Below are 55,807 nucleotides of genomic sequence, written 5' to 3'. Positions count from 1 at the left end.
CGTTCCCCGGTAACCGGCTGATCTACTACTCGATGCTGGCCGGACTCACGTTCCCGGTCTTCCTGGCGATCGTGCCGCTGTTCTTCACGCTGAAGAACTTCGGCCTGCTCAACACCCTGCCCGGGCTGATCATCACCTACGTCGCGTTCGCGCTGCCGTTCACCGTCTTCTTCCTGCACAGCTTCTTCAAGGCGCTGCCGGGAGAGGTCTACGAGGCCGCGCAGATCGACGGGGCGGGGGAGTGGCGCACGTTCTTCTCGGTCATGCTGCCGATGGCGAGGCCCGGGATGGCGTCGGTCGCGATCTTCAACTTCCTGGGGTTGTGGAACCAGTTCCTGCTCCCGGTGGCGCTGAACACCGACTCGAAGAACTACGTGCTCTCGCAGGGCATGGCGTCGTTCGCGTCGCAGGCCGGTTACGCAGTGGACTTCGGTGCACTGTTCGCGGCCGTGGTCATCACGGTGGCGCCGGTGCTGGTCGTCTACATCATCTTCCAGCGGCAGTTGCAGGTCTCGGTCACCGCCGGAGGCGTGAAGTAGCGCCTGAACTACCCTTGAGCAGTGACAAGCAACTTGCAGTCGGTGGACGAACGGACCGCCCGGGAGCTGCGTGGCCTCGCCCGCGTCCTGGTGCGGTCCGGGTACGCCGACCACGCCGCCATCACGGCCGCGCTGACGGAGGCGGTCCGGGAGGACGCGCCCTCGATGGACGCCGGCGCACTGGTCCCGCTGCTGATCGGTGAGGCCGTGATGGACCTGAACACCGACGCCGCCGGCTGGCCGGAGCGCACCGACCCGGACCGGCTGGACGCCGTACTCGCGGAGCTCGAACAGCTGGGCGTGGTGGTGGTCCGGTACACAGCGGACCACCACGAAGCCCGGGCGGCGCTGGAGGCCGCGGATCGCCCGCAGGGTCTGGTGTTCTTCACCGACACCGACGTATGGCACGCGGTCGACTTCGGCATGCTCGAGCTGAAGCTCTGGCATCCCGACACCGCCAACGTGGCCCCTGGCGAGCCGCTGCTGGACGACGTACTCGAGCTTCTGCACCGCAACGACCTGCCCGCCGTCTTCGACGAGGGCCGGATCGAGGTCACGCTCAACTGGCAACGGAGGGTGACGCTATGACGGCCATCGGCGTGTTCGCCCTGCAGGGCAACGTCCGCGAGCACCTCGCGATGCTGACCGAGGTCGGTGTCGAGGCGCGCCCGGTGCGGCGTCCGTCGGAGCTGGAGCAGGTCGACGCGATGGTGCTGCCCGGCGGCGAGTCGACCACCATGTACAAGCTGGCGCGGACGTTCGAGCTGTTCGAGCCGTTGCAGAAGCGGATCGCGGACGGGATGCCGGTGTTCGGCACCTGCGCCGGGATGATCATGCTCGCGGACCGGATCACCGGCGGGATCGAGGGTCAGGAGACGCTCGGCGGGCTCGACGTGACGGTCCGCCGGAACGCGTTCGGGCGGCAGGTCGACTCGTTCGAGGCCGATCTCGAGTTCCCCGGTCTGGGAGCGGACTTCGACACGCCGTACCACGCCGTATTCATCCGGGCACCGTGGGTGGAGCGGGTCGGACCGGACGTAGAGGTACTCTCGACGGTGAGGTCGGGCCCTGCCACAGGTAGGATCGTCGCGGTCCGCCACGACCGGCTGCTCGCCACGTCGTTCCATCCGGAGATGACCGGGGACGCGCGGCTGCACGGCTACTTCGCCGAGCTGGTCCGGGCCCACTGAGTCGTTGTTGTAGGTAGAAGGGTTGGTTTCGCCATGTCAGGCCACTCCAAGTGGGCCACCACGAAGCACAAGAAGGCCGTCATCGACGCGAAGCGCGGCAAGCTCTTCGCGAAGTTGATCAAGAACATCGAGGTGGCCGCCCGGATGGGCGGCGGCGACCCTGGCGGGAACCCGACCCTGTACGACGCCATCCAGAAGGCGAAGAAGTCCTCGGTCCCGAACGACAACATCGACCGCGCCGTCAAGCGCGGATCCGGTGCGGAAGCCGGCGGCGCGGAGTACCAGACGATCATGTACGAGGGCTACGGCCCGAACGGCGTGGCGATGCTGGTCGAGTGTCTGACCGACAACCGGAACCGGGCCGCCGCGGACGTCCGGACGGCGATGACCCGCAACGGCGGCTCGCTCGCCGACCCGAACTCGGTCGCGTACATGTTCAACCGCAAGGGCGTCATCGTCGTCGCCAAGGAGCAGGACGGGAAGTCGCTGTCCGAGGACGACGTGATGGAGGCCGTGCTCGAGGCCGGCGCCGACGAGGTCAACGACCTCGGCGAGTCCTGGGAGGTCGTCACCGAGGCCACCGACCTGGTCGCGGCCCGGACCGCCCTGCAGGACGCCGGGATCGACTACGACTCCGCCGACGTCCAGTTCGTCCCGTCGATGACGGTCGAGCTCGACGCCGACGGCGCCGCGAAGATCTTCCGCCTGATCGACGCGCTCGAGGACAGCGACGACGTACAGAACGTCTACGCCAACTTCGACGTATCGGACGAGATCATGGCCGAGGTCGGCTGACCCGCAGCGCCTAAAGGACACCGCTCCGCGGCGGCTGTCCTACTGCCGCCTTCGGCGGGTTGCGCGGACCGTCGTCTGGCGCGACCGTCCCCGGCGGGAGTTCACGCCCGTCACCCGGGAAAGGACGCTGCTTCGCGGCGGCTGTTCTGTTGCCGCCTTCGGCGGGGCGGACCGTGTTCTGGCGCGATCGTCTCCGGAGGGGGCTCGCCCGTCAGCCGGGAGAGGTCGCCGCTGCGCGGCGGCTGTTCTATAGCCGCCTTCGGCGGGTGCGCGGGCCGTCTTGTGCCGCGACCGTGCCCGGCGGGAGTTCACGCCCGTCACCCGGAATGGGCGCCGCTGCGCGGCGGATGTTCTGCGGGCCGCTTCGGCGGTGTGCCGAGTGACGTCTCGCGCGGCCGGCTTCGACGAGAGCGTGGCCGGGGTCGGGTGGTGCCGGTTACATGCCGAGGGCCTTTCCGTCGATTACCTGAGTCGCCGGAGGGGCCTTCGGTGTTGTGACTTGGTTGTACTCGCTGAAGCTGAGCGCGTCGGTGCCGGACTCGAGCCGGACCGGGCGCGCGGTGGCGGTGTCGACCCAGAGCGTGCCGTCACCGTCCCCGAGGCCGATCGAGGGTACGCCGTCGACGGTCTTCGGCGCGGTCTTCTTGAGCGTGCCGCTGGGCTCGAACAGCGTGTCGAAGAACTCGGCCTTGCTGGCGAACAGCGCGAAGTTGCCGAGGTCCTTGTCGCTCATCGTGGTCCGGATCCAGCGGCCGGCGATCAGCCCGACGATGGCGTCCGCCTCGGCCTTCGACTTGGTCTGCGACTGCCAGAACTTGTTGCTCATCTTCAGGTACGCCGTCTTGCCGATCACCATCACCGACATGCCGCCGTCGCTGGTCGTGATCGACCCCTGACCGCCGGTCTTGGTGACGCGTACGTCGAGGACCATCCGCTCCTTGCCGTCGGAGACGGCGCCCTTCATCCGGACGCTGGTGGCGGCCTTCGCGGCAGCCTGCGTCTTGGTGAGGATCTTGGCCGCCGACAGACCGGCGATACTCTGCTCCGTCGGCACGGGGATCGACGGCTTCTCGAGGACTGCTGTCGGTGTGGTTGGTGCTGTGGAAGTCGGCGTTGCTGCCGGCGTGGGCGTCGGCGTGCTCTCCAGCGCGTCGTCATTCGCAGCCTTAGGCCCGCCGCATCCTGCGACGAAGGCCATCAGTGCGATGGCACCCACAGCTGACCGATTCTTCAGCATCCTGCTCTCCCCCCAACGACGGCACAGATACCAGGGAGATGCGCGCCAGACCGGAAAAGTTGCTGCTACGTGCGATGTTCCGGGATCAGCGCGAGGTTCTGCATGGCTGCGAGCGCGTACTGCGCGGCGCCGTTCGTGCTGATGAACGCCGCCTCGTCGACCGGCATCAGGGCCCCGTGGACCGCGGTTGTCCACCATTCCGCCTCACGCTGCATCGCGTTCCGGTTGAGCTGATCGCCCTCGTCCACGAAGAACTTCCGCCACGCGAGACGGGCCAGCTCAGTGTCGCCGGTGCGCGCCGCGGCGTACGCCGCCAGCCTGCTGTGAGCCTGCACGAGTGAGATGCCCTGCAGGGGTTGCCCGACCTCCGCGGTCTGCTCCTCGGGCGTCAGCAGGTACAGCCGGCAGTAGTCGAGCCATGCCTTCTCGAACCCGGGTACGTCGAGGTCCAGGTCGATCAGCTCCGAACAGATCTCGGGCAGGCCGAACAGCGAGGACAGGTGCGAGACCGCGATACCGCGCCGACTGGTGTCGAACCGGCCGGTGGACAGGTCGAACCGCGCATTGCCGGTCAGGAATCCGAAGTGCAGCGCCGCGATGTCGGTCATCGTTCCGACCAGCCGCGCCCGCGCCCGCTCGTCGCCGTGCCGCTCCCACCTCGTCAGCCAGGCCGCCGCGAGCGCGCCCCAGTCCACACCCAGTTCGATCGAGAGCGCATGTGGGTCGGGGGAGTAGACATCGGGCCGGACCTTGCGCTGTGGATCGACTCTGAGGAACGCCTCGTCGATGGTGGCCAGCTCGTCCAGCAGGTCACCGGTCCGCTCGTCCGCGGTCAGGTAGTAGTAGAAGCGCCGGTAGATCGCGCTGGAGATCCGCACCTGCTTGCAGCTGCAGCCCCAGTGCTGCACGTTGTGCCGCGACCCGAGCCCCTTCCAGCGGCCCAGATGATGTACGTCGACCTCGCCGGTGTGCCGTGTCATCGCCTCCGCGAACCGGAACACGTCCGCCCGGCCGGTGCGCAGGTACTGGTACCAGAGCCAGAGATCCGGTGACAGCTCCGAGTTGTCCCACGCGTACCCGCCGACGTCGTACCGCCACGTGTGCCGGTCGCGGTCGTAGGTGTGCATGACGTCGCCGTAGTCCCAGAAGCCGTACCAGCGTCGTTGCTCGCGCTGGCCGACGTAGTACTGGAAGAGGAAGTTCAGCCGGGCCTCGATGTCCTGGTGGTCGGCGGTGGGCAGACTCCAGGTGCCGAAGACGCCTGCCTCCAGCATCCTGGCGGGGGAGACAGTCAGCAGACCGGGGGAGTCCAGCAGCGCGACGTGTTCTGTCAGTTCGTCTGCTGATGGTGTGGTGTCGTGGACGCGCAGGCTGAGCTCGTGTGTGCGGGCGACGCCTTGAGCGTTGCCGAAGCCTGGCTCGTAGTCCTCATAGGTGACTTCGAGCCCTTCGAGTTGTTCGGGGTACGTGTCCTGGTCCATGCCGTCGTGCCAGTAGCGCACGTCCATCGCCGGTGCGCTGGGCGACCACATCCACACGGTGGCGGTGGCGAGGTCGGTGGCTGCGTTTCGGATGTCGAGCCGTGTCGGGTGCAGCTTCCAGAAGTCGCGGAGTCCGAATCCCAGTCCGCCGCTGACGCCGCCGACGTACCCGTAGCCGGGCGCTCTGGTCCCGGACGGGATGGTGACCCAGCCCTGGCCCGGACCGGTGCGTTTGCGCAGGGTGAAGCCGTCGGCGCTGCTCTGGTCGAGGGTGTAGTCGTTCCACTGCGGGATGAGGCGCAGCCGGTCGGCCACCTCCGGGTTGGGGATCTCCTGGATGGCGCGACCAGCTACTTGGGCTTGTCTGACCGCTTCGCCCGGATCGCGGCGTAGACCTGTCAGCCCGCGGACTGCCTCGGTCAGGAAGCCGGCCGGACCGGCCAGGCGGATGTGCCGGTTGTGGGGCTCGTCGCGCATCACCACGTCGGCGGCGAGCCCCAGGCCGGCCAGGAAGTCGCGGTCCGGGTCGCCGTCCCAGATGAAGCTGTGCACGATCCGTACGTCGGCTGCGCCCGCGTAGAAGTAGAGCCGCACCGAGAACGGCAGCCAGTCGCCGTGCTTGCCGTCCAGCCTGACGACCGCGCGCACGGGGCCGTCCTGCTCGACAACAAGATTGTCAACAATCGCCGTGGTCTGTTGTCGACAATGCTGCAGATCGTCATCCGGGGTGTCCTGGCGCAGGCTGATCAGGCGGACGTCGCGGACGGTCTCCTGCCCGCCGTAGTTGATCGAGGCAATCAACCCCGGCGGCTTCAGTACCCACGTGATCTCGCCCGTCGACACGCGAACTTCGCCGTCGGCCTGCTCAACCTGCACCGGGCGACTGGGCTGCGTCGACTCACCGACAACCAGTTCGTACGACGCCTCCGGCCGCTCGGCCGGGCCGATCGCGTGGGCGGACCACTTGACCGAGCCGTCCGGCCAGGTCGCGGTCGTCCAACTCTGCACCGGCGTACCGTCCGCCAGCGCGAAATCAGTGCCCTCGGCAACGGTACCGCGGGGCCATGGAACTCCCCAGGAGGTGCCTTGTCTACAAGGGGTTTCGAGCCATTGCAGCGTGGTCATTCCTTCACCGACCCTATCAGGACGCCCTTGGCGAAATGCTTCTGCAGGAAGGGGTAGAAGAACAGGATCGGCAGCGTCGCGACCACCACGACCGCGAACTTCAGACCCTGCTCCGGAAAGGTCACCGTCTCCAATTGCTGCAGTACGTTCGCCGAGTCCGCGTTGGCCGCGGTGAGTTGGCGGACGATCATCTGCAACGTCCATTTCTTGTTGTCGTCGATGTACAGCAACGGCGACATGTAGTCGTTCCAGATCCCGACTGCGTAGAAGAGCGAGAACGTCGCGATGATCGGCTTCGACAACGGCAGCACGATGCGCAGGAACACGTTCAGCTCGTTGCATCCGTCGATCCGGGCCGCCTCCTCGAGCGCCTCCGGCAGTTCCTGGAAGAAGCTCTTCACCACGATCAGGTAGAACGGGTTGATCGCCAGCGGCAGGATCAGGGCCCAGTAGCTGTCGAGCAGCCCGAGATCGCGCACCACCAGGTACGTCGGGATCATGCCGCCGCTGAACACCAGCGTGAAGATCACCAGGTTCAGCACGAGCGCCCGCCCCGGCAGGAACCGCTTCGCCAGCGGGTACGCCATCGTCAGCGTGAGCAGGAGCTGGACGACGGTGCCGACCGCGGTCACGCCGATCGTGGTCAGCAACGCCCGGACGAACGTGTCGGTCGAGAAGATGTACTGGTACGTGTCGGTGACGAATCGCTTCGGCCACAGGAAGAACGGCCGCGAACTGATCTCCGACTCGGTCGCGAACGACCCGGCGAGCACGTAGACCAACGGGAGCACCGTGACGATCGCCAGCCCGCTGAGGAAGACCACGTTCAGCACATCGAAAACGCGGCTGCCGACCGAGTCGTAGTACCGCACTCCTTGCTTCATCGGTACCCCCTCAGAACAATCCGCGCTGGCCGAGGCGCTTGGCCAGGAAGTTCGAGCCGAAGATCAGGATCACGCCGACCACGCCCTTGAACAGGCCGACCGCGGTCGCGTAGCTGAAGGCGCCCTGGGTGATGCCGATGTAGTAGACGAACGTGTCGAACACGTCCGCGACATCGCGGTTCAGCGAGGTGGTCATCAGCCAGATCTGCTCGAACCCGGAGTCCATCAGATGCCCGGACGTCAGGATCGCCATCACCACGATCGTCGGCCGGATCGCCGGCAGCGTGATGTGCCAGAACTGCCGCCACCGGCCGGCGCCGTCGACTCTTGCCGCCTCGTACAGCTGCGAGTCCACGCCGGCCAACGCGGCCAGGTAGATGATCGTGCCCCAGCCGGTCTGCTTCCACAGCAACTGCAGCACGATCAGCGGCCGGAACCACTCGGCCTGCGCCACGTAGTCGGTCTTCTGCCCGCCGAGGATGCTGTGGATCCAGTTCGCGATCACGCCGAAGTCCACCGAGAACAGCAGGTACGTCAGCGAAGCGACGATTGTCCACGATAGGAAATGTGGAATGTAGACAAGCGACTGCACCGACCGCTTCAGCACGTTGACCCGCAGCTCGTTCAGCAGCAGGGCGACGATGATCGGCGCCGGGAAGACGAAGAGGATTGTCAACAATGCGAGCAGCAGAGTGTTGAACATCAACCGCCCGAAGTCCGGCCCGGTGAACAGCTCGTGGAAGTGCTTCAGCCCGACCCACTCGCTCCCGGAGTACCCGAGGAACGGCACGTAGTCCTTGAACGCGATCGTCAGGCCGTACATCGGCAGGTACTTGAACACCACGAAGTACGCGAGCCCGGGCAGCAGCAACAGGTACAACCAGCGGTAGCGGAGCAGGTCCCGCCACAGCGGCTGACCGCGGGTACGGCGTTTGCGCTTCGGGGCGGGCGCCTGCCGCGACGACCCCGCGGCAGGCTGCACCACCTCTGGCACCAGATCGGTGGCCATGTCTGTCCCCCCGTTGATCAGCCGCCGGCCTTGGCGAGGTCGTTGACTTCCTTGACGATCTGCGTGCCGCCGCCGTCGTACCAGCGTTTGATCTGCGCCTTCAGCTGGTCCTCGGTGATCGCGCCGGACAGGTACTTGATCCGGGCGTCCGGGATGATCGTGTCGAGTGTCTGGCCCTTCGCCACCGCGGTCGGCGCGATGATGCTGAGCGCCGGGTTGAAGACGGCGGTCTTCAGGTCCTCGTTCATCAGCACGTCGAACTTCTCCCGCATCTTCCGGCTGGCCTCGTCGTTCGGCCGCAGCGCGTAGGCGCCGAGCCCGACCGACGCGCGGGTGCCGAGCTGGATGAAGCCCTTGTCGACGTCGTTCTGGATCGCCTTGACCTTCGGGTCGTCGGAGTTGATCGGTACGGCGTACTGCCCGTCGGCCTTGAAGTTGCGGCCCTCGATCCCGTTGGTGAGCAGGATCGATCCCTCCTTGGACTCGAGCTTGTCCAGCGTCTTCAGCACCTCGTCGAGCTGGTCCTCGGTGCGGATGTGCTGCTTGGAGATCGCGATCACCATGTTGTAGCCGGTGAACGGATACGAGTGCTTCTCGCCGTCCGGACCCTTCAGGTTGCCGACCAGCGTGACCTTGTCGAAGTCCTTCGGGTTCTTCTCCTTGAACAGATCGAGCAGCTGGGTCGCCCGCACGTTCACGTCGATGATCATGCCGCCCTTGCCCTGCACGAACGGGTCGTTCCAGTTCGCGCTGTCCAGGGTGGCGAAGTCCGGGTTGATCAGGCCTTCCTTGACCCACTTGCGCAGCCATTCGTTGGCGGCCAGGAACTCTGGGGTGTCGAAGCCCGGGACGAGCTTGCCGTCGCGCTCACCCCATCCGTTCGGGGCGCCGAACCAGGTCTCGACCACGTCGTACGGGCTGGCGCTCGCGTAGTTGCCCGGCCACTTCGGGATGATCAGGCCGTAGGTGTCCTTCTTGCCGTCGCCGTCCGGGTCACGCTCGGTGAACGCCTTCGCGACGTTGTAGAGGTCCTCAACGGTCTGCGGCTCCTTGAGACCGAGCTTCGCCAGCCAGTCCTTGCGGATCACGATGCCGGAGCGCAGCAGCGGCCGGACCCGGTAGATGCCGTACGTCTTGCCGTTGGTCTGCGAGTTCTTCGCGGTCTGCTCGTCGGCCGGCTTCAGGTTCGGGTACTTGTCGAGCTTGCCGGTCAGGTCCCAGAACGCGCCGGCCTCGGCCGCCTTCACGAACGAGGGGCTCTTCTCGTTCGCCACCATCACGTCCGGGATCTTGTCCGACGCGAGCGTGACGTTCGACTTGTCGCCGTACTCCGCGTTCGGCACCCAGGTGATCTTGAGTTTCTTGCCGATCAGTTTCTCGACCGCCTGCTGGAGCTCGCCGTTCGCGTCCGGCGCGGTGCCGAACAGCGGCGCCATCACTGTCAGCTCGTTGCTCGAGGCCTGGCCTCCCTTGTCGTCGCCGCCGCCGGAACAGGCGGACGCGGCGAGCAGTGCAGTCGATGCGGCGACTGCGACGGCGATGCGCCGTGTGGAGAAGATGGTCATCGGTTCCCTTTCAGATGCAGGCGCGCTTCGTTCTCGGCGAAGAAGCGCAGGCAGAGCCAGGTGTCGAGCTGGATCCAGGCGCCGCCGGCCACCACGAACCCGAACACCGGGAACTTGGCCGACACGTAGGCGATGGACAGCGCGACGAACAGCAGGACCAGCGACGACGCCGGCCGCGCGAGCGCGACCAACGATGCCTTGGGCAACAACGTGCGGATGCCGAGGTCGTAGTGCACGGTCATCGGCAGCGCGTAGGCGGCGATCAGCCCGAGCGCGACCAGCGCCGCGAGACTCGCCAGCCGGGGGAGTGCGGCGCCGAGCGCGGCGAAGTACAGGTAGTTGCCGACGAGTACGACGGCGAGCGCGACGAGCGGGAGTACGACGAGCGTGCCGCGGCGGAACTCGTGGCGGAACGCGGTACGGAAGGCAGGCAAGGCGTGAAACGATTCACCGGCAGACCTGCGTCTGGCCAGTGAGTATGCCGTGAGCGTGGCCGGGCCGATACCCAGCGCGATACCGCCGAGCAAGGTGAAGACGATCCACAGGGCGTTCAGTTTGATCGCCCAGACGACCTCGTCTGTTGCGTCGTAGAGCTTGATGGACCAGCCACTCATGGCGCCTGCCTAGATGTTTCGGGCTGCTTCGGGCGAAAAGTGATGTGACCATATAGTTGAATCGTCTCAACGTCAACGCCTCGGAAAGCGTTTGTCAGGGACCGGTCAAGCACTGGTCCGGGCCCGGTCAGGGACTGGTCGGGGACTGCTCAGGAGTGCGAGATGCGCAGGTTGGCGTACTCGGCGATCATCGGGGCCATCTGGCGGAAGCCGAGTTTGCCGCCGGGAAGCGGGGTTTCGTCGTACCAGCTGAAGCTCACCAGGTCGTTGATCGCGAACGTGATCGTGCCTTCGTGCACAGTGAGCTTCAGGTGGTACGGGCCGTCGGCGTCCGGCACATCCGGGATCGGGTCCGCGCCCTGCGCGACCAGGTGGAATCCGTGGCTCTTGCGCAGATTGCAGGTGTGGAAGGCACGCTCGGCCGGCCACCGGCGGCGGAAGTACGAGACGTGGTACGTGTCGAGGTCGCCGTGGTGGTACTGGTCGTACGGGCCGGTGCGCGGCTGGAGCTCGAACAGGTCCTCGCCGCGGCGACCCCGCGCGTGGAAGAACAGGATGCACAGGCCGGGCTCGCGGATCGGCCAGAAGTCCCACTCGACGGTGATATCTCGCGGGAAGTCCTCCGGGCACCAGAGCACGATGTTCGCGTCCTGCCCGTCGCCGGCCGGCCTCGAACTCTCCAACCGCAACCGCCCGAGCGGGAACGACATCGCGCCGGAACCCTCGAGGTTGAACCCGTCGAGGTCGGCCGGTGCGGCGAGCGGATTCTCGTACATCAGCGCCGGCGTTTGAAGTCGCTCGACTCGCGGACGATCAGGTCCGGCTGGAAGATGACCTGGCGGTGACGATGCCGGTCCGCCGCCTCGACCTCCTCCTGCAACAGCTCCATCGCGGATCGCCCGAGCAACTCGGCCGGCTGGCGTACCGATGACAGCGGTACGGCGGCAGCGCGGGCGAAGTCGATGTCGTCGTACCCGACGATCGCCATGTCGCGCGGCACCCGGAGTCCGGCGACCGCCATCGCCTGGAGGAATCCCAGCGCGAGCAGGTCGTTGGCGAGGAACGCCGCGGTCGGGCGCGAGCGAACAGGCATCGCGGCGATGCGCTCGCCGATCGCGCGTCCCTCGACCACGCCCATCACGTCGACCTCGTAGTACTGCAGGTCGATATCGTTGGACTCGGCAACGATCGCGGTGATGCCGGCCTTGCGATCGGACACCTGCTGCATCGTGAAAGGCCCACCGATGAAGGCGATCCGGCGATGCCCGGCCTCGATCAGATGGTTCCCGGCGAGACGTCCGCCGAGATGGTCGTCGACAGACACCGAGCACAGCCCGCGGTCGGCGGCACGGTCGACGAGGACCACCGGCGTACCGCGCTCGACCAGCGCCGTGAGCCGCGGATCGCTGCTGTCGAAGGGCGTGATCAGGATGCCGAGGACGCGCTGCTGCTCGAGTTGATCGAGGTGGTGGCCTTCGCGCACCGGGTCGGTCTTGCTGTTGCAGAGCATGACGAGGGTGTCGTGCTCGTACGCCAGCGCCTCGGCGCCCTCGGCCAGATCGGTGAAGAACGGGTTCGCGACATCAAGCACCACCAGCCCGACGGTCCGGCTCTTCCCGGCCCGCAGATGCCGCGCCGCCTCGTTCCGCACGAACCCCAGCGCGTCGATGCTGTCCTGCACCCGCTGCCGGGTATCCGGAGCCACGATCCCCGGCCGATTCAAGAAGTTGCTGACAGTCCCCACCGAAACCCCGGCCCGCCGCGCAACCTCCTTGATGCTGGGCGTCCCCATCACTCCCCATCCACCCGCGGCCACCGTCCCCCGAAGTCTAACCACCCCCAATTGAATCGTCTAAATCCCACGAATCTGGCGGTAGTGGGGAGGTTGGGTGGGGATTCCGGAAGAGGATTGTCCGGTTGTGGTTTTACGCTGCGGGGATGGATACGGATACGGCTCGGTCTTCGGGGTTGACGGGTGCGCCTGGGTTTACGGCTGGGCGTCCGCCGGAGTGGGATGTCGGGATTTTCCTGCGCGGGGATGAGCTGCAGACTGCGCTCCTCACGCTGGAACGCAATCGTCGTACGTTCGCGTGGAAGTGCTGGGGCGTGGACTCGAACGGGCTTCAACTGCGGCTGGGGCGGTCGGCGATCACGCTTGGTGGGCTTCTGAAGCACCTGGCGCTTTGTGAGGAGACGAAGTTTCAGGGCGACCTGGCCGGTGCGCCGTTGCTGCCTGAGTTCGGAGAGATTGACCCTGAGTCGACGTGGGAGACATGGGCTTGGGAGTCGGCTAAGGATGACGATCCCGACGAGCTCCGCGACCTTTGGGTGCGTGCGGTGCATCGGTCTCGCGAGACGCTTGCCGGCCTGCTAGCTGAGTCAGGGCTCGACTATGCGCCGGAAGGCGGGATGAGTCTGCGGCGGCTGATCAGCGATCTCATCGAGGAGTACGCCCGCCATACCGGCCACGCCGACCTGCTCCGCGAGGCGTTCGATGGCGAGACCGGCGAGGGCCCTCCGAGCGAGTTCCCGGTTCCCTAGCTGACAGACCGGTGCATGACCTTCACGGGATATGTGACTCGTGGGTAACATGCGGGTATGGCGAGTCAGGTGTTGGGGTTGTGGGAGCGGTTGCGTGGGGTGCCGGGTGGGGAGCGGGTGTTCTCCTGGGGGTTCACCTGGAAGGCGCCGTACTTCCGGTCGGTGCGGCCGCGGTTCGTGCAGGTGAGTCCTAACTTTGCGGCGTTGACGTTGCCCAAGCGCCGGGCGGTGCTGAACCACATCGGGACCGTGCATGCGATTGCCGTGTGCAACGGGTTGGAGGCGGCGATGGGGGCGTTGGCGGAGGCGACGATCCCGGCCGGGAAGCGGTGGCTGCCGAAGGGGATGGAGGTTTCGTACCTCGCCAAGTCGACGTCCGACCTGACCTGTTCGGCCGAGACCGATCCGGAGCTGTGGACGGCGGGGCCGGAGGTGCCGGTGCGGGTGAAGGCGACGCGGGACGACGGCACGGTCGTCGTCGAGGGCACGATCCATCTCTGGGTAACTGACAAGAAATAGGTCGCCGGTACGACGTAGGGTCTCGGCGTGACCGAGTTGCGGGTGGTGGACGTTGCCGAGGACCAGCTCGATGCGGTGTGGGAGGTGCGGATTCGGTCGTTCGGGCCTGGTGGGGACCGGGACGAGTGGAACAAGAACGCGCTCACCTTCATGGACGGGCGGTTCCTCGGGGTGGTCGACGGGGATCAGCTGGTCGCCGCGGCGCGGATCTGGCCGTTCGAGCAGTGGTGGGGCGGCCGGCGCGTCCCGATGGGCGGCGTGGCCGGCGTGGTCGTCGCACCGGAGTACCGCGGTCGTGGTGTCGGCAGCCTGATGATGCGTGCGGTGCTGCAGCGCTGCGCCGACAAGGGGTACCCGCTGACTGCTCTCTATCCCGCGACGACTGTTCTCTACCGGCACCTGGGCTACGAGTTCGCGGGTAACAGGTACAAGTTCTCGTTCCAGGCAGCTGATCTGCGGGCGCTGGGCGGCAAGGGTACGGCGGTGCGGAAGGCAGGTCGCTCTGATGCGGACCTGTTCCTGGAGCTCGCCGGGAAGAATCATGAGGCGAGGCGTTCGAGCGGTCCGCTGATCTGGCCGCGGACCGAGATCGAGTCCTGGCTGGAGGACGAGAACAACTTCGCATACGTCGCTGAGGACGGCTTCGTCGTCTACAACTGGTCCGACGGGGCCCTGGCTGTCGACGAGCTCATGGCCGGCTCGGAGGAGACGGCTCGCGCCCTGTGGGCGACGGTTGGCTCGGGGTCGTCGATCGCGAAGTCGGTCCACGCGTACTGCCCGCCGTTCGACCCGATCCATCTGCTCGCCGAGCACGAGGCGGACGGCGACACACGGATCAACCGGTGGATGCTCCGGCTCATCGACGCCTCAGCCGCCATCGCGACGCGAGGCTTCCCTGAGGGCGTCGTACTCGAGGCAGACCTGCGGATCGACGACCCCGAGTTGACCGCGAACTCGGGCGACTGGCACCTGTCGGTCGCCGACGGATCCGGCAACCTCACGCCAACGGACAGCCCGACCGACGCCCTCCGCCTCGGTCCGCGTGGACTAGCTGCGCTGTACGCCGGAACGCCGCTCGCGGCCCTTCGCGGAGCCGGACTGGTCACCGGGGGAGCGCCCGCCACGGATGCCGGGTTGGATGCCGTCTTCAGCGGACCGACGCCGTACATGCTCGACTACTTCTGAGTTCGGCGCGTCGATTTCTCAGTCGCGAGACCGCCGTCTAGGGTTATCGAACAAACGTTCGGAGGTGGTCCATGCGGGTGCTCGGCGTCGACCCGGGACTGACCCGGTGCGGCCTCGGCGTCGTCGAGGGCACGCCGGGGAAACCCCCTGCACTGGTCGCCGTCGGAGTGATCCGCACGCCGGCCGATCTGGACGTGTCCAAGCGACTCGTCCAGATCGAGGCGGAGCTGGAGGAGTGGATCGCCCAGCACCAGCCGGACGCGGTCGCGGTCGAGCGAGTGTTTGCGCAGCACAACGTTCGGACCGTGATGGGGACGGCGCAGGCCTCCGGAGTGGCGATGGTCGTCGCGGCTCGTCGCGGGCTACCGGTCGCGCTGCACACCCCGAGCGAGGTGAAGGCCGCGGTCACCGGATCTGGCCGGGCCGACAAGGAGCAGGTGACGACGATGGTCACCCGGATCCTCAAGCTGAGCGAGCGTCCGACGCCCGCCGACGCCGCGGACGCGCTGGCCTTGGCGATCTGTCAGGTCTGGCGCGGCGGCGTGGCCAGCAAGCTGCAGGAAGCGGCGTCCAGCCGGTCGAACCTCGAGGCCATGGCGCAGGCCCAGTCCCGGCTGCAGATGGCAAGATTGCGGGCCGCGGTGGCGGCCCAGCAGGGCAAGCGGTGAGCCCGGTGAGCACGGTGAGCACGGAAACGGGAGGTTGGCGATGATCGCCTTTGTGCGTGGACCGGTGGCGGCCATCGGAGTGGACAGTGCCGTGGTCGAGGTCGGGGGAGTGGGCCTGCAGGTGTACTGCGATCCGGGCACCCTGGCCGGTCTGCGGCCCGGGCAAGAGGCCCGGATCTCCACGTCGATGGTGGTTCGCGAGGACTCGCTGACGTTGTACGGGTTCGCCGACGACGACGCGAAGAACCTGTTCGAGCTGCTCCAGACCGCGTCCGGTGTCGGCCCGAAGCTGGCCCAGGCGGCGCTCGCGGTGCTCAGCCCCGACCAGCTGCGGCAGGCGGTCGCGACCGAGGATCTCGTCGTACTGGTGAAGGTGCCCGGCATCGGGAAGAAGGGCGCCCAGCGGATCGTGCTGGAGCTGAAGGACAAGATCGGTGCGCCGTCGAAGACGGTGACCGGGCGGCCTCTGCAGACACAGGAGGCGTGGCGGGATCAGGTGGCGGCCGGTCTGGTCGGCCTGGGGTACTCCGCTCGCGACGCCGACGACGCGGTCACCGCGGTGTCACCGCTTGCCGCCGACAGTCCGAATCCTGCTGTTCCCGACCTGCTGCGGGCCGCGTTGCGCGTGCTCTCGAAGGCCTGAGAGGGGGCATAGGCGATGGAGGACAACGTCCGGCCGCTGGTGTCCGCCGACGCGGTGGATCTCGAGGAGCGCAAGATCGAGTCCGCGCTCCGGCCGCGGACGCTGGCCGAGTTCGGCGGTCAGCGCCGGGTCAGCGAGCAGCTCGAGCTGGTGCTGCACGCGGCCCGCGGGCGCAATCGCGCGCCCGACCACGTGCTGCTGTCGGGTCCGCCCGGCCTCGGTAAGACCACGCTGGCGATGATCATCGCGAGTGAGCTGTCCGCACCGCTGCGTGTGACGAGCGGCCCGGCGATCCAGCACGCCGGCGACCTGGCCGCGATCCTGTCCGGGTTGAGCGAGGGCGAAGTACTGTTCCTGGACGAGATCCACCGGATGTCGCGGCCGGCCGAAGAGCTGCTGTACATGGCGATGGAGGACTTCCGCGTCGACGTGATCGTCGGCAAGGGCCCGGGCGCGACCGCGATCCCGCTCGAGATCCCGCCGTTCACGCTGGTCGGGGCGACCACGCGGGCCGGTCTGCTGCCGGGTCCGCTGCGGGACCGGTTCGGGTTCACCGGTCACCTGGAGTTCTACGAGTCCGCCGAGCTGGAGAAGATCGTCAACCGCTCGGCGGCCCTGCTCGAGGTCGACATCACCCCGGAGGGCGCCGCGGAGATCGCCTCGCGCTCCCGCGGTACGCCGCGGATCGCGAACCGGCTGCTCCGCCGCGTCCGCGACTACGCAGAGGTACGGGCCGACGGAATCATCACCCTGGCGCTCGCCAAGTCGGCCCTGGAGCTGTACGAGGTGGACAAAATGGGCCTCGACCGCCTCGACAGGTCCGTTCTGGACGCGTTGTGCCGCCGTTTCGGGGGCGGACCGGTCGGTCTTTCGACGCTGGCGGTTGCGGTCGGCGAAGAACGTGAGACCGTGGAGGAAGTGGCCGAACCATTTCTGGTCCGGTCGGGCTATCTGGCCCGTACGCCGCGCGGTCGCGTCGCCACGCCCGCGGCCTGGCGGCATATCGGGCTGAAGGTGCCGAAGGGCGCGACGTTCGCCGACACGCTCTTCGACACCGACGAGGACTGACGAAGACCGAAGGAGTTCGACCTCAACTGAACAGCGGACGTCGGGGAACGTCCGCAGGCGCCGGAGCGTAGTTACTGCAGTAGCGAGTAACTCAAACGTGACCCGGTGTCATGAGGTACTTGTTGCCGCTCAGGGTTAGACTCCCCGGTGGCCTGACCTCCAGGTTATTCCGCTGCGACCTGCGCGCTTCGAGCAGAGCGTGCCGGACGCCCGTACAACCGAACCGACAAAGGATTCTGAGACCCGATGCAACTCCTCGCCGTACCGATGGCCTCCTCCGGGGGCGGCGGCATCACGCTGCTGCTACCGCTGATCCTGATCGTCGGAATGATCTGGTTCATGAGCCGCACGCAGAAGAAGCAGCGCCAGCGTCAGGCTGACACCGTCGCTGCGCTCGCCCCGGGCAGCAAGGTGATCACCACCAGCGGCCTGGTCGGCATCGTCGAGGAGACCGACGACGAGTACGTGACGCTCGAGATCTCCGAGGGCGTGCTGGTTCAGGTCGTCAAGGCCGCCATCGGCCGGGTCGTCCCGGAAGAGGACGCCGCCGACGAGCCCGCCGACAGCGCGGTCGAGGCCACTGACGCCACTGCCACCGCCGACGCCGCCGACTCGACCGACGAGTCGAAGGTCGACGTTCCGGACACGGGCCGTGACAAGGCCGACGGCAAGGTGCAGGACGCCCCGAAGCTGCCGCCGACGCACACCGAGAACTGAATTCCGTCCCACCAGCCTGCGGCGCGGCGTTCGGCGTCCACCTGACGGTGCGGCGCGCCCAGAAGTACGAAGGTTGAATCTGACGTGGCAACGAGTTCGTCGACATCCCGCCCCGGGCGGAACCTGATCGCCTTGCTGGTGGTCGTGGTCCTGCTGTTCGGCATCATGGCGCTGACCAAGACCTGGAAGCCCAAGCTCGGACTGGACCTGCGCGGTGGCACCACCATCACGCTGACCGCGAGCACGTTCGACGGTAAGGGCAAGGTGACTGCCGACCAGTTGAACGAGGCGAAGAACATCATCGGCCAGCGCGTGAACGGCGCCGGTGTGGCCGAGTCCGACATCACTACCTCCGGGTCGAACCACATCAACGTGGCCGTCCCGGGCGCCACGAAGGAATCCCTGGTGTCGCAGGTCGGCCAGACCGCCCTGCTGTACTTCCGGATCGTGCTCGGCGCGCAGGCGACCGCACCGGCGCCCACGCCGAGCCCGACTCCGGGCGCCAGCACCACGCCGAAGCCGACGACGACGCCGAAGCCGAGCACGACCGTGAAGCCGAGCACCACGGTCAAGCCGACGACGAGCAGTACGCCGAAGGGCCGGGCCTGGACCAGCGCCCTCGCCGACGCGACGCCGACGCCGACCCCGAAAGCGAGCACGACGCCGAAGCCGAGCACCCCGGCCGCGACCCCGTCGACGCCGGCCACCACCAGCGGCGACCCGCTGAACTACACGCCGGACGCGGCCACGCAGGCGGCGTTCGCGACGTTCAAGTGCGGCGACAAGCAGCTCGACGACCCGAAGACGGCGATCTTCTCCTGCAGCCAGGACGGGCAGTACAAGTACCTGCTCGGCCCGGCGATCCTCGCGGGTACCGACCTCTCGGACGCCAGCGCCGGCATCCCGCAGAACGGTCTGCAGTGGCAGGTCAACCTGAAGTTCACCTCGGCCGGCGGCGACAAGTTCCTGAAGGCCACCCAGAACATCTCCCAGCGCGGCGACGGCCAGAACCTGTTCGCGATCGTGCTGGACGGCAAGACGATCTCGACGCCGAGCGTGGACAACCCGATCCCGGGCGGCCAGGCGCAGATCACCGGTACCTTTACCGAGGCCGAGGCCCGCGATCTGGCCAACGTGCTGAAGTACGGCTCGCTGCCGGTCAAGTTCGACATCTCGTCGGTCGAGACCGTGTCGCCGCAGCTCGGTGGCGACCAGCTCTCCGCGGGCATCTGGGCCGGTCTGATCGGCCTCGCCCTCGTCGTGCTGTTCTGCTTCCTGTACTACCGCGGTCTCGGCATCGTCGTGGTGATGTCGCTCGCCGTCGCCGGAGTACTCACCGGAACCCTGGTGATCCTGCTCGGCAAGGCGATCGGGTTCACGCTGACGCTGGCCGGTATCGCAGGTCTGATCGTCGCGGTCGGTATCACCGCGGACTCGTTCATCATCTACTTCGAACGTCTCCGGGACGAAGTACGTGAAGGCCGCAGCCTGCGCTCCTCGGTGGAGACCGGCTGGGCCCGCGCCAAGCACACGATCATCGCGGCCGACTCGATCTCGCTGCTCGCCGCGATCGTGCTGTACGTGCTGGCGATCGGCAGCGTCCGCGGGTTCGCGTTCACGCTCGGCCTGACCACGCTGATCGACCTGGTCGTGGTCTTCCTGTTCACCAAGCCGATGGTCACGCTGCTGGCCCGGACCGACTTCTTCGGCCACGGGCACAAGCTGTCCGGCCTGGATCCTGAGCATCTCGGCGTCGAACGACTACCGGGACAGACGAAACCGACAGCCCGGCCGCGGAAGACGCCGTCGACGCGCAAGCCGCTGGGAGGGCAGGTCTGATGTCGAAGCTCGGACAGATCGGTGCCAAGCTGCACCGCGGTGAGGTCTCCTACGACTTCATCGGCCACCGCAAGTTCTGGTTCAGCCTCTCGGCGGTCCTGGTCATCATCTCGCTGGCCGGCCTGTTCACCCGTGGCCTGGCGCTCGGTATCGAGTTCCGCGGCGGTGTCGAGTACGACGCCGCCGTCAAGGTCACCGACAGTACGGTCGACGACTTCACCACCGCCGTGAAAGCGACGAACGCCAAGGGTCTGGGCGACCCGGTCGTCACCACGATCAACAACAACAAGGTCCGCGTGCAGACCAAGCCGCTCGCGCAGGCCGACGTCGGCAACGTGCGGGCCGCGATCGCCAAGGAAGCCGGGATCCCGGCCGAGCAGGTGACGTCGCAGCAGATCGGCGCCTCCTGGGGTAAGCAGATCGCCGACAAGGCGATCCTGGCGCTGATCGTCTTCCTGGTCGCTGTGTTCGCGGTGATCTGGCTGTACTTCCGAGAAGCCAAGGCCTCGATGGCCGCCATCATCGCCCTGATCCACGACGTCACGATCACTGTCGGTGTGTACGCACTGGTCGGCTTCGACGTCACGCCGGCGACGGTGATCGGCGTCCTGACGATCCTCGGCTACTCGCTGTACGACACCGTCGTGGTGTTCGACAAGGTCCGGGAGAACACCCGCGGCATCACCGGTTCGAACCGGTTGACCTACTCCGACGCGACCAACCTCGCGGTCAACCAGACCGTGGTCCGGTCGATCAACACCACGATCACGGCGCTGCTCCCGGTCGGCGCCATCCTGGTCGTCGGTACGGTCGTGCTCGGCACCGGCCCGCTGAAGGACCTGTCGCTGGCGCTGTTCGTCGGTATCGCCGTCGGTGCGTACTCGTCGATCTTCATCGCCCCGTCGCTGCTCGCGGTCTTCAAGGAGCGGGAGCCGGGTATGAAGGCGCTGAACAAGCGGGTGACGGCGAAGAGGGCCCAGACGGCAGCTGCGGCGACGGCGGCTCCGGTCGCGGTGGCCACGGCCGGAGCTGCGCCGCGGTCCGCCGCCGTACAGGACACACCGCGGAAGGCGGATCGGGCCACCGGTACGGCGCCGACCCCGTCGACGCGGCCGATGAAGGCGACGGCGGCCGGGCGTCCGCAGCCGACGCGCAAGCCGCGGTCGAAGCGCGGTAAGTGATGCGGTCGCTCGAGCAGGTTCTCGCCGACGGCATCCGCGACATTCCGGACTACCCGCAGCCGGGGGTGGTGTTCAAGGACATCACCCCGCTGCTTGCCGATCACACCGGCTTCGCGCAGGTCGTGGAGGCGCTGGCCGCGGCCGGGACGGACGACGACGGGAACCCGGTGGTCGACAAGGTGGTCGGGATCGAGGCGCGCGGGTTCATCCTGGCCGCCCCGGTCGCGCTCGCTCTCGGCGCCGGGTTCGTGCCGGTGCGTAAGAAGGGCAAGCTGCCGGCGGCGACGTACGAGGAGTCGTACGCGCTGGAGTACGGCGAGGCGACCATCGAGGTGCACCAGGACGCGTTCGCTCCGGGTGACCGGGTCCTGGTCATCGACGACGTCCTCGCCACCGGCGGCACCGTCGAGGCCTGCCTGCGCCTGATCCGGCGCTGCGGGGCCGAGGTCGCCGGTACTGCGGTGCTGCTCGAGCTCTCGTTCCTTCCGGGCCGCAAGCGCCTCGAGGGCGAGCGGTTGAGCTCCCTGCTGACGGTCTGAATTCGGGCAAACTCTCCGCAGTCGGGAGCTGACCCGGCGTGTTGTCCACAGGCGGGTCTGCCTCGTTGGTCAACGACCTCTAGACTGGTGGTCTGTCGGCGGAGGGACACAAACGTGGGCGAAGACCCGGCGATGACATCTGCGGTGCCGAACGCCGTACCGCAGGAGCCTCCGCGCGCGCCGTCACCGGTGCGCCCGGTCTCGCCGACGCCTGCGTCCCAGCCCCCTGCCAAGGCGGCCCAGGCCGCTCAGGCTGCCCAGCCGCCGGTCCAGCCGCCGCGGATCGCGCCGGCCCGGGTCCGGGCCCGGCTCGCCCGTCTCGGCGGCACCCGTCACCCGAACCGGGCGCCGATGCTCGAGCCGCTGTTCCGGGTCGTCCGCGCGACGCACCCCAAGGCCGATCTCGGGCTGATCGAGCGCGCCTACCGGACCGCGGAGAAGTACCACACCGGTCAGCTGCGCAAGAGCGGTGACGCCTACATCACGCATCCGCTCGCCGTCGCCACGATCCTCGCCGAGCTCGGTATGACCGCGCCGACGCTGTGCGCCGCCGTACTGCACGACACCGTCGAGGACACGCCGTACACGGTCGAGGACCTGACCCGCGACTTCGGCGAAGAGATCGCGATGCTCGTCGACGGCGTCACCAAGCTCGACAAGGTCAAGTACGGCGAGTCAGCCCAGGCCGAGACGATCCGCAAGATGGTCGTTGCGATGTCGAAGGACATCCGGGTCCTGGTGATCAAGCTCGCCGACCGGCTGCACAACATGCGCACGCTCGGCTTCCTGCGGCAGGAGAAGCAGGAGCGGATCGCCCGCGAGACACTGGAGATCTACGCCCCGCTGGCCCACCGGCTCGGTATGAACACGATCAAGTGGGAGCTCGAGGACCTCGCGTTCTCGACCCTGCACCCGAAGGTGTACGACGAGATCGTCCGGCTGGTCGCCGAGCGCGCGCCGTCCCGCGACGAGTATCTGGCCTCGGTGATCGACCAGGTCCACGAGGACCTGCGGGCCGCGAAGGTGAAGGCCACCGTCACCGGCCGGCCGAAGCACTACTACTCGATCTATCAGAAGATGATCGTCCGCGGCCGCGAGTTCGGCGACATCTACGACCTGGTCGGCATCCGGGTCCTGGTCGAGTCGGTCCGCGACTGTTACGCGGCCCTCGGCATACTGCACGCGCGGTGGAACCCGGTCCCCGGCCGGTTCAAGGACTACATCGCGATGCCGAAGTTCAACATGTACCAGTCGCTGCACACGACCGTGATCGGCCCGCAGGGCAAGCCGGTCGAGCTGCAGATCCGGTCGTTCGCGATGCACCGCCGCGCGGAGTACGGCATCGCCGCGCACTGGAAGTACAAGGAGGACCCGAGTTCCGTCGCGCCCGCGACGCCGACCACCGACGTCGGCGGTCCGAACGACATGCCCTGGGTCCGGCAACTCGTCGACTGGCAGCGGGAGACGTCCGACCCGTCGGAGTTCCTCGACTCGCTGCGGTTCGAGATCAACAACTCCGAGGTCTACGTCTTCACCCCGCGCGGCGACGTGATGTCGCTGCCGACGGGCTCGTCGCCGGTCGACTTCGCGTACGCGATCCACACCGAGGTCGGGCACCGCTGTATCGGCGCCCGCGTCAACGGCCGCCTCGTGCCGCTGGAGAGCACGCTCGAGAACGGCGACGTCGTCGAGGTCTTCACCTCGAAGGCGCAGGGCGCGGGTCCGTCGCGTGACTGGCTGACTTTCGTCAAGAGCCCCCGCGCGCGGAACAAGATCAAGCACTGGTTCTCCAAGGAGCGCCGCGACGAGGCGATCGAGCACGGTAAGGACGCGATCGCGAAGCAGCTCCGCAAGGAAGGCCTGCCGCTGCAGCGCCTGCTGTCGCACGAGACCCTGACGGCGGTCGCCAACTCGCTGCGGTATCCGGACGTCACCGGTCTGTACGCCGCTGTCGGCGAGCAGCACGTCAGCGCACAAGCCGTCGTCCGCCGCCTGATCGAGACGTACGGCGGCGAGGAGGGTGCCGCCGAGGACCTGTCTGAGGGCGTGCGCCTGCCCGCGAGCCGCGAGCGCCGCAAGCGCACGGCCCGCGGCGATGCCGGCGTCATCGTCAAGGGTGCGACGGACGTGTTATCGAAGCTGGCCCGCTGCTGCACTCCGGTTCCGGGCGACGAGATCATCGGCTGGATCACGCGGGGGGCGGGCGTCTCGGTGCACCGGGCCGACTGTGCCAACGTGGAGAACCTGAAGACCCAGCCGGAGCGCATCGTCGAGGTGGAGTGGGCGCCGACTGCCCAGTCCGTCTTCCTGGTCGCCATCCAGGTCGAGGCGCTGGATCGGGCGCGATTGCTGTCCGACATCACGCGGGTGCTGTCGGACTATCACGTGAACATCCTGTCGGCGGCGTTGACGACGACCCGCGACCGCATTGCCAAGTCGCGGTTCACGTTCGAGATGGGCGATCCGACGCACCTCGGGCATGTGCTGAAGGCGGTTCGCTCGGTCGAGGGTGTGTTCGACGTGTATCGGGTGACGCAGTAGCTCGGCTTGGTTTGTGGGGCTGGGGACACTGCGGGTATGGCTGGTCTCGGGCGGCGGGCGTTCTTGGTTGCGGGTGTCGGGTTGCTGGCTGGGTGCAGTGATTCGTCTGCGCAGAGTCCGCCGGCCGGCTCGCCGTCGAGCGTGACGCCGACGCCGTCAGCGCCGTCCGCGGCGCCGCCGACGACGCCGTCTCCCACGCCGAGGCCTACGGTCGTGCTGCCTTCGGTGCGGGCCTGGGTGCCGGGCCCGGGGGAGATCCAGCCTCAGGTGAAGCGGCTCGCGGTGGCGGCGGTGATGAAGCTGCTGCAGCCGACCGACACGCCGGCCGCGATCGACGTGATCGACGCGCAGTACGGCGGGATCCTGAGTTCCTCGGCCAGCGTGCTGGTGCCGTGCCGGGTGTACTCGATCCGCGAGAACCGGGTGATCAGCGGCGGTACGACGGTCGACGTACGGCTGAGCAAGTCGTCGCAGGGCACCTGGCGCGTCACGGCGACCCACCCGGCCCAGCCCGGCGCGCCTGCTGCGACACTGTCGGCCGCGGCGCGGAACGTGCTGGCGAACGAGCAGATCGTGTTGCCGCCGGCTTCCGCCGCGGACATCAAGTCGGGCCAGGTCCACGACAGCGTGCTGAACGCGATGCTCGAGCTCGCGAAGACCTACCGGATCGGCGTGAGCGTAATCCGCTCCGGCCATCCGCTCGATGTCTTCGGCACCGATCGCCCGAGCGACCACCCCCGCGGCCGCGCGTTCGACACGTGGCAGATCAACGGCCACGCGGTCGTGTCACCGAGTACGTCGCGCGCGCTGATCACGTCGTACATGCGCGCCGCCGAGGCGGCCGGTTCGTACAACGTCGGCGGCCCGTACCAGCTCTCGGGTACGGCGTACTTCTCCGACCAGACCCATCACGACCACGTGCACGCGGGCTTCCGCAGCTAGGCCCTGTCTGGCGATCCATCGCCAGACAGGGCCTAGTCCCACTCCCAGGCGATACCGACGGTGCCGGGGTCCGCGGACGGCTCGATCACGTGGGCGCGGCCGTCTGGGGTCAGCATCAGCTCGCGGTGCACGAGGTTCGGGCCGGAGGTGTGGCGGCGTCGCAATTCGTACACGCGCACCGGCAGCGCCGCCCGGTCGAACTGGACCTCCAACACACAGTGCACCCCGCCCCACTCGCTGAAGCGCTGGAAGTCCGTCGTCGGCAGCCCGCTGCGGTCCTCGACCTCGTAGTGGACGACCGCGGTCTCTCCGACGGCAAGCACCCGGTCGAGCAGCAACTCGCCGAGGAGCGCGCCGCACTCGGGGGAGCGGGCAATCCGGCCGGTCCGGCAGCCGCTGACTGCGCGGAGCGTGAACTGCTCCGCGTCGCAACCCGTCTCGCCCTGATGCGCGATGATCAACCGATCCACCGGCTGTACGGCGACCACGCTCTGGATCACGCGCCGGCGAAGAGCACTCCGATCGGCGCCGATCTGCACCTCCTCGAGCACCGTCACGTTGCGCAGCCGCCCATGAGCGTCCCGGCGCAGTCGGTCGAGCAGGCGGCTGAGCGCCTCGGCATAGTCGACGACGGCGTACGGCTGGGGCGGTGTGCCTGGCTCACGCGCGGCCGGGATCCGGACGGTCAGCCACCCCGTCGGCACCTGCAGGAGCTCCTCCAGCGCGGTGATGACGGCTCGCGAGTCCTCGCGCGGGATCCGCCGGCCGCTCTGCCACGTGCTGAGCGTCGCCACGCCGACGTGCAGCCCACGGTCCTCGAGATGGGTCCTGATCCGGTTAAGGGCCAGCCCGCGCCGCGAGATCGCCTGCCGCAGCGCGTCCGCGAACGACGCCTCCGCAGCCACGGCAGGGACCGGCGCTTCGACCGACTTCACCATGGGCCCACGCTCCTTTCGGGAAGTGTAAACATTCACAGCACGGTCCGACAGGAGTTCGTCACCCGCTGTTCACGGTGCAGGCGTGTTCACAACCCGTCGGACGGCGGGATCCGAGCGCTTGTCGCGCCGTACCGCGGGTCCCGACGATGGTCACCGCCCAACTCCGTTCGAAGGAGGACCCATGCGCAGGCTCCGCCCCAGCCGCTCCTGGTCGTTGCTCTTGGCCACGATCCTCGGGCTCGCGACGCTGGCTCCGCTCGCGCCGCCCGCCTCGGCCGCGCCCAGCAGCTACTACCTGAACGTCTCCGGCCAGGCCCAGCAGAAGTCGAACTGGTGCTGGGCCGCGAGCGGCAACAGCATCGCCGCGTTCTACGGCCGCTCGTACTCGCAGAACCAGTTCTGCAACATGGCCTTCGGCAACAACCAGAACGCGACCTGTCCGAACAACCAGGCGACGCTGGCCAACGACCAGCAGGCGTTCCGCACGATCGGGATCAGCGCCGGCAGCTACATCTCCGGCACCGTGAGCTTCAACACGCTCGTCACCGAGATCGCCGCCGGCCGCCCGGTGATGACGCGGATCGGCTGGACCTCGGGCGGCGGTCACATGATGGACATCATCGGGTACGACGCGTCCGACTCGACCCTCGAGTACTACAACCCGTGGCCGGACGACCCGCGCTACAACTACTCGACGTACAGCTGGTACCGGTCCAACTCGCAGTTCACCTGGACGCACTCCCTGTACCGGATCGGAGCCTGACATGCGCCGACTGCTTCGCTGTGCCGCCGTACTCGCCGCCGGTCTCGGTTTCGGACTCGCCTTCGCCGCCCCGGCCGGTGCCGCCGTACCCCAGCCGGTCGCCCCGACCGAGTTGTCCAAGGCAACCAACGCTGCTCACTCGCCGTCCGCCGCCCGGCTGCTCGCGAAGGTCCCGGGTCCGGTCGGCAAGGCTGCTGCGGCCAGCATCGGCTCGGACAGTCACGCTGTCTACGCCCTCAACCCGGCCTTCGTCCGCGACGCGTCCGCACCTGTCGCGACCTTCTGGTACGTCGCAACCGCCGCCAGCAAAGGTGGTCAGGCGTTGACCGTCTTCACCGCTCCGGACGCGACCGGGGCGTGGCAGCCGGTCAATGTGGCCTCCGGCAACACCGAGTCCCGGATGGCGACTGCTGCCGACGGCGATCTGCTGTTCACGGAGCCGCAGGTCGGCGCTTGGTATGCGCTGTCCGCCGGCCAGGTCCGTCCGCTGAACCCGTCGGCCGTCAAGTCCATCGGCGCCAAGCCGATCACGGTCGCGGCGTACCAGGACCTTGTCTCGCACCGCTACTCCGACAAGCTCCCCGGCAGCACATACAACAAGTCCGGCATGGCCGGCGGCTACGACACCGCGGCCCCGACCACGACCGTCTCCCACCACGACTTCACCGTCCCGATCGTCGCGGCCGCCGGCGTACTCGCCCTCGCCCTCCTCCTAGTAGGAAGGCGCAAAATGACCTACAACGACTGACCTCCCCTGCAGCGCCGGTTCGCCGTACCCACGCCCCTCGGGTCCGGCGAACCGGACGCTTGGGATGATGATGGGATGCCGTTTCCCGATGAGCTGGGCTCTGCTGTCGCCGTCGTCGACTACGACCCTGCCTGGCCCGCCGAGTTCTCCTACCTCGCCGGCAGGTTGCGTGCGGCGGTGGGCGAGAGCGCCGTTGCAGTCGACCACGTCGGCTCGACCTCGGTCCCCGGCCTCGCCGCGAAGAACTGCATCGACGCCCAGATCCGCGTTGCCGAACTCTCCGCGGACCTAGTCGAGCTGATGGAGAACGCCGGCTTCCGCCGCCGCCCGGAAGAGTGGAACCGCGTCGAGGTCTCCAACGGCCAACGCTGCGAGAAGCTCGTCTTCGCACCACCGATCGGCGAGCGTGCGACGAACATCCACGTCCGGTTGATCAACGGCCCCAACACGCGCTACGCCCTGCTCTTCCGCGACTACCTCCGGGCCGACGAGACCGCCCGCCAAGCCTGGGGCGCATTCAAACAACGCCTGGCCCAATCCGCCCCCGACATCTTCGACTACGGCCAGATCAAAGCCCCCGCCACCGAAATCCTCATGCTCTCCGCCGAACACTGGGCCCTGCGCACCGGCTGGAACCCCTCACCAACGACGGGGTAGCCGCGGCTGCTGGGACAGGAACGAGCCAACCGCGAGCTCGAGAGCTGGATACGACCCCCACAAGTCGGTGCGCCGCACCGAGATGACGTGCCAGCCAAGAGCGTCCAGCTCGGCACGGCGGGTCTCGTCCTTCAGTTGCTGCTTAGTTGATGAATGCCAGGCATCACTGTCGTACTCCAACCCGAGCCGCCGCCCGTCCACCGGCTGGTCCGGATATCCGAGGTCCAGGCGGTACGTCCGTCCGTTGCCATCCACGCGGACCTGGAGCTCCGGCCGGGGGAATCCGGCATCAATCAACCGAAGCCGCAGCCACGACTCACTGGGCGAGTCAGCGCGCCGGTCCGCCCACCGCAGAATGTCTTGCGCCTGCCGGTATCCCGGCCGCCCTTCGTACGCCACCGACGCCGCGCGCAGAGCCCAGCGATCAGCCTTGCCCGAGCGGAGAAACGCATCCACGGCCGACAACGCAAACGGCCGCGGCAACCGCATCGCAAGCTCCACCGCCGTGGCAATCGGACTGGTCACCCGCACCCCGAGCACGTCGACCTCATCCGTCGGCTGCCGCGTCCAGTGCGCCCCAACCAACTCCGCGGGTCCCAGCGCGGTCGTCTCAATCCCATGCAGCCAGGCGGCGGTCGGCCCACAAGCAACCGCATCCTCGGGGATCAGCAACCGCGCAGCATCAGCCCGCAACTCCAGCGAGTCCCGCACCCGCACATCAACGTAAACCCCTTCCATAACAGGCCGAATGTCCCCATGCGCAAGCAACCACTGCAGCTTCCCCTTCACCTGATAAGGCCGAAACGGAATCCCACAGAAGTAATACGGAAAGTCAGCAGGCAACATCCGCACAGCATCCCCGAATCCGCGAATCGATGCGCAAAGTTGTCCACAGGCCCGACCCCGAGCGGGCTCGCCGCAGTCGCCTCGACGGTACAAGCCAGCCTGACCACTGGGCGTTCGCCCGCGCGGTAGCGCGCGTGGGTCCGGGCGAGAGCCCGCACGTCCGGCGGCAGCCGGAGCTCCCGGCGATAGCCGGAAGGATGCACGGGCGATGAGCCCGGGGGTGGGTGGGGCGGCGCGCAGCACGGCGACGAAGGAGTCGTGCGTAGCACCGCGCGGGAGCGCAGTACCTGTCAGCTGAAGTCGGTTAGGGCGTTTTGGGCTTGGGTTAGCCATTCTCGGCGGGCGGCTATGGCTTCGCGGGCTTCGGTGGCTTTGCGGGTGTTGCCCTGGGACTCGAACTTGGCGGCTTGTTTTTCGAGGTCGGCGATCAGGGACTGGAGTTGTTTGACCGTTGCCTCGGCGCGGGCGCGGGCCTCGGGGTTGCTGCGGTTCCAGACCTCGTCCTCGGCTGCCTTCACGGCTTGTTCGACGGCGCGCAGGCGGCCGTCGATCGTGCGCATGGAGTCGCGGGGGATCTTACCGATCTGGTCCCAGCGGTCGAGGTAGTCGCGGAGCTGCTCGCGGGCGGTGCGCGCGTCCGAGACCGGCACGATCGTCTCGATCTCGACGAGCAGGGCTTCCTTGGCTGCCAGGTTCTCGACCTGTTCGGCGTTCTCCTCGGCCTGGACGGCGTCGCGTGCACCGAAGAACAGGTCCTGCGCGGCCCGGAAGCGTGCCCACAGCTTGTCGTCGACCTCGCGCGGCGCGGGGCCGGCGGCCTTCCACTGGCGCATCAGGTCGCGGAACCGGCCGGACGTCGGACCCCAGTCGGTCGACGCCGACAGCGTCTCCGCCTCCGCGGCGAGCCGCTCCTTCACTACGGCGGCCTCTTCACGCTTGGAGGACAGCTCGGCGAAGTGCTGCTTGCGATGCCGGGTGTACGTCGTACGCGCGGACGAGAACCGGTGCCACAGCTCGTCGTCCGACGACTTGTCGAGCCGAGGGAGGGCTTTCCACTCGTCCAGCAGCTCGCGCAGACGGGTGACGCCGTGGCGCCAGTCGGTGCCGGCGGCGATCGTCTCGGCCTCGGTGGCGATCTTGGTCTTGGCGGACCGCGCCTCCTCGACCTTCGCGGCGCGTTCGGCCTTGCGGCGTTCACGCTGCTGCGCGACGAGCGGGGTGAGCGCGTCGAGCCGGGCGCGCAGGCCGTCGAGGTCGCCGACCGCCTGGGCCTCCTCGATCGAGCCGGTGACCTTCTTCACCGCGGCCCGGGCGTCGTCCGGCGACACCGTGCCCGCCTGGACCCGCTGCTCCAGCAGTTCGACCTCGAACGCGAGCGCGTCGTACCGGCGGGTGTAGAAGGCGAGCGCTTCCTCAGGGTTGGCGTCCGGCCACTGGCCGACTGCCCGTTCACCGTCCTTCGTCCGTACGAAGACCGTTCCGTCCTCGGCTACCCGGCCCCAGTTCTCTCCGGCCACAACTCGCCCCTTCCGGCGGTATGCACTGCGCTCGTGCCCATTCTGGTCAGTCCCCGGTCCACTCGCGCGAACAAGGCCCCACCTGGGCGCGTCGAGCTGCCTTCTCGACGCTTATCCCTGAACAATCACAAACTCCCAGCTCAGGCGCAACGGTGTTGCGTCACAATCCGGTTCGATCTCGCCCGATCGGCACCGGTAGCCTTAGGTGTTCCCGTATCCGTTCCAGGAAGGTTTGCCGTGCTCATCGCCGGGTTCCCCGCGGGTTCGTGGGGCACGAATTGCTACGTCGTCGCCACCGGCCAGGGCGCGGAATGCATCGTTGTCGACCCCGGAATGGACGCGACGGCCGGCGTCGAACAGGTGGTCCGGGAGAACAAGCTCAAGCCCGTCGCCGTGCTGCTCACGCACGGTCACATCGACCACATGTTCTCCGTACTCCCGGTCTGCGGGACGTACGACGCGACCGCCTGGATCCACCCGGACGACCGGCACCTGCTGGCCGACCCGATGGCCGGGATCAGCCCGGAGACGGCCCGGATGCTGCTTGGCGGCAACCACGAGTTCGCCGAGCCCGACGACGTCGCCGAGCTGAAGGACGGCCTGTCGCTGGAACTCGCGGGCCTGGAGTTCACCGTCGACCACACCCCTGGTCACACGAAGGGGTCGGTCACGTTCACAACGCCGTACGACGGGCCGGAGGACGTGCCCGCGGTGCTGTTCTCCGGTGACGTGTTGTTCGCCGGGTCGATCGGCCGGACGGATCTGCCTGGCGGCGATCATCCGGCGATGCTGCATACGTTGGCCACCAAGATCCTGCCGATGCGCGACGAGATCGTCGTCCTGCCGGGTCATGGTGGCCAGACCACGATCGGCCGGGAGAAGGCGACCAACCCCTACTTGCAGGATCTGGAGATACAGAACTTATGAGCAAGGTGACCCCACTCAGCGGGTTCCCGGAATTCCTACCGTCAGATCGCCTCGTGGAGTTGCAGTTCCTCGACACGATCAGGGAGACGTTCGAGCTGCACGGTTTCGCGTCGATCGAGACCCGTGCGGTCGAGCCGGTCGAGCGCCTGTCCAACCAGGGCGAGGACGCCGACAAGGAGATCTACGGCGTCCGGCGGCTCGCCGCGAACGCCGACGAGGACGCGGCACTCGGGCTGCACTTCGACCTGACGGTCCCGTTCGCGCGCTACGTGCTGGAGAACAGCGGCAAGCTGACCTTCCCGTTCCGGCGCTACCAGATCCAGAAGGTCTGGCGCGGCGAGCGTCCGCAGGAGGGCCGGTACCGCGAGTTCACGCAGGCGGACATCGACATCATCGACAGCGGTGAGCTGCCGTTCCACTACGAGGTCGAGCTGCCGCTGGTGATCGCGGACGCGTTCCGCAAGCTGCCGATCCCGACGTTCCGGATCCAGGTGAACACCCGCCAGATCCCGGAGGGTTTCTACCGGGGTCTCGGCATCGAGGACATCACCGGCACGCTCCGGATCGTCGACAAGCTGGACAAGATCGGCCCGGACAAGGTCACCGACCTGCTGACCGCCGCCGGCCTGTCCGCGGAGACGGCCAAGCAGGTGCTGCGGCTCGCGGAGATCTCGTCGACGGACGCGTCGTTCGCGGATCAGGTGCGGGCGCTCGGCGTACAGCACGAGATCCTCGACGAAGGCCTCGAGCGGCTCTCGCAGATCATGACGGCCGCCAACGAGCACGCGCCGGGTCTGCTGGTCGCGGATCTGAAGGTCGCGCGCGGGCTGGATTACTACACCGGCACGGTCTACGAGACGCAGTTGATCGGCGACGAAGGGTACGGATCGATCTGCTCCGGCGGGCGGTACGACTCGCTCGCGTCGGACGGCAGGACGACGTACCCGGGCGTCGGCATCTCGATCGGGGTGTCGCGGCTGGTGCACCGGTTGATCAGCAAGGGCTTGCTGAAGGCGAGCCGGAGTACGCCGACCGCCGTCGTGATCGCCCTGAACTCAGAGGACGACCGCACCGAAGCGATGCGTACTGCGATCCAGCTGCGGAGCCGGGGGATTCCGGTCGAGGTCGCGCCGGCGGCGGCGAAGTTCGGCAAGCAGATCCGGTTCGCGGACCGGCGCGGGATCCCGTTCGTCTGGTTCAGCACCGAGAACGGGCCCGAGGTGAAGGACATCCGCAGCGGCGAGCAGGTCCCCGCGGACGCTGCCACCTGGGCCCCGCCGGTTGAAGACCTACGTCCAGCCATTGAAACGCAAGGCATCAACACGCAAGAGGAGAACTCGTGATCCGTAACCGTTCCGCAGGTTCGCTGCGCGCATCCGACGCCGGCGAGACCGTGATCCTGGCGGGCTGGGTGGCGCGGCGGCGCGATCACGGCGGCGTGGCGTTCATCGACCTGCGCGACTCGTCCGGCACCGTCCAGGTCGTCATCCGCGACGAGGACGCCGCGCACGGCCTGCGTTCGGAGTACTGCCTGAAGATCGTCGGCGAGGTCTCGCCGCGGCCGGAGGGCAACGCGAACCCGAACCTGCCGACCGGCGAGATCGAGGTCATCGCGACCGAGGTCGAGGTGCTCAACGAGGCGGCTCCGCTGCCGTTCCCGGTCGAGGAGCACCACGCGACCCCGGTGAACGAGGAGATCCGCCTCAAGTACCGCTACCTGGACCTGCGCCGTCAGGGTCCGGGTGCGGCGATCCGCCTGCGCAGCAAGGTGAACCAGGCCGCGCGTGCGGTCCTCGCGCAGCATGATTTCGTCGAGATCGAGACGCCGACGCTGACCAAGTCGACGCCGGAAGGCGCGCGCGACTTCCTGGTGCCGGCCCGTCTGCAGCCGGGCAGCTGGTACGCGTTGCCGCAGTCGCCGCAGCTGTTCAAGCAGCTGCTGATGGTGGCCGGCATGGAGCGGTACTTCCAGATCGCGCGCTGCTACCGCGACGAGGACTTCCGCGCCGACCGGCAGCCGGAGTTCACCCAGCTCGACATCGAGATGAGCTTCGTCGACCAGGACGACATCATCGCGCTGTCCGAGGAGATCCTCGCCGCGCTCTGGAAGCTCGTCGGGTACGACGTGCAGACGCCGATCCCGCGGATGACGTACGGCGAGGCGATGGCGCGCTTCGGCTCCGACAAGCCGGACCTGCGGATGGGCCTCGAGCTGGTCGAGTGCACGGAGTACTTCAAGAACACGCCGTTCCGGGTCTTCCAGGCGCCGTACGTCGGCGCCGTCGTGATGCCGGGTGGCGCCGACCAGCCGCGCAAGCAGCTGGACGCGTGGCAGGAGTGGGCCAAGCAGCGCGGCGCTCGCGGGCTGGCCTACGTCCTCGTCGGCCAGGACGGCGAGCTGGCCGGGCCGGTCGCGAAGAACCTGTCCGAGGAGGAGCGCGCCGGCATCGCGGATCACGTCGGCGCGAAGCCGGGCGACTGCATCTTCTTCGCCGCGGGTCCGGTGAAGTCGTCGCGGGCGCTGCTCGGCGCGGCCCGGCTGGAGATCGGCCGTCGTGGCGGGCTGATCGACGAGTCGGCCTGGTCGTTCGTGTGGGTCGTCGACGCGCCGCTGTTCGAGCCGGCCGACGACGCGACGGCCGCCGGTGACGTCGCGGTCGGGTCCGGCGCGTGGACCGCCGTACACCATGCCTTCACGTCGCCGAAGCCGGACTCGATGGACACGTTCGACACCGATCCGGGCTCGGCACTGGCGTACGCGTACGACATCGTCTGCAACGGCAACGAGATCGGCGGCGGCTCGATCCGTATCCACCGCGAAGACGTGCAGAAGCGCGTGTTCAAGGTGATGGGGCTGAGCGACGAGGAGGCCTCGGAGAAGTTCGGGTTCCTGCTGGACGCGTTCAAGTTCGGCGCGCCGCCGCACGGCGGGATCGCGTTCGGCTGGGACCGGATCACCGCGCTGCTGGCCGGCACGGAATCGATCCGCGACGTGATCGCGTTCCCGAAGTCCGGCGGCGGGTTCGACCCGCTGACCGCCGCGCCGGCGCCGATCACGCCGGCGCAGCGCAAGGAGGCCGGCGTCGACGCCAAGCCCGTTGACAAGTCCGGTGAGAAGGCCGGGGAGAAGAAGGCGGAGTAGACCGCGGCCGGCGATGTCACCCAGGCGGGGTGATGCCACGGCGAGCTGCCCCAGGTGTCCTCGAAGAGCGAGGTGGACCACCACGGGAGGGTGATTCAGATGGCATCGAGCACGAGCACTGGGTGAGCGCCGGCGACATGGCGGACGACCCCGACGACCCTGTCGACCCTGTCGACCCTGTCGACCCCGACGACCAGGTGCGGCGACCGCGGCGTCGCCGCGCCAGGCGGCTCCGCGACGTCTTCGGCTCGCCGGACAGCTACGGCCTGGTGCTGGTGCTCATTCTGGTCACCTACACCCTGTCGGCGACGGTGACGGCGACGTGGGCGTTGTCACTGGTGCTGTTCGTGCAGATCGGCACCATCTGGACGACGCTGCAGGCCTCGCGGGCCCGGCGCCGTCTGCGCGCCGTCGCCAGCGCGGTCCTGGTCGCCTCGGCCGCGATCGCGATCGTGCAACTGTTCTTCCCCGGCGAGCCACCTGGCGGCGGTCTGATCGCGGTGACCTGCGGCCTGCTGTACCTGATCGCACCGGGCGTCATCGTCCGCAATCTGGTGCTGCGACCGGCCGTGGACATCGAGACCTTGCTGGGTGCGATCGCGGCGTACTTGATGCTCGGTATGGCGTTCGCGTTCTCCTACCGGGCGTTGGGGGCCCTGCAGCACGGTCCGTTCTTCGGGCCTCAGGGGGAGGGCAACATCTCCGAGGACCTGTTCTTCTCGTTCACGACACTGACCACGACCGGCTACGGCAACCTGGTGCCGGCGAAGAACCCGGGTCAGAGCCTCGCGGTCGCCGAGATGCTGTTCGGCCAGTTGTTCCTGGTCACGGCGGTGGCCAAAGTCGTGAACGCCGTCCGGCCCAGCCGGGGTCGGCGCTCAGGAACAGGATGATCACCCCCCGCGGGTCGTCGTACTGCGTGCGGAGAGAACCAGCGTGCCGATGTAAGCCACGACGACCGACACGATGACGAGCGGCGCGACCCCGGCTCCGGCCCGGGTGAGCAGCAGAGCGAGCACGATCGCGGACAGCGGCAGCCGCAGTACTGCGACGACGGAGGCGCCGATCAAGACCCCGATGGCCGGGGTCTCCGCGAACCCGGGTAGATGCGATGCCAGCAGGCCGCCGACCAGCGCGAGGAAGATGGCGGGGAACGTCGGACCGCCGCGAGCGGCGCCGAGCGACACACCCCACGCCAAGGCTTTGGCCACCAGCAGCAGCGCGATCGTGCCCAGCGAGACGGTCCCGGCCTGCTGCAGGGTTGCCGACATCTCGTCCTGACCCGAGAACAGCACCGCATCCGCCGTCTGCCCGCTGATCTGGGCGAAGGCGACGGCCAGCAGACCGACCACCAGCGCGGCGAGCGGAATCAGCACGAACGGTCGCCGTGCGACCAGTGATCGCGTCAGCCGCCCCAGCGATATGACCGCGAAGACGCCGCCTGCTGTCACCAGAGCGAGTGGGACGGTCCAGAGGAAGTCGACCAGTTGCGGGGTCGGGTAGGCCGGAAGTGTCAGGGGCGGAAGGGCGTAGGCGTTGGTACTCAGGCCGGTCAGATTGCCGATCCCGACGAAGACCAGCGAGCCGATGCCGGACGCGAGCAGACCCGGCAGCAGGATGAGCGGCAGCGTGGGTCCACCAAGGCCCGCAGCCTCGATGATGATCACCGCGCCGATGACCGGCGAGCCGAAGATCGTCGCCAGGGCGGCGAACCCGCCCGCCGCGGCGAGGACGAGCTTGGCCTGGTCGGGGACCGGCTGCCTCGCCCTGTCCACCAGGAGCAGGGCAACGCCGCCTCCCAGGGCCAGCAAGGGTGCCTCCGGTCCGAGAACCAGTCCCAGACCGACCGTGGCCACGGCGGCCACTATGACGCCCGGCAGCTCGGTAGGAGTGGTCGGCGCGCCGGTCTTCAGCCCCTCGGACGGTTCGTGACCACCATGACCGGGCAGTCTCACGACGGCAAACGCGATCACCAGTCCGGCCACGATGAGTACGGGCAGTGGCCACCACCACGGAGCCGAGTCGAAGCCGAGGGTCTTCGGTAGATCGAAGTACAGCGCCTGTTGCAGCCAATGGGTGAGCTCGAGGAAGCCCCAGGACGCGAGCGACACGGCCACGCCGATCACGGCCGACACGACCAGCAGGCCGCGGTACTGCCGGCTCCGCATCAGCACCTGCGGATCGGCGGACTGACTGCCGGCCGCCGGCTCTCCGCCGGCCCGTTCGCTCGCCTGACTCATCGGCTGCCACCCCCTGCGACGATCGCCCCCTCAACCACCATGCGCGCAGCGGACAACAGCCGACACCCCCCGCGCAGGAGGAGCCCATGGACCGGGAGGGGTTGAGCACTCCCGTTCCTTGTAGGAAACTGACGACGTCGGGAGAATGCTCGTCAGGTTTTCACGACATCCGCCCCTCCTCGCCCCAGGAGTGCTCATGCGTCGTCTCGTCATTGCCCTTCTCGCCGGTCTTGGCCTCACGCTCACCGCTGTGGCCCCGGCGTACGCAACCGTCTTCCAGACCTACGGCAGCGGTGTGAACGTCCGCGCCGACGCCTACCTCTCGTCCGCCGTCGTCGGCACGCTGAGCGGACCGACGTCGATCGACGTCGACTGCCAGAAGCAGGGCGACCTGGTAAGCAACTCCGACGGGACCAGCTCCTGGTGGGCGCATGTGCCCGCGCTCGGCGGCTACGTGACCGTCGTGTACGTCGCGATCCCCGAGGACCAGTTGCCCGGCGTCCCGGTGTGTGGCGACGGGCCGCCGCCTCAGACCGGTGACATCACGCTGGCCGACGTCCAGGCGATGTTCGGCAGCCGGATCGCGAACCCGTCGATCGTGCAGACCGGTCTCCCGTCGCTCAACCAGGCGATGCGGGACGCAGGAATCAACACGCCGTACCGCAAGGCCGCGTTCTTGGCGACGTTGGTGCACGAGTCCCGGCTGGAGTACAACATCCGCGAGATCGGCGACACCCGGGTGTACGGCGGCCGCGGCTATATCCAGCTGACCGGCGACTTCAACTACGGACCGGCCGGTCAGTACTTCGGCATCGACCTGCTCGGCAACCCGGACCTCGCGCTGTCGCTGCAGTGGAGCGCCCCCATCGCCCGCTGGTACTGGACCGTTGCCCGCGAGATCAATCCGTACGCCGACAACCTCGACATGGGACGGGTCAACGCGGCCATCGGTTATCCGGCCGGCGCCGAGGACCAGCGCCGGTGCGACTCCTTCAAGAGCGCCCTGCAGTACCTGACCGGCTCGGTCCCGGCCGGCGTCATCTGCACCCGCCCGTCCAAGCTCAAGGGCGACACGACCCGGCTGACCCGCACCCAGTTCGACACCCTCGCCAAGAACGGCGGCGGCCTGGGCTGACCCCGTCAGATCGGCTGTGCGCGAACCCAGGTCAGGTCGGGAGTGAGGTAGTCCGTGCGTTTCAGGCCGACCTGGGTGAGTTGCGCCGCCAGGGCGTCCTCGGAGAGGTTCTGGGTGAGGATCCGCTGCGACCACGTCTTGCCATCGATCGTGTAGGTCAGCGTCGCGGCCTGGCGGTTGCCGGGGAGTTCCTCCACGTCGGAGATCTCCATCCTGCGGTGCTCGTTCACCATCACGGCCGGGCCGCGGAGCATCCCCGGGGTCTGCTGCTGCAGGATCACGGAGCCGCCGGGGCGGACGTGGTGGGCGCAGGTTCGAAGCAGGCGCAGGCGTTCGGCCTCGTCGGCGACGTTGATCAGGAACGACATCATCAGGACGAGATCGAACCGCCTGTCCAGCCTCAGATCGCCGATCGTCGAGCAGATCGTCTCGGTTTCGGTGACCCGGGCGATCATGTCCGGCGACTCGTCGACGGCGAGCACCTGGTGCCCGAGTGCGAGCAGCGGCCGGGTGATCCGCCCGGTCCCGCAGCCGAGCTCGAGAATGCTGCTGCCCGGGTCGATCGCGGCGTCGATCAGCTCGTCCTCGCCGTGCACCTGCGTGATCTCGTACAGCTCGACCGCGCTGCCGTCCGGTGTCAGCGGTCCCGGTCCGTTACCACCTTGTCCGACTCTCATACGAGCCAGCCTCGCCCGACCTGCCGGCGGTCGCCAAACCTTCGGCCCAGACCGAAAGACCCGCGTTCGTATACGATGAACCGGGTGAGTACGAACCCGGTTCTGGTCGGCGAGGGGCATCGGCCGCTGCGCGACGTCGTCGCCGCGGAGTTGCGGCGCCTCATCCTGGACGGCTCGCTGCCGCCCGGAGAGCGCCTGGTCGAAGACCGGCTCGCCCAGCAGTTGGGGGTGTCCCGCAACCCGATCCGGGAGGCGATGCGGGTGCTCGAGGCCGAGGGGTTCCTGGACGTCGCGGCCCGGCGGGGCGCCTTCGTGGCGAAGCTGTCGGCCCAGCAGGCCGAGGACCTCTTCCAGGTCCGGCTCGCGCTGGAGCCGCTCGGCGCCCGGCTGGCGGCGTCCGTCGCCGATCCCGAAACCGCCTTGATCACAAGGGCTTGGGCCATTCTCGACCTGGTCCGGGAGTCCGGGCCGGAGCAGGACCTCGACGTCTTGTCCACCCTGCACACCGAGCTGCACTCGCTCATCTTCGAGCTGACCAGGAACGACTACCTGATCGCGCTCGCGATCCCGATGGTCAAGCGTGGTCAGTGGTTGCTGCGGCAGAGTGCCCCGTTGCAGAGCCCGGCCGCCTGGGTCGAGCACCACGGCCTGATCGCGGCGATCGCGGCCGGCGATCCCGACCTGGCCGAGGCGGCCGCGCGCCACCACGTGCTCAGCGTCCGTAATGCGCTCCGCCCGCACCTGGAGCCGGCTGAGCCGCTCCAGGACCTCGCCTGACCGCTACTCCGTATACAGCGCTCGACCGCAGTCCTTCCTGCCGCAGCGCATCGGTGCTGCCGGATCTCCGCTGGCAGGCACCGCATTCCCGTTGTTTTACAGGCGAAAGCTGATAGTCGCGGCGGACGTACGCGCCGAGACGAAACCGCCCCGTGCCCGCGACGAAACATGGACGTAGCAGAGTCCGTATACAACATACGGAACAGCTTCTCGTTCCTGCCCAAGGAGCACGTCCCATGAACGACACACTTCCAGGTCAGATCTCCCGTCGCAGACTGCTCGGCTGGGGCGGCGGGCTCGCCGCCGGGATCGGCCTCGCCCCGCTGGTCACAGCGTGCGGCGACGACACCTCGTCCGCGGCCTCGTCCGCCGGCGGAGGCACATTGACGATGGGGATCAACGCCGCCCCCGACACTCTCGACCCGGGCGCCACCGGGCTCGCGCTCACGCTGCTGATCTCGTTCGCGCTGTTCGACCCGCTGGTCTACTGGCTGCCCGACGGCAACGGCGGGGCCGCCTTCCACCCGGGGCTGGCCGAGTCGTGGACGATCTCGCCGGACGCGTCGGTGTACACCTTCAAGCTGCGCAAGGGCGTGACGTTCCACGACGGTACGACGTTCGATGCGAAGGCGGTCAAGGCGACGTACGACCATGTCGTCGACCCGAAGACCAAGTCCAAGAGCGGTCTCGGCGCGCTCGGTCCGTACAAGGAGACGAAGATCGTCGACGACTACACCGTGCAGATCGTCTTCACCGCGCCGAACGCGTCCTTCCTGCATCAGCAGGCGGCCGGAAACTTCGGGATCTCCTCGCCGACCGCGCTGGCGAAGTACGGGCCGACCGGTTTCGGGAACAACCCGGTCGGGACGGGCCCGTTCACCTTCCAGAGCTACCAGCCCGGCAGCCAGCTGACCCTGCTGAAGAATCCGAAGTACACGTGGGGCCCGAAGGCCCTGGGCGACGGCCCGGCCAAGCTGGACAAGCTGGTCTTCCGCATCGTCACCGACGACAGCGGTCGCTACAACGCCCTGCAGAGCGGTCAGCTGCAGATCGCGATGAACCTGCCGCCGAACAACATCTCCGCGGCGCAGAAGTCGGGCAAGTACCAGCAGCTGCTGGTGCCGTCGATCGGGACCCCGCTGGGAATGCCGATCAACGTGACGAAACCGCCGACCGACGACCCGATGGTGCGCCAGGCGATCATGTACGCCGTCGACCAGGACGCGCTCGTCAAGAACGTGCTGTACGACGTCTACAAGCCCGCGCACAACGTGCTGACCCCGATCACCCCGGGCTTCAGCGCGGCGGCCGCCAAGACCTACTCCTACGATCCGGACAAGGCCGGCAAACTGCTCGACCAGGCCGGCTGGACCATGGGCGACGGCGGCACCCGGACCAAGAACGGCCAGAAGCTGAACCTCGAGATCATCCTGTTCAGCGGCGGCGGACTGGAGCTGCCGACCCAGTTCGTGGTGTCGGAGCTGCAGAAGGTCGGGTTCGGCTCGAACACCAGCGTGCAGCCGTTCGCCACCGCGCAGGCCAGCTTCAACTCCGGCGTACACAATCTCGGCTCGTTCGGCTACTACGGCGCGGACCCGTACCTGCTCAACATCTGGGTCAACTCGAACGCGATCCAGTCCGGCTTCAACTGGTCGCACTACGCCAACCCCGCGGTGGACAAGCTGATCGCCAAGGCGAACTCGACCGCCGCCGACGCGACCCGCAACGGCCTGTACGAACAGGTCGGCCAGAAGCTGATGCAGGACTCGATGTATCTCCCGCTGTGGGACGTGGCCGGAGCGTTCACGCTCTCGCCCAAGGTGCAGAACCTGCGCCAGACCCTGAACGGCTACCTGGCGTTCCACAGCGCCACGCTCGGCTGATGACGCTGTTCGTGGTGCGCCGGCTTGGCGCCGCGATCCCGGTCGTCATCGGTATCACGCTGATCGCCTTCGTCCTGGTGCACGTCGTACCGGGTGATCCGGCCAAGGTGATCCTGTACGGCGCGAACGCGTCGCCGGAGCAGATCGCGACGCTGCGGCAGCAGCTCGGGCTGGACGATCCGCTGTGGCGGCAGTACGCGGACTTCGCGGTGAACCTGCTGCACGGCAACCTCGGTACGTCGTTCCTGACGCAGAACTCGGTGGCCTACGAGTTGCTGTCCCGGGCTCCGAGCACGCTGATCCTGACCGGGAGCTCGATGCTGGTGGCGGTGCTGGTCGGCGTACCGCTGGGACTGGTCGCGGGGATGCGGCCCGGCTCGGTCCTGGACACCGTGGCGCGGTGGATCTCGTTCGTCGGCGTCGCGGTTCCGTACTTCTTCCTGGCCCTGCTGCTCGTGCTGGTGTTCAGCGTCCGGCTGCACCTGCTGTCCGCGATCGACGACGGTACGGCGAAGAGCCTGGTGCTGCCGGCGGTCTCGCTGGGCTGGGGCTACGCGGCGATCCTGACCAGGCTGGTGCGCGGCCGGGTGATCGATGAGATGCGCAGCGACTACGTGAAGTCCGCCCGGGCGCGCGGCAGCGGCGAGACCCGCGTGCTCCTGCGGCAGGTACTGCGGAACTCCTCGGTGCCGGCAGTCACCACGATCGGCCTGCAGTTCGGCAACATCCTGACCGGTGCGGCGATCACCGAGGTGATCTTCGGCCGGGCCGGGCTGGGCAGCTTCCTGGCCACCTCGATCACGAGCAAGAACATCCCGGTAGTCCAAGGCGCCGTGGTCGTGATCGGGATCGCCTACGTGCTGATCAATCTCTGCGTCGACCTGATCGTCGGCGCCATCGACCCACGCACCCGGCAGGAGGCCGCCGCGTGAGCCGGGTGAGATGGGCGGCGCTGGGTCTCGCGATCCTCCTCGTGCTCCTGCTGCTGGTCGCGCCCGGCGTGCTCACCCACACCGACCCGGTCGCGACGAGTGACGCGCACCTCGAGGGTCCCAGCGGGAGCCATCTGTTCGGCACCGATCTGCTGGGCCGCGATGTCTACAGCCGCACGGTGTACGGCGCGCGTCCGGTGCTCATCGCGAGCTTCCTGGGTGTCCTGCTCGCCACCGCCGCGGGCGTTGCGATCGGCGTCCTGGGCGGGGTGGCGCCGCGGTGGCTCAATGCCGCGGTGATGCGTCTGGTGGACGTGTTCCTCGCCCTGCCGGTGCTGCTGATCGCGTTGATCCTGATCGCCACGGCCGGATCCGGCGTTCGCAGCATCGTGCTGGCGATCGGGATCGCGTTCACTCCCGGCTTCGCCCGGGTGGTGGAGTCGTCGGTCCGCCGGCTGCGGACGGCGGAGTACGTCGAGGCGGCCAGGGTGTTCGGTTCCACCACACTGCGGACGTCCTGGCGGCACCTGCTGCCCAACCTGCTGACCGAGATCGTCGTACTCGGCAGCAGCGCGATCGGCTGGGGTGTGCTGACGGCGACCACGTTGAGCTTCCTCGGGCTCGGTGTCCGGCTGCCGGCGCCGGACTGGGGCAGTGACCTGGCGGCCGGCGCGACCAACCTGGCCGACGCCTGGTGGCTGTCGACCTTTCCCGGACTGGCGATCATGGCGACGATCCTGCTCGCGAACTTCTCCGGCGACCACCTGATGCGGGTGCTCGATCCACGCGTCGGCGTCAGGTTCGGGCGCTCCTTCCGCCGGCTCGCCGTCCGGCTGTCCCGTCACGGAGGTGACATCGCACATGAGTCTGCTTGAGGTGAACGGGCTGCGGACCGAGATCGCTACCCCACAAGGGAGGATCCGCCCGGTCGACGGGGTGAGCTTCGCCGTCGAGGCCGGGCAGACCCTCGGAGTGGTCGGCGAGTCCGGGTCCGGCAAGACGATGACCGGGATGTCGATCATGCGGCTGCTGCCGCCCGGCGGGTCGATCATCGCCGGCTCGATCCGGCTGGACGGCCGGGAGCTGACCGAACTGGACGAGCCGGCCATGCGCCGGGTCCGCGGCAGCGAGCTGGCGATGATCTTCCAGGATCCGATGACCTCGCTGAACCCGGTCCGGACGATCGGCAGCCAGCTGCGCGAGGCGTACCGGATCCACGTGGACAGCAGCCGGGCCGCGGCAACGACACGCGCCATGGAGGTGCTCGGGCTGGTGGGGATGCCGCGTCCCCGCGAGCGCCTCGACGACTATCCGCATCAGCTGTCCGGCGGGATGCGGCAGCGGGTGATGATCGCGCTCGGCCTGATGTGCGATCCCAAGCTGCTGATCGCCGACGAGCCGACGACCGCTCTTGACGTCTCTATCCAGGCCCAGATCCTGACCTTGATCGACGAGCTGAAGTCGCAGCTGTCGATGGGTGTCCTGCTGGTCACCCACGACATGGGCGTGATCGCGGAGTACGCCGACCGGGTGGCCGTCATGTACGGCGGACAGGTCGTCGAGCAGAGCGGCGTACAGGAGTTGTTCGAGGCGCCGCGGCATCGGTACACCGAGGCGTTGCTGGCGGCGATGCCCACACTGGAACTCGACCGGAACGCGGCCCTCGCGACGATTCCCGGCAATCCGCCGGCGTTGCTGGACCTGGCACCGGGCTGCCGGTTCGCTCCGCGGTGCGCCTTCGCGCGGGACGACTGCCGCGGTGCCGATCCGGCGCTGGTCGGCGCGGATCACCAGCACGCGTGCCTCCATCCGGCAGACGGCCGTACTGCGGTCGTGGGACCGGCAGCCGGCGAGCGCGCTGCAGCGGAGCCGGGTGGCAGCGACTCGCTCGTGCAGCTTTTCGACGTCCACAAGAGGTTCCGGGTCCGGTCGAAGCGACCGTTCGACGCGAAGCGGGCCGTGCAGGCGGTGTCCGGGGTGACCTTGACGATCGCTGCCGGCGAGACCTTGGGTATCGTCGGCGAATCCGGCTGCGGCAAGACCACTCTCGGGCGGATGCTGGTCGGGCTGGAGCAGCCGACCAGTGGGTCGGTCAGCTTCGAGGGCCGGGATCTGTCCGCGCAGAGCCGGAACGGATTCCGCAAGCGCCGCCGCGACCTCCAGATGATGTTCCAGGACTCGGCCGCGGCGCTCGACCCGCGGATGACGGTGGCCGGCCTGATCGCGGAACCGCTGGCGGCGCAGGGCATCGGCACCCGGCGCGAACGACGCCGTACCGTGGGCGAGCTGCTGGCCGCGGTAGGGCTGCCGCCCGAGGCGGCCGAACGCTACCCGCACGAGTTCTCCGGCGGTCAGCGACAGCGGATCGCGATGGCCCGGGCGCTGGCGCTCCGGCCGAAGGTGATCGTCGCGGACGAACCGGTGTCCGCGCTGGATGTCTCGGTCCAGGCGCAGATCCTCAACCTGATGCGGTCGCTGCAGGAGCGGTACGGCCAGACGTATGTTGTGATCTCGCACGATCTGTCGCTGCTGAAGTACCTGGCCGACCGGATCGGGGTGATGTACCTCGGCCGGCTGGTCGAGCTCGGAGCCGGGGAGGACGTGTACAACACGCCGCGTCACCCCTACACAGCCGGCCTGATCAACGCCATCCCTGTCCCGGGTGCGGCGAAGAACCGGGAGGCGGGCGCTCGTTCGGCCGGTCTCGGCGGGGAGTTGCCGTCGGCAATCGATCCGCCGAGTGGCTGCCGGTTCCGGACCCGATGCCCGTTGGCGACCGAGCGCTGCGCGACGGAGGTACCGGTACTGAAACCCTCGGACGGCCGGCACGCGGTCGCCTGCCACCACCCCTTGACCACCCACGTCCTGACGCCTGTGAGGTAGACGATGGACCACAAGCTCGACGCAACTCCCGAGACGACCGTCGACGTGTTCGGCGCCGGCCTGCCGTCGGTGCTGACGATCGACCCCGGTGACACGCTGACCGTTCATTCACTGGATGCCTCGGGCTACCTGTCACCGCAGCAGACGCCCGGTGAGCAGCAGCCGAGGATGTTCGCCGAGGCGCGCGGTCATTGCCTGACCGGACCGATCGCGATCCGTGGGGCGCAACCTGGTGACATGCTCGCGATCCACCTGGTCTCGCTCACGCCCGACCCGTGGGGCTGGACCGTTGCCGGTGCGCTGAAGTCGCCGATCACGGAGCGGTTGGGAGTGACCGAGCAGCCGTCCTGGCTGCTCTGGGAGCTCGACCCCGACGCTGGAACCGGCCGCTGCAACGGCGGTTTCACGCGTGAGCTCGCACCTTTCCTCGGCGTGATCGGCGTGGCTCCCGAAGCCACCGGCGAACATTCCACGATCCCGCCCCGGGCCATCGGCGGCGGCAACATCGACTGCAAGTCTCTGGTTGCGGGCTCGACGCTCTACCTGCCGGTGGCCGTCGCGGACGCGATGCTGAGCCTCGGCGACGGTCATGCCGCACAAGGTGACGGTGAGGTGGGCGGTACGGCGATCGAGTGCCCGATGACGACGACCCTGACCGTGGACCTGGTCCGCGAGCCGCGTCCGGTCGAGTCGATCCACGCGGAGACTCCGGACGGCCGGATCACCTTCGGTTTCGACGCCGATCTGAACGTCGCGACAGGCGACGCCCTGGACGCGATGGTGCGTTGGATGCAGGCGATTCTCGACGTCGACAAGAGCACCGCCCTGGCTCTTGCCAGTACTGCGGTCGACCTCCGCATCACCCAGGTCGCGAACCAGACCTGGGGAGTCCACGCACTGCTCCCGGCCGGCGTACTGGCGTGAGCCAGGTGCAGACCGGGATCTTCAAGCTCGGCGATCTCGAGACGGAGCGGGGTGGCGTCATCCGTGACGCCGAGCTGTCCTGGCAGACCCACGGCACGCTGTCGCCGACCCGCGACAACGTCATCGTCTACCCCTGCAGCTACGGCGCGACCCACGAAACGCAGGAGTGGCTGATCGGGCCTGACGGCGTACTGGACCCGGCGCGGTGGTTCGTCGTGATACCGGACATGTTCAGCAACGGGCTCTCCTCGAGCGCGTCGACGGACCCGGAGTTCCCGTCGCTCGTGACGATGGCGGACAACGTGCACGCGCAGTACCGGCTGCTCACCGAGGAGTTCGGGATCGACCGGTTGGCCGCGGCGTACGGGTTCTCGATGGGCGCCGGCCAGGCGTACCACTGGGCGGCTCTCTACCCCAGCTTCGTCGACCGGGCGATCGTCGTCTGCGGGAGTGCACGGACCTCGCCGCACAACCGGGTCTTCCTGTCCGGCCTGCTGCGGATCCTCGAAGCTGCTCCCGAATACTGCGGCAACGGGCGGTTCACGGCCGAGCCGGTTGCCGCCAAGCGCGCCTTCGCGCACGTGTATGCCGGGTGGGGACTGAGTCAGGACTTCTATCGGGCGCGGTTGTTCGAGACCGTGCTCGGGGCACCGGATCTGGACTCGTTCCTGCAGACCGACTGGGTGGATCGCTTCGCCGAGAGCTCCGCCGCCGACCTGTACGCGCAGGCGCTCACCTGGTTGGAGGCCGACATCAGTACGTCGTACGACGGCGATCTGGCCGCTGCGCTCGGGGCGATCAGCGCCGGCGTGCTGCTGATGCCGTCGGCCACTGATCTCTACTTCCGGACTGCGGACAACGAACTGGAGCTGGCCTCGTTGAGATCGGCTGAACTGGTGGAGATCCCCAGCATCTGGGGACATCGGGCGGGCTCGCCGCGCGATATCCCCGCCGACCTCGACTTCCTCCGGCGGCGGGTGCGGGACTGGCTGGACACCTGAGGAACAGCACTCGTACGGCTACGCTCGGAGGGTGACGATCGTCGTACCGGTGGAGCTGCTGCCGCACCTGCGGCGGGCGTCTCGAAGTACCACTTCCTGCGGTGTTTCGCAGCGGAGTACGGCGAGACGCCGATGCAGTACGTGACCCGGCGGCGGATCGAGCGGGCGACCGACCTGCTGCGGGCGACGAACCTGACGGTGACCGAGGTCTGCGGGCTGGTCGGGTACAGCAGTCTGGGGTCGTTCTCGCAGCGGTTCACGGAGCTGGTGGGGATGACGCCGACGGCGTACCAGCGGACGCAGACCGGGGCTTAGCGTCGTACTCACGACCTTTGAGGAGGAACTGTGATCACGAACGTGAGCCTGGTGACGGTCTACGTCGACGACATCGACGAGGCGAAGGCGTTCTACACCGAGAAGCTCGGGTTCGAGCTCGGTGAGGACATCACGCTGAGCGAGGACTTCCGCTGGTGCACGGTGCATCAGGCCGACCATCCCGAGCTCGAACTCGCGCTGATGCTGCCCGGGCCGCCGATGGACGAGGAGTCCGCGGGGTGGATCCGGGAGCCGGCGGATCGGCCGTACGGCGTGGAGGCGGTACTGCGGGACAACTCCGGCAACTGGCCCGTACTGGTCGAGCAGAAGGCGTACACGGCCGCCGACTTCGCGTGACCCTCGGTTGACTTACGCTCTTTGTATCAATACATTTGGTACAAAGAACTCCAGGGAGCGTGGTCTGCGGTGGACGTGCTGTGGCTGGTCGGGGTGATGGTGGTGGCGTCGGGGATTCTGTGGACGCAGCGCCGGAGGGCGGCACAGCGGGAGGTCGACCGGCGCGTCGAGCGCGGCGGGCTGCCCGGGGAGCGTGACCTCGTCGAGGCGGCGCTCGAGTGGTACCGGCGGCGTCAGGAGATCCTGATCCTCGGCGTACTGGCCGGGGTGCTGGTCGCCGGTGGTGCGGTCGTGCTGGTGTACCTCGGGATGGATCTCGGCTTCGTGCCCGGTGCCGTGCTGGACGTCCGGCTGCTCACCTGGTTGCTGGCGGCGACGGCCGCGTTCGGCGGATTCGCGACGCTGATCAACGGTTACCGGACCGTGCGGGCCTCGCGCGCCGACGGGCCACGGCTCGCCGCGCTGCGGCCGCGGAAGCTGAGCGACTACCTGAGTCCGATCGAGATCGCGATCTACGACGGCTGCGTCGTCGTGCCCTTGGTCGGCGCCGGACTCGGCGTCGTGGTGCTTGGTACGAACGATCACCCGTCGCGGGGCTGGATCCTGATCGGCAGCGGTCTGGCCGGTGTGGTGGTGTGGGCGATCGGACTGCTGCTCACGCGTACGGCGTTGCGGGTGAACCAGCCGTCCGGACGTGAGGCCGAGCTGCGGTGGCAGGAGGCGCTCCGGGCGCACCGGGTGCAGCGAGTCGCCGGATGATCATCGCGGTCGACCCGGCGGCAGCGAAACCGCCGTACGAGCAGGTGAAGGATCAGATCTCCGGGCTGATCCGGACCGGCGAGCTGGCGCAGGGGACTCGGCTGCCTACTGTGCGACAGCTGGCGGGGGACCTTGGGCTGGCGGTCAACACCGTTGCTCGCGCATACAAGGAGCTGGAAGCCGAGCGGCTCGTTGAGACGCGGGGGCGGAACGGGACGTTCGTACTGGCGTCCCGGAGCCGGGTGGATGACGAGGAGACCCGCGCTGCCGCGACTGTCTTTGCGCGGGCAGCGCGGCGGGCGAACCTGTCCCTCCCGGAAGCCACCGAGCTGTTGCACCGAGCCTGGTAACCCGCTGCTTGCTTCTAGGGCTTGCTGTGGAGGCGTAGGAGTTCTGCGCGGGTGTGGGTCACGGCGGGGGAGTCGGTCGCGTTGGACTGGGCTATTGCCTGGGCCAGGTCGCTGGCGGCTTCCATCAGGTGGTTGGCCTTGCGGCGGCTGTGGAGGTGCTTGCGGTACTTCTTGCGGTCCTTGTGGAGTCCGCTGACGGCGTCCAGGAGGGGTGGGTCGACGGCGCCGGTCGCCAGTTCGGGCGTGAGGAGCTCCCGGATCCAGGTGCGTTCGTGCTTCGCGGCGTGGCGGAGTACGTAGAAGAGCGCGGTCAGTTCGACGGCTGCGATCAGGAACGGGAGGATCCCGGCCCACACGCCGCCGTTGCTGAGGCCGCCCATGTCGTCCCAGGCGAAGTGGAAGAACATCGCCATCAGCATCGTGAGGATGCCGCGTACTACGTTGCGTTCGCCGCGGGTGCGGCCGAGCACCCACATCAGGCCGGCGCAGAAGATCGCGCTGAACAGGGCGTGCGAGACGATTCCGGCGGCGCCGCGGACGATGAAGACGCGCAGCGACGAGCCGAGCTGGTCGACGCCGTACTGCTGGGTGGCGCCGTTGTAGACATACAGGATGTCCTCGAAGACCTGGAAACCCAGGCCGATGAACGCGCCGATGATGAAGCCGTCGTACGCGCTGCGGACGAGTCGCGGCGCGAGGCCGATCAGCAGGACGAGGCCGATCGCCTTGGCGAACTCTTCGTTGATCGGGGCGGTCAGGCCGGCGCCCCAGGTCTGCGCGAACGACGTGCCGCCGATCTTGGCCCAGACCGCGAGCAGGGCAGCGTTCGCGGGCAGGGCGATCCAGAACGTCGCGGCGACGCCTCCCCAGACGAAGCCGGTTGCCAGGAGCGATGCGGGCTGAGCTGTGAAGCGGTTGTGGTGGCGCAGGAGGAGCAGCCAGGGGATGAGGTGAGGCCGAACAGTACGACGCCTCCTGCGAGCGCCGGTGTGTAGAACTGGGCTCCGGGGCCGAAGACCCGCAGCATGGTGATCGCACCGGCACCGACGCCCAGCACGTAGACCCAGAACGCGACGTTGTGCGGCTGCAGGAACCGGTACGGCTGGCCCCAGCCGGACTCCTCGATCGCGTCGAGCTGAGCGGTCTTCTCCTGCGGTACGGCGGTCATCGCGCCGCTCCGGGAGTGATACTGCGCAGCATCGCGCCGACCTGGTCCTCGTAGTGCTCGAACTGCCCGGACGCCGTACGGATCCGGACGAGAAGGGCCGGAGCGCTGTCGGCGGCACTGCCCTTGCCCATCTTGAACGCTACGTCGACGCCGTCGCCGCTCGGACCGCTGCCGCTCTCGACCACGCCGACCAGGCCGGAGTCGGTGGTGAGCGAGCCACGCGCTGCCGTGACGCCCGGCGGACTGCCTTGCGATCGATGCACCTGGTCGAGGAACGCGGCCGCGCTGCCGTCGAACGTCGTACCGATCACCTCGATCGTCGCGCCACCCTGTGCGAGCAGCACCTGCAGGCTGGTCGCGCTCGCCCCGGCACCGCCGACGAGCGTCCCTTGCTCCAGCTGCCAGCCGACCGGCGGCACCGCTGTCGCACCGTCGCCGAGGTCGAGCACCTGCCCGGCCCGAATCTCGTTGTGCCACGGGATCGCCGCGTTCAGCCCCTGCCACCCGTAGATCAGCAGCAGCGCGATCGCGAGCGCCGAGAACCCGGCCTTGAACGTCCGCCGATCCAGCCCGAACCACCTCTGCTCGACCGGCACCCATTCCTGCGTACTCACGCCCGGAGCCCTTCTCTCGCCGTTCCCATCACTGTAGAGCGCGAGCCTGCGAACCCGCCGCGTCTTCGCGGGGGAAGTCGATGGTGATGTGGAGGCCGCCGGTGGGGTTGGGGGTGATGGTCAGGGGCGCTTGGTGGGCTCGGGCGATGGCGGTGACTATGGCCAGGCCCAGGCCGTGGCCTTCGGTTTGGGTTGTGCGGTCGGGGTTCAAGCGTTGGAAGGGTTGGGTGAGGCGGGGGAGTTCGGTTGTGGGGATCGGCGGTCCGGTGTTGGTGATGGTGAGGCGGCCGGTGGAGGTCGTGGTGATGTCGACGGTGCCGTGGGGGAGGTTGTGGCGGATGGCGTTGGTGATCAGGTTTGTCAGCAGGGCGGTGGTCAAGGACGGGTCGCCGGTGACCTCGGCGGGAGTCAGGTCGGTGCGTAGCTCGATGCCGTGGCGTGCGGCTTCCGATTGGTGGTCTGAGGCAACGGTTTTGGTGAGCGCGCCGAGGTCGAAGGGCTGCCGGCATTCGATGTGCTGCGAGCCGTTGGCCAGCGTCAGGAGTGCCTCGATCAGCTGTTCTTGCTGACGGCCCAGGTCCAGAAGTTCCTGGCAGGCTGAGCGGATCGTCTCGATGGTGGCGTCGGGGTCGGTGAGGGTGAGTTGGAGCAGCGTTCGCTGGACGGTGAGCGGCGTACGCAGTTCGTGGGAGGCGTTCGCGATGAACTGGCGTTGTGCGGTGAACGAGTCGTGCAATCGCTGTCGCATGGCGTCGAGGGTGTCGGCGAGTTCGGTGAACTCCTGATAGCCGGCGGGCACGTTCACTCGGCTGTCCAGGTCGTCGGCGGACATGGAGCGGCTGATCGCGTGCAGGGGGAGCAGTGCGCGGCCGGCGATCAGCCAGCCGAGGGTGATCGAGGCGGCGGCCAGTACGACGAGGGCCGCGGCGGAGTAGCGCAGTACCTCGGACAGGTTGCTACTGGCGTTGTTGCCGCTGAAGAGGCCGAGGTCGACGACTACGAGCACCACGATGCTGCAGGCGAAGGCGAGCCCGGCGTTCAGCAGTGTCAGCCGGGTGCGCAGCTTAGGGAGCTCCGGCGGGCGGCTCACTGCGGACCGATCCGGTAGCCGCCTTCGCGGACGGTGTGGATGGCAGGCGGTACGCCGAGTTTGGCGCGCAACCGGCCGATCGTGGTCTTCACCGTCGTCGTGAACGGATCGGTGGCCTCGTCCCACACCTGCTCGAGCAGCTCCTCCGCGGAGACGACTCGCCCGCCGGCGGCCAGCAGGTGTTCGAGCACAGCGAACTCCTTCGGGCTGAGGTCCAGCCGCCGCCCCGAGCGCGTGGCGACCCGGTGGCTGGGGTCCAGCGTCAGGTCGCCGTTGTCCAGCACCGGCGGCAGCGCCTGAGTGGACCGGCGGCCCAGGGCCCGGACCCTTGCCACCAGCTCGGCGAAGTCGAACGGCTTGGGCAGGTAGTCGTCTGCGCCCAGCCCAAGTCCCTCTACCCGGTCACGCACCGTCCCGGCAGCGGTGAGCATCAGCACCCGCGTACTGGCTCCACCTGCCACGATCCGGCGACATACCTCATCGCCGTGCACACCTGGTAGATCCCGGTCCAGCACCACCACGTCGTACCGAGTTAGGTCTATCCGCTCCAACGCACTGCCTCCGTCGAGCGCAGTGTCCACGGCCATGGCCTCGCGGCGTAGCCCGTCGGCGATCAGCGCGTTCAGCGTCCGGTGATCCTCAACCACCAGCACCCTCATGGTCACAACTCCTCTCGGGTACGGCGGCCACGATGCCAGCCCGGCGGTGACAACCAGGTGACAGCCGGGCGCACCGGGCTGTCACCGGCGTCGGCGTACAAAACCATGCCATGACTGATGCCACGATCGAGGTCGCCGACCTGCGCAAGCGGTACGGCGGGACTACCGCGCTGGACGGGATGACGTTCACGGCCCGGCCCGGGCGGGTGACCGGTTTCATCGGGCCGAACGGGGCCGGCAAGTCCACGACGATGCGGATCGTCCTTGGGCTGCACACCGCCGACGCGGGCCACGCTCTGGTCGGAGGGCGGTCCTACCTGTCGCTGCGAAGCCCACTGCGAGCGCTGGGTACCTTGCTCGACGCATCGGCGCTGCACCCGGCCAGGACCGGCCGCAACCACCTGCTCTGGCTGGCGCAGTCGCAGGGTCTCGGTGTGGGCCGCGTGGACGAGGTGATCGAGCTGGTGGGACTGCCGGCAGCGAGCCGTCGCCCAGCCGGCGGCTACTCGCTGGGCATGCGGCAACGGCTCGGGATCGCGGCTGCGCTGCTGGGTGATCCGCCGGCGATCATGCTGGACGAGCCCTTCAACGGCATGGACCCCGAAGGCATCGTGTGGCTGCGGGGCTTCCTGCGCGCGCTGGCTGGGCAGGGGCGCGCAGTACTGGTGTCCAGCCACCTGATGAGCGAGCTGCAGGACATGGCCGACCACGTGGTCGTAGTCGGCCGCGGTCGGGTGCTCGCGGACAGCAGTGTGGCCGAGCTGATCGCAGCAGTGTCAGGCGATCGCGTGCTGGTGCGGACCAGCGTGCTCGAGCCTGCGGCTGCTGCGCTGTCCGCGGTAGGTGCCCAGGTGTCGCAGGCGGAGAGCGGAGTGCTCGCAGTACAAGGCCTTATGGCTGAGCGGATCGTCGCAGTACTCACTGCGGCTGGACTGGCGTTCTCAGAGCTCAGCCCGCACCGGGCGACGCTCGAGGAGGCGTACCTGGAGCTGACTGGCGACGCGGTCGAGTACCGGGCTGTCTCGTGATCAGATACCTGCGCGCGGAGTGGGCCAAGTTCCGCTCGGTTCCTGGCTGGGTGCGTGGTACTGCGGTGGCGGCCTTGCTGATCCTGGTCTTCCCTGTGACCGGGCTGGGCGGTGGTCCGCCCGACCAGACGCCACCGATCCCGATCGGTCCAGACGGTACGCCGGTCAGTGATGCCTACTACTTCGTCCACCGGGCGCTGACTGGTGATGGCCGGATCACCGTGGAGGTCGGCCGACTGACCTCCCTGCGTACAGGCGCGTGGGCGAAGGCGGGGCTCATCGTCACCGCCGGTCCGGAGCCAGGCGCACGCTACGCGGCGATCATGGTCACGGGTCAGCACGGCGTGCGGATGCAGCACGACTATCTGTACGACCGGGCAGGTCCGCCGGCCACGGCGCGCTGGCTGCGGCTGACGCGTTCTGGGGACACGCTGACCGGCGAGGCCTCAACGGATGGCGCCCATTGGACACACGTCGACACGGTGCGGCTGGCTGGGCTTGGTGCGACCGTCCAGGCTGGGCTGTTCGTGGCCTGTCCAGCTCGGGTCAACGGTCTTGCCACTGCTGGTGATGTGGCTACAGCGGAGTTCGGCATGCCGCGGCTGGACGGTTCGTGGTCTGCGGCTTGGATGGGCAGCCAGGTTGGTGAGCCGGAGCATGCGGGTGCGTTCGTCGCGTCGTCGAAGGGCTTCACGGTGACGGGTTCCGGTGACCTCGCCCCAGCCACGCGCAGCGACGTACCGTTCGGGATCGCGGCGAGCGACGTACTGTTCGGGACCTTCCCGGCGCTGATCATGATCGTCGTCATCGCCACGCTGAGCATCACGACGGAGTACCGCTACGGGCTGATCCGGACGACGCTGAGCGCCGGCACGCGCCGCGGCCGGGTGCTCCTGGCCAAGACGGCGGTGCACGCGGGAGTCACGTTCGCCACCAGTCTGGTCGCTGCTGTTGTTGCGCTTCCCCTTTGGTTGCGGCTGATTCGCAGTATGGGTGTCTACCTCTTCCCGGCATCACCGGGCGTCCTGCTGCGTGTTGCTGTCGGCACTGCCGCCGTACTGGCAGTCACTGCGGTCCTTGCTCTTGGCGTTGGCGTCATTCTGCGTCGGAGCGCTGCTGCGGTGACCGCTGTCGTTGCAGCGACCGTACTGCCGTACCTGATCGCGCTGACGCCGTTCGTACCGCCTGCCATCGCGCAGTGGGTGACGCGGGTGACTCCGGCGGCTGCGTTTGCTGTGCAGCAGACACTCGTTCGCTATCCGCAGGTCGACAGCGTCTACACGCCGGCTACCGGCTACTACCCGCTGCCGCCGTGGGCAGGTCTTGGTGTGCTGTGCGGCTATGCCCTGGTCACTCTGGCTGTGGCTGCTGTCCTACTGCGCAGGAGGGACGTGTGAGGGTCGTACGTGCGGAGTGGACCAAGCTGCGCACCACACGAGGCGCTGCGTGGCTCCTGCTGTTAGCTGCAGCCGTCACCGTGGCGGCGGGCCGTCTGGGCCTCAGCGGCTTGTACCTGGGTCAGGTGCCGGTTGCAGTCGTGGCCGTGCTGAGCGTTAGCGGCGAGTACAGCAATGGACTCATCCGCACCACGCTGATGGCTGTGCCAAACCGCACGACTCTGATGGCTGCCAAGGCGCTGGTGCTCTCGGCTGCCGTTGCAAGCTTTTCCTTGCTGTTGGCAGGTCCGCGGGCAGTCGTGTACCTGGTGCTGATTGCGATGCTGAGCCTGGGCATAGCCGCAGTACTGCGGGACTCCGCCGTCGCGATCGGCGCCGTACTCGGACTGCTCTACCTACCGCCGATCCTGACCACACTGGTGGCTGACGCGCACCTGCGGCGGCTGGTCAACCAGATCGCGCCGATGAGCGCCAGCCTGTGGGTGCTGGCCGTGTGGTCGCTCGGGGCGATGCTCGTCGGCACACTGCTGCTCAGAGTTCGTGATACCTGACGCAGATGACGTCGCCGCCGGTTTGGGAGACGACACGGAGGCCGGCGGCTTCCAGCTCGCCTCGTAGAGCGGCGGGCTGCAGGTGGCGGCGGTGCGGGAGGTACCAGGTCCCGTCGAGCTGGACTGCGTCGTCCGCTGGGTCGGCGGCCTGGTAGCAGATGCCGGTGGTGGCGTCGTACCGGAAATCGCCCTCGTAGACGCGGTCCGGGTGGTAGATCGCAGTTGAGAGGACGTAGTACCCAGTGCTCTTGAGGCGATCGCGCACGGCGGCCAGCAGGTTGGCGCGGTCGGGGTCCGTGACGATGGACTGGAGGCAGTAGCTGTCGAGGATCACGTCGTACTGTTTGCTGCCGGCCCCCATTGCGCACACTTCCTGCACGCTGAAGTTGACGTCCACACCGCGCTGCTGGGCGAAGCGGCGGGCCAGCGTGATCGCCTCGGGGATGAGGTCGATCGCGTCGACGCGGAAACCTCGCGCGGCCAGGAAGCAGGCCGCCGGTCCGGTGCCGCAGCCGTACTCGAGTACGTCGGGCTCGGGCGGCAGCTCCAGCTGCGTCAGCGCGTGTTCGAGGAAGGGCCGGTTCGGGAAGACGTCGTACTCGTCGGTCTCCCCGAAGAGGTCGCTCCACTGCGTCAGCCCCTGCTGCACAAGCTGCTGGTACGCCGTCTGGTGCTCGGCGTAGTAATACCTCACGCGGACCTCCACC

At 68.1% G+C, this 55,807-nt stretch carries 55 protein-coding genes and 1 pseudogene (1 of these 56 cut by a window edge); 38 read left to right on the top strand and 18 right to left on the bottom strand.

Annotated features, from left to right (window positions below; all coding sequences use genetic code 11):
* The 4 genes in view from ABT313_RS38640 to ABT313_RS38625 are tightly spaced (at most 33 nt apart) and all read left to right on the top strand, a layout consistent with a single transcriptional unit that may run on beyond the window.
* Positions 1 to 539 carry the 3' portion of a carbohydrate ABC transporter permease gene (locus ABT313_RS38640; protein ID WP_350864673.1) on the top strand. The gene continues 355 nt to the left of window position 1, outside the view, so only the last 539 of its 894 coding nucleotides appear in the window; the start codon falls outside the window, past its left edge; the stop codon is at positions 537 to 539.
* Between the two features lie 21 nt (positions 540 to 560).
* Positions 561 to 1,127, top strand: a complete 567-nt coding sequence (locus ABT313_RS38635; protein WP_350864670.1) for a DUF6891 domain-containing protein — start codon at positions 561 to 563, stop codon at positions 1,125 to 1,127.
* Positions 1,124 to 1,729, top strand: coding sequence for a pyridoxal 5'-phosphate synthase glutaminase subunit PdxT (pdxT, locus tag ABT313_RS38630; protein WP_350864667.1), 606 nt, complete (start codon positions 1,124 to 1,126; stop codon positions 1,727 to 1,729). The genes ABT313_RS38635 and pdxT overlap by 4 nt, the downstream gene beginning before the upstream one ends.
* A gap of 33 nt (positions 1,730 to 1,762) precedes the next feature.
* Positions 1,763 to 2,524, top strand: a complete 762-nt coding sequence (locus tag ABT313_RS38625) for a YebC/PmpR family DNA-binding transcriptional regulator (RefSeq protein ID WP_350864663.1) — start codon at positions 1,763 to 1,765, stop codon at positions 2,522 to 2,524.
* A 436-nt stretch (positions 2,525 to 2,960) separates the two neighbouring features.
* Here the strand turns inward: ABT313_RS38625 and ABT313_RS38620 are convergent, their stop codons facing one another.
* The 8 genes from ABT313_RS38620 to ABT313_RS38585 all read right to left on the bottom strand — a co-directional run bounded on the left by ABT313_RS38620 (position 2,961) and on the right by ABT313_RS38585 (position 12,231).
* A complete protein-coding gene (locus ABT313_RS38620) occupies positions 2,961 to 3,761 on the bottom strand; it encodes a hypothetical protein (RefSeq protein ID WP_350864660.1) in 801 nt (266 codons plus the stop codon).
* 65 nt (positions 3,762 to 3,826) lie between these two features.
* Complete coding sequence (locus ABT313_RS38615; RefSeq protein WP_350864657.1) at positions 3,827 to 6,367, bottom strand: exo-rhamnogalacturonan lyase family protein; 2,541 nt, start codon at positions 6,365 to 6,367, stop codon at positions 3,827 to 3,829.
* Positions 6,364 to 7,251, bottom strand: a complete 888-nt coding sequence (locus tag ABT313_RS38610; protein WP_350864654.1) for a carbohydrate ABC transporter permease — start codon at positions 7,249 to 7,251, stop codon at positions 6,364 to 6,366. The genes ABT313_RS38615 and ABT313_RS38610 overlap by 4 nt, the downstream gene beginning before the upstream one ends.
* Positions 7,252 to 7,261: 10 nt before the next feature.
* Complete coding sequence (locus ABT313_RS38605; RefSeq protein WP_350864651.1) at positions 7,262 to 8,260, bottom strand: ABC transporter permease; 999 nt, start codon at positions 8,258 to 8,260, stop codon at positions 7,262 to 7,264.
* A gap of 17 nt (positions 8,261 to 8,277) precedes the next feature.
* On the bottom strand, positions 8,278 to 9,825 hold the full coding sequence (locus ABT313_RS38600) for an extracellular solute-binding protein (RefSeq protein ID WP_350864648.1): 1,548 nt from the start codon (positions 9,823 to 9,825) through the stop codon (positions 8,278 to 8,280).
* The gene (locus ABT313_RS38595; RefSeq protein ID WP_350864645.1) at positions 9,822 to 10,439 is read right to left on the bottom strand and encodes a YesL family protein; all 618 of its coding nucleotides are present in this window, start codon (positions 10,437 to 10,439) and stop codon (positions 9,822 to 9,824) included. Before ABT313_RS38595 ends, ABT313_RS38600 begins: the two co-directional genes overlap by 4 nt.
* Positions 10,440 to 10,588: 149 nt before the next feature.
* Positions 10,589 to 11,215: a DUF1961 family protein gene (locus ABT313_RS38590; RefSeq protein ID WP_350864642.1), complete on the bottom strand. Its 627-nt coding sequence runs from the start codon at positions 11,213 to 11,215 to the stop codon at positions 10,589 to 10,591.
* Positions 11,215 to 12,231 (bottom strand): LacI family DNA-binding transcriptional regulator, encoded by a 1,017-nt coding sequence (locus tag ABT313_RS38585; RefSeq protein WP_350864639.1) that lies wholly within the window; start codon positions 12,229 to 12,231, stop codon positions 11,215 to 11,217. The genes ABT313_RS38590 and ABT313_RS38585 overlap by 1 nt, the downstream gene beginning before the upstream one ends.
* A gap of 146 nt (positions 12,232 to 12,377) precedes the next feature.
* On the opposite strand from ABT313_RS38585, the gene ABT313_RS38580 reads away from it, so the two are divergent.
* From ABT313_RS38580 to ABT313_RS38525, 12 genes are all read left to right on the top strand, one after another.
* Complete coding sequence (locus tag ABT313_RS38580) at positions 12,378 to 12,980, top strand: mycothiol transferase (protein ID WP_350864636.1); 603 nt, start codon at positions 12,378 to 12,380, stop codon at positions 12,978 to 12,980.
* Positions 12,981 to 13,037: 57 nt separating this feature from the next.
* A complete protein-coding gene (locus ABT313_RS38575) occupies positions 13,038 to 13,499 on the top strand; it encodes a hotdog fold domain-containing protein (protein WP_350864633.1) in 462 nt (153 codons plus the stop codon).
* 27 nt (positions 13,500 to 13,526) lie between these two features.
* Complete coding sequence (locus tag ABT313_RS38570; RefSeq protein ID WP_350864630.1) at positions 13,527 to 14,684, top strand: GNAT family N-acetyltransferase; 1,158 nt, start codon at positions 13,527 to 13,529, stop codon at positions 14,682 to 14,684.
* 71 nt (positions 14,685 to 14,755) lie between these two features.
* A complete protein-coding gene (gene ruvC / locus ABT313_RS38565) occupies positions 14,756 to 15,352 on the top strand; it encodes a crossover junction endodeoxyribonuclease RuvC (RefSeq protein WP_350864627.1) in 597 nt (198 codons plus the stop codon).
* A 40-nt stretch (positions 15,353 to 15,392) separates the two neighbouring features.
* Positions 15,393 to 15,995 carry a Holliday junction branch migration protein RuvA gene (ruvA, locus tag ABT313_RS38560; protein ID WP_350864624.1) on the top strand — a complete coding sequence of 201 codons (603 nt, stop codon included), beginning with the start codon at positions 15,393 to 15,395 and terminating at the stop codon, positions 15,993 to 15,995.
* 15 nt (positions 15,996 to 16,010) lie between these two features.
* Positions 16,011 to 17,063 (top strand): Holliday junction branch migration DNA helicase RuvB, encoded by a 1,053-nt coding sequence (gene ruvB / locus ABT313_RS38555; RefSeq protein WP_134102782.1) that lies wholly within the window; start codon positions 16,011 to 16,013, stop codon positions 17,061 to 17,063.
* A gap of 246 nt (positions 17,064 to 17,309) precedes the next feature.
* Positions 17,310 to 17,780 (top strand): preprotein translocase subunit YajC, encoded by a 471-nt coding sequence (gene yajC, locus ABT313_RS38550; protein WP_350864620.1) that lies wholly within the window; start codon positions 17,310 to 17,312, stop codon positions 17,778 to 17,780.
* 84 nt (positions 17,781 to 17,864) lie between these two features.
* Entirely contained in the window at positions 17,865 to 19,619 is a 1,755-nt protein-coding gene (secD, locus tag ABT313_RS38545) for a protein translocase subunit SecD (protein WP_502884055.1), read from the top strand.
* Positions 19,619 to 20,800, top strand: a complete 1,182-nt coding sequence (gene secF / locus ABT313_RS38540) for a protein translocase subunit SecF (RefSeq protein ID WP_350864617.1) — start codon at positions 19,619 to 19,621, stop codon at positions 20,798 to 20,800. The genes secD and secF overlap by 1 nt, the downstream gene beginning before the upstream one ends.
* The gene (locus tag ABT313_RS38535; RefSeq protein ID WP_350864614.1) at positions 20,800 to 21,339 is read left to right on the top strand and encodes an adenine phosphoribosyltransferase; all 540 of its coding nucleotides are present in this window, start codon (positions 20,800 to 20,802) and stop codon (positions 21,337 to 21,339) included. The genes secF and ABT313_RS38535 overlap by 1 nt, the downstream gene beginning before the upstream one ends.
* Positions 21,340 to 21,690: 351 nt before the next feature.
* A complete protein-coding gene (locus ABT313_RS38530; RefSeq protein ID WP_350864968.1) occupies positions 21,691 to 23,880 on the top strand; it encodes a RelA/SpoT family protein in 2,190 nt (729 codons plus the stop codon).
* A 36-nt stretch (positions 23,881 to 23,916) separates the two neighbouring features.
* Positions 23,917 to 24,822 (top strand): hypothetical protein, encoded by a 906-nt coding sequence (locus ABT313_RS38525; RefSeq protein ID WP_350864612.1) that lies wholly within the window; start codon positions 23,917 to 23,919, stop codon positions 24,820 to 24,822.
* A 32-nt stretch (positions 24,823 to 24,854) separates the two neighbouring features.
* On the opposite strand, the gene ABT313_RS38520 is transcribed toward ABT313_RS38525, so the two are convergent.
* On the bottom strand, positions 24,855 to 25,760 hold the full coding sequence (locus ABT313_RS38520) for a hypothetical protein (RefSeq protein ID WP_350864609.1): 906 nt from the start codon (positions 25,758 to 25,760) through the stop codon (positions 24,855 to 24,857).
* A 181-nt stretch (positions 25,761 to 25,941) separates the two neighbouring features.
* Here ABT313_RS38520 and ABT313_RS38515 point away from each other — a divergent pair, with 181 nt between their 5' ends.
* The 3 genes from ABT313_RS38515 to ABT313_RS38505 all read left to right on the top strand — a co-directional run bounded on the left by ABT313_RS38515 (position 25,942) and on the right by ABT313_RS38505 (position 27,928).
* Positions 25,942 to 26,523: a papain-like cysteine protease family protein gene (locus ABT313_RS38515; protein ID WP_350864606.1), complete on the top strand. Its 582-nt coding sequence runs from the start codon at positions 25,942 to 25,944 to the stop codon at positions 26,521 to 26,523.
* 1 nt (position 26,524) lies between these two features.
* Positions 26,525 to 27,271, top strand: a complete 747-nt coding sequence (locus ABT313_RS38510; protein WP_350864603.1) for a hypothetical protein — start codon at positions 26,525 to 26,527, stop codon at positions 27,269 to 27,271.
* A gap of 75 nt (positions 27,272 to 27,346) precedes the next feature.
* Positions 27,347 to 27,928: a GrpB family protein gene (locus tag ABT313_RS38505; RefSeq protein ID WP_350864600.1), complete on the top strand. Its 582-nt coding sequence runs from the start codon at positions 27,347 to 27,349 to the stop codon at positions 27,926 to 27,928.
* Here the strand turns inward: ABT313_RS38505 and ABT313_RS38500 are convergent.
* Positions 27,911 to 28,666, bottom strand: coding sequence for a type IV toxin-antitoxin system AbiEi family antitoxin (locus ABT313_RS38500; protein ID WP_350864597.1), 756 nt, complete (start codon positions 28,664 to 28,666; stop codon positions 27,911 to 27,913). The genes ABT313_RS38505 and ABT313_RS38500 overlap by 18 nt on opposite strands.
* Positions 28,667 to 29,064: 398 nt before the next feature.
* Positions 29,065 to 30,291 carry a DUF349 domain-containing protein gene (locus ABT313_RS38495; protein ID WP_350864594.1) on the bottom strand — a complete coding sequence of 409 codons (1,227 nt, stop codon included), beginning with the start codon at positions 30,289 to 30,291 and terminating at the stop codon, positions 29,065 to 29,067.
* A gap of 237 nt (positions 30,292 to 30,528) precedes the next feature.
* Between ABT313_RS38495 and ABT313_RS38490 the strand changes: the two genes are divergently transcribed.
* From ABT313_RS38490 to ABT313_RS38475, 4 genes are all read left to right on the top strand, one after another.
* Positions 30,529 to 31,218, top strand: a complete 690-nt coding sequence (locus ABT313_RS38490) for an MBL fold metallo-hydrolase (protein WP_350864591.1) — start codon at positions 30,529 to 30,531, stop codon at positions 31,216 to 31,218.
* The gene (gene hisS, locus ABT313_RS38485) at positions 31,215 to 32,561 is read left to right on the top strand and encodes a histidine--tRNA ligase (RefSeq protein ID WP_350864588.1); all 1,347 of its coding nucleotides are present in this window, start codon (positions 31,215 to 31,217) and stop codon (positions 32,559 to 32,561) included. Before ABT313_RS38490 ends, hisS begins: the two co-directional genes overlap by 4 nt.
* Positions 32,558 to 34,360, top strand: a complete 1,803-nt coding sequence (aspS, locus tag ABT313_RS38480; RefSeq protein ID WP_350864585.1) for an aspartate--tRNA ligase — start codon at positions 32,558 to 32,560, stop codon at positions 34,358 to 34,360. The genes hisS and aspS overlap by 4 nt, the downstream gene beginning before the upstream one ends.
* Positions 34,361 to 34,482: 122 nt before the next feature.
* Entirely contained in the window at positions 34,483 to 35,253 is a 771-nt protein-coding gene (locus ABT313_RS38475; protein WP_350864582.1) for an ion channel, read from the top strand.
* Here the strand turns inward: ABT313_RS38475 and ABT313_RS38470 are convergent, their stop codons facing one another.
* Positions 35,254 to 36,600: a chloride channel protein gene (locus ABT313_RS38470; protein WP_350864579.1), complete on the bottom strand. Its 1,347-nt coding sequence runs from the start codon at positions 36,598 to 36,600 to the stop codon at positions 35,254 to 35,256. It lies immediately after the preceding gene.
* Positions 36,601 to 36,796: 196 nt separating this feature from the next.
* On the opposite strand from ABT313_RS38470, the gene ABT313_RS38465 reads away from it, so the two are divergent.
* Positions 36,797 to 37,735: a glycoside hydrolase family 19 protein gene (locus tag ABT313_RS38465; protein ID WP_350864577.1), complete on the top strand. Its 939-nt coding sequence runs from the start codon at positions 36,797 to 36,799 to the stop codon at positions 37,733 to 37,735.
* Positions 37,736 to 37,740: 5 nt separating this feature from the next.
* On the opposite strand, the gene ABT313_RS38460 is transcribed toward ABT313_RS38465, so the two are convergent.
* Positions 37,741 to 38,412, bottom strand: a complete 672-nt coding sequence (locus ABT313_RS38460) for a class I SAM-dependent methyltransferase (protein WP_350864574.1) — start codon at positions 38,410 to 38,412, stop codon at positions 37,741 to 37,743.
* 84 nt (positions 38,413 to 38,496) lie between these two features.
* Here ABT313_RS38460 and ABT313_RS38455 point away from each other — a divergent pair, with 84 nt between their 5' ends.
* From ABT313_RS38455 to ABT313_RS38405, 11 genes and pseudogenes are all read left to right on the top strand, one after another.
* On the top strand, positions 38,497 to 39,189 hold the full coding sequence (locus tag ABT313_RS38455) for a GntR family transcriptional regulator (RefSeq protein WP_350864571.1): 693 nt from the start codon (positions 38,497 to 38,499) through the stop codon (positions 39,187 to 39,189).
* Between the two features lie 236 nt (positions 39,190 to 39,425).
* Complete coding sequence (locus tag ABT313_RS38450; protein WP_350864569.1) at positions 39,426 to 41,072, top strand: ABC transporter substrate-binding protein; 1,647 nt, start codon at positions 39,426 to 39,428, stop codon at positions 41,070 to 41,072.
* A complete protein-coding gene (locus tag ABT313_RS38445) occupies positions 41,072 to 42,004 on the top strand; it encodes an ABC transporter permease (protein WP_350864566.1) in 933 nt (310 codons plus the stop codon). Before ABT313_RS38450 ends, ABT313_RS38445 begins: the two co-directional genes overlap by 1 nt.
* Positions 42,001 to 42,879 carry an ABC transporter permease gene (locus ABT313_RS38440; RefSeq protein ID WP_350864563.1) on the top strand — a complete coding sequence of 293 codons (879 nt, stop codon included), beginning with the start codon at positions 42,001 to 42,003 and terminating at the stop codon, positions 42,877 to 42,879. Before ABT313_RS38445 ends, ABT313_RS38440 begins: the two co-directional genes overlap by 4 nt.
* Positions 42,866 to 44,887, top strand: a complete 2,022-nt coding sequence (locus tag ABT313_RS38435) for an ABC transporter ATP-binding protein (RefSeq protein WP_350864560.1) — start codon at positions 42,866 to 42,868, stop codon at positions 44,885 to 44,887. Before ABT313_RS38440 ends, ABT313_RS38435 begins: the two co-directional genes overlap by 14 nt.
* 3 nt (positions 44,888 to 44,890) lie before the next feature.
* Complete coding sequence (locus tag ABT313_RS38430; RefSeq protein WP_350864557.1) at positions 44,891 to 45,811, top strand: acetamidase/formamidase family protein; 921 nt, start codon at positions 44,891 to 44,893, stop codon at positions 45,809 to 45,811.
* The gene (locus ABT313_RS38425) at positions 45,808 to 46,812 is read left to right on the top strand and encodes an alpha/beta fold hydrolase (protein WP_350864554.1); all 1,005 of its coding nucleotides are present in this window, start codon (positions 45,808 to 45,810) and stop codon (positions 46,810 to 46,812) included. Before ABT313_RS38430 ends, ABT313_RS38425 begins: the two co-directional genes overlap by 4 nt.
* A 75-nt stretch (positions 46,813 to 46,887) precedes the next feature.
* A pseudogene (locus ABT313_RS38420) lies at positions 46,888 to 47,127 on the top strand (helix-turn-helix transcriptional regulator); the annotation flags it as partial.
* Positions 47,128 to 47,157: 30 nt separating this feature from the next.
* A complete protein-coding gene (locus ABT313_RS38415; protein ID WP_350864551.1) occupies positions 47,158 to 47,484 on the top strand; it encodes a VOC family protein in 327 nt (108 codons plus the stop codon).
* Positions 47,485 to 47,553: 69 nt separating this feature from the next.
* Positions 47,554 to 48,243: a hypothetical protein gene (locus ABT313_RS38410; protein ID WP_350864548.1), complete on the top strand. Its 690-nt coding sequence runs from the start codon at positions 47,554 to 47,556 to the stop codon at positions 48,241 to 48,243.
* A complete protein-coding gene (locus ABT313_RS38405; protein ID WP_350864545.1) occupies positions 48,240 to 48,593 on the top strand; it encodes a GntR family transcriptional regulator in 354 nt (117 codons plus the stop codon). Before ABT313_RS38410 ends, ABT313_RS38405 begins: the two co-directional genes overlap by 4 nt.
* Positions 48,594 to 48,607: 14 nt before the next feature.
* On the opposite strand, the gene ABT313_RS38400 is transcribed toward ABT313_RS38405, so the two are convergent.
* The 4 genes from ABT313_RS38400 to ABT313_RS38385 all read right to left on the bottom strand — a co-directional run bounded on the left by ABT313_RS38400 (position 48,608) and on the right by ABT313_RS38385 (position 52,124).
* Positions 48,608 to 49,522, bottom strand: a complete 915-nt coding sequence (locus ABT313_RS38400; protein WP_350864965.1) for a PrsW family intramembrane metalloprotease — start codon at positions 49,520 to 49,522, stop codon at positions 48,608 to 48,610.
* A gap of 235 nt (positions 49,523 to 49,757) precedes the next feature.
* Positions 49,758 to 50,375, bottom strand: a complete 618-nt coding sequence (locus tag ABT313_RS38395) for a hypothetical protein (RefSeq protein ID WP_350864543.1) — start codon at positions 50,373 to 50,375, stop codon at positions 49,758 to 49,760.
* A gap of 28 nt (positions 50,376 to 50,403) precedes the next feature.
* Positions 50,404 to 51,465: a HAMP domain-containing sensor histidine kinase gene (locus tag ABT313_RS38390; RefSeq protein ID WP_350864541.1), complete on the bottom strand. Its 1,062-nt coding sequence runs from the start codon at positions 51,463 to 51,465 to the stop codon at positions 50,404 to 50,406.
* On the bottom strand, positions 51,462 to 52,124 hold the full coding sequence (locus ABT313_RS38385) for a response regulator transcription factor (RefSeq protein ID WP_350864538.1): 663 nt from the start codon (positions 52,122 to 52,124) through the stop codon (positions 51,462 to 51,464). Before ABT313_RS38385 ends, ABT313_RS38390 begins: the two co-directional genes overlap by 4 nt.
* Before the next feature lie 110 nt (positions 52,125 to 52,234).
* Between ABT313_RS38385 and ABT313_RS38380 the strand changes: the two genes are divergently transcribed.
* From ABT313_RS38380 to ABT313_RS38370, 3 genes are read left to right on the top strand one after another with little or no spacing between them, the layout of a single operon-like run.
* Positions 52,235 to 53,152 (top strand): ATP-binding cassette domain-containing protein, encoded by a 918-nt coding sequence (locus ABT313_RS38380; RefSeq protein WP_350864536.1) that lies wholly within the window; start codon positions 52,235 to 52,237, stop codon positions 53,150 to 53,152.
* The gene (locus ABT313_RS38375) at positions 53,149 to 54,549 is read left to right on the top strand and encodes an ABC transporter permease subunit (RefSeq protein WP_350864533.1); all 1,401 of its coding nucleotides are present in this window, start codon (positions 53,149 to 53,151) and stop codon (positions 54,547 to 54,549) included. Before ABT313_RS38380 ends, ABT313_RS38375 begins: the two co-directional genes overlap by 4 nt.
* Positions 54,546 to 55,100, top strand: a complete 555-nt coding sequence (locus tag ABT313_RS38370; protein WP_350864530.1) for a hypothetical protein — start codon at positions 54,546 to 54,548, stop codon at positions 55,098 to 55,100. The genes ABT313_RS38375 and ABT313_RS38370 overlap by 4 nt, the downstream gene beginning before the upstream one ends.
* Here ABT313_RS38370 and ABT313_RS38365 read toward each other — a convergent pair.
* Entirely contained in the window at positions 55,081 to 55,794 is a 714-nt protein-coding gene (locus tag ABT313_RS38365) for a class I SAM-dependent methyltransferase (RefSeq protein ID WP_350864527.1), read from the bottom strand. The two genes, ABT313_RS38370 and ABT313_RS38365, sit on opposite strands and share 20 nt — an antisense overlap.
* Between the last annotated feature and the right edge of the window lie 13 nt (positions 55,795 to 55,807).

The organism is Kribbella sp. NPDC000426 (genome assembly GCF_040300265.1).
Lineage (GTDB): Bacteria > Actinomycetota > Actinomycetes > Propionibacteriales > Kribbellaceae > Kribbella.
This window is presented reverse-complemented; position numbering and strand designations above follow the sequence as displayed.

What these genes read in the sequence shown, in the direction of transcription:
- pdxT (WP_350864667.1), top strand. Translation starts at nt 1,124, where the DNA reads ATGACGGCCATCGGCGTGTTCGCCCTGCAGGGCAACGTCCGCGAGCAC.
- ABT313_RS38625 (WP_350864663.1), top strand. Translation starts at nt 1,763, where the DNA reads ATGTCAGGCCACTCCAAGTGGGCCACCACGAAGCACAAGAAGGCCGTC.
- ABT313_RS38620 (WP_350864660.1), bottom strand. Translation starts at nt 3,761, where the DNA reads ATGCTGAAGAATCGGTCAGCTGTGGGTGCCATCGCACTGATGGCCTTC.
- ABT313_RS38615 (WP_350864657.1), bottom strand. Translation starts at nt 6,367, where the DNA reads ATGACCACGCTGCAATGGCTCGAAACCCCTTGTAGACAAGGCACCTCC.
- ABT313_RS38610 (WP_350864654.1), bottom strand. Translation starts at nt 7,251, where the DNA reads ATGAAGCAAGGAGTGCGGTACTACGACTCGGTCGGCAGCCGCGTTTTC.
- ABT313_RS38605 (WP_350864651.1), bottom strand. Translation starts at nt 8,260, where the DNA reads ATGGCCACCGATCTGGTGCCAGAGGTGGTGCAGCCTGCCGCGGGGTCG.
- ABT313_RS38600 (WP_350864648.1), bottom strand. Translation starts at nt 9,825, where the DNA reads ATGACCATCTTCTCCACACGGCGCATCGCCGTCGCAGTCGCCGCATCG.
- ABT313_RS38595 (WP_350864645.1), bottom strand. Translation starts at nt 10,439, where the DNA reads ATGAGTGGCTGGTCCATCAAGCTCTACGACGCAACAGACGAGGTCGTC.
- ABT313_RS38590 (WP_350864642.1), bottom strand. Translation starts at nt 11,215, where the DNA reads ATGTACGAGAATCCGCTCGCCGCACCGGCCGACCTCGACGGGTTCAAC.
- ABT313_RS38585 (WP_350864639.1), bottom strand. Translation starts at nt 12,231, where the DNA reads ATGGGGACGCCCAGCATCAAGGAGGTTGCGCGGCGGGCCGGGGTTTCG.
- ABT313_RS38580 (WP_350864636.1), top strand. Translation starts at nt 12,378, where the DNA reads ATGGATACGGATACGGCTCGGTCTTCGGGGTTGACGGGTGCGCCTGGG.
- ABT313_RS38575 (WP_350864633.1), top strand. Translation starts at nt 13,038, where the DNA reads ATGGCGAGTCAGGTGTTGGGGTTGTGGGAGCGGTTGCGTGGGGTGCCG.
- ruvC (WP_350864627.1), top strand. Translation starts at nt 14,756, where the DNA reads ATGCGGGTGCTCGGCGTCGACCCGGGACTGACCCGGTGCGGCCTCGGC.
- ruvA (WP_350864624.1), top strand. Translation starts at nt 15,393, where the DNA reads ATGATCGCCTTTGTGCGTGGACCGGTGGCGGCCATCGGAGTGGACAGT.
- ruvB (WP_134102782.1), top strand. Translation starts at nt 16,011, where the DNA reads ATGGAGGACAACGTCCGGCCGCTGGTGTCCGCCGACGCGGTGGATCTC.
- yajC (WP_350864620.1), top strand. Translation starts at nt 17,310, where the DNA reads ATGCAACTCCTCGCCGTACCGATGGCCTCCTCCGGGGGCGGCGGCATC.
- secF (WP_350864617.1), top strand. Translation starts at nt 19,619, where the DNA reads ATGTCGAAGCTCGGACAGATCGGTGCCAAGCTGCACCGCGGTGAGGTC.
- ABT313_RS38535 (WP_350864614.1), top strand. Translation starts at nt 20,800, where the DNA reads ATGCGGTCGCTCGAGCAGGTTCTCGCCGACGGCATCCGCGACATTCCG.
- ABT313_RS38530 (WP_350864968.1), top strand. Translation starts at nt 21,691, where the DNA reads ATGCTCGAGCCGCTGTTCCGGGTCGTCCGCGCGACGCACCCCAAGGCC.
- ABT313_RS38525 (WP_350864612.1), top strand. Translation starts at nt 23,917, where the DNA reads ATGGCTGGTCTCGGGCGGCGGGCGTTCTTGGTTGCGGGTGTCGGGTTG.
- ABT313_RS38520 (WP_350864609.1), bottom strand. Translation starts at nt 25,760, where the DNA reads ATGGTGAAGTCGGTCGAAGCGCCGGTCCCTGCCGTGGCTGCGGAGGCG.
- ABT313_RS38515 (WP_350864606.1), top strand. Translation starts at nt 25,942, where the DNA reads ATGCGCAGGCTCCGCCCCAGCCGCTCCTGGTCGTTGCTCTTGGCCACG.
- ABT313_RS38510 (WP_350864603.1), top strand. Translation starts at nt 26,525, where the DNA reads ATGCGCCGACTGCTTCGCTGTGCCGCCGTACTCGCCGCCGGTCTCGGT.
- ABT313_RS38505 (WP_350864600.1), top strand. Translation starts at nt 27,347, where the DNA reads ATGCCGTTTCCCGATGAGCTGGGCTCTGCTGTCGCCGTCGTCGACTAC.
- ABT313_RS38500 (WP_350864597.1), bottom strand. Translation starts at nt 28,666, where the DNA reads ATGGAAGGGGTTTACGTTGATGTGCGGGTGCGGGACTCGCTGGAGTTG.
- hisS (WP_350864588.1), top strand. Translation starts at nt 31,215, where the DNA reads ATGAGCAAGGTGACCCCACTCAGCGGGTTCCCGGAATTCCTACCGTCA.
- ABT313_RS38470 (WP_350864579.1), bottom strand. Translation starts at nt 36,600, where the DNA reads ATGAGTCAGGCGAGCGAACGGGCCGGCGGAGAGCCGGCGGCCGGCAGT.
- ABT313_RS38465 (WP_350864577.1), top strand. Translation starts at nt 36,797, where the DNA reads ATGCGTCGTCTCGTCATTGCCCTTCTCGCCGGTCTTGGCCTCACGCTC.
- ABT313_RS38460 (WP_350864574.1), bottom strand. Translation starts at nt 38,412, where the DNA reads ATGAGAGTCGGACAAGGTGGTAACGGACCGGGACCGCTGACACCGGAC.
- ABT313_RS38450 (WP_350864569.1), top strand. Translation starts at nt 39,426, where the DNA reads ATGAACGACACACTTCCAGGTCAGATCTCCCGTCGCAGACTGCTCGGC.
- ABT313_RS38445 (WP_350864566.1), top strand. Translation starts at nt 41,072, where the DNA reads ATGACGCTGTTCGTGGTGCGCCGGCTTGGCGCCGCGATCCCGGTCGTC.
- ABT313_RS38435 (WP_350864560.1), top strand. Translation starts at nt 42,866, where the DNA reads ATGAGTCTGCTTGAGGTGAACGGGCTGCGGACCGAGATCGCTACCCCA.
- ABT313_RS38430 (WP_350864557.1), top strand. Translation starts at nt 44,891, where the DNA reads ATGGACCACAAGCTCGACGCAACTCCCGAGACGACCGTCGACGTGTTC.
- ABT313_RS38405 (WP_350864545.1), top strand. Translation starts at nt 48,240, where the DNA reads ATGATCATCGCGGTCGACCCGGCGGCAGCGAAACCGCCGTACGAGCAG.
- ABT313_RS38385 (WP_350864538.1), bottom strand. Translation starts at nt 52,124, where the DNA reads ATGAGGGTGCTGGTGGTTGAGGATCACCGGACGCTGAACGCGCTGATC.
- ABT313_RS38380 (WP_350864536.1), top strand. Translation starts at nt 52,235, where the DNA reads ATGACTGATGCCACGATCGAGGTCGCCGACCTGCGCAAGCGGTACGGC.